General features: G+C 50.2%; 62 protein-coding genes and 1 tRNA gene (1 of these 63 cut by a window edge). 38 read left to right on the top strand and 25 right to left on the bottom strand.

The features are described from left to right. Both folK and folB read right to left on the bottom strand, forming a co-directional pair. A protein-coding gene (gene folK / locus EHW58_RS13200; protein ID WP_172970056.1) for a 2-amino-4-hydroxy-6-hydroxymethyldihydropteridine diphosphokinase crosses the window boundary here: on the bottom strand, positions 1-371 show its 5' portion. The gene continues 127 nt to the left of window position 1, outside the view; the window shows 371 of its 498 coding nt (coding positions 1-371); the start codon lies at positions 369-371; its stop codon lies beyond the left edge, outside the window. Beyond that, the gene (folB, locus tag EHW58_RS13195) at positions 368-721 is read right to left on the bottom strand and encodes a dihydroneopterin aldolase (RefSeq protein ID WP_152796942.1); all 354 of its coding nucleotides are present in this window, start codon (positions 719-721) and stop codon (positions 368-370) included. The genes folK and folB overlap by 4 nt, the downstream gene beginning before the upstream one ends. A gap of 170 nt (positions 722-891) precedes the next feature. Here folB and plsY point away from each other — a divergent pair, with 170 nt between their 5' ends. Beyond that, on the top strand, positions 892-1,491 hold the full coding sequence (gene plsY, locus EHW58_RS13190; protein WP_046073899.1) for a glycerol-3-phosphate 1-O-acyltransferase PlsY: 600 nt from the start codon (positions 892-894) through the stop codon (positions 1,489-1,491). An 88-nt stretch (positions 1,492-1,579) separates the two neighbouring features. On the opposite strand, the gene tsaD is transcribed toward plsY, so the two are convergent. Continuing rightward, positions 1,580-2,605 carry a tRNA (adenosine(37)-N6)-threonylcarbamoyltransferase complex transferase subunit TsaD gene (gene tsaD / locus EHW58_RS13185; RefSeq protein WP_152796977.1) on the bottom strand — a complete coding sequence of 342 codons (1,026 nt, stop codon included), beginning with the start codon at positions 2,603-2,605 and terminating at the stop codon, positions 1,580-1,582. Between the two features lie 253 nt (positions 2,606-2,858). On the opposite strand from tsaD, the gene rpsU reads away from it, so the two are divergent. The 4 genes from rpsU to rpoD all read left to right on the top strand — a co-directional run bounded on the left by rpsU (position 2,859) and on the right by rpoD (position 7,317). Beyond that, the gene (gene rpsU / locus EHW58_RS13180) at positions 2,859-3,074 is read left to right on the top strand and encodes a 30S ribosomal protein S21 (protein ID WP_046073901.1); all 216 of its coding nucleotides are present in this window, start codon (positions 2,859-2,861) and stop codon (positions 3,072-3,074) included. 24 nt (positions 3,075-3,098) lie between these two features. Further along, entirely contained in the window at positions 3,099-3,542 is a 444-nt protein-coding gene (locus EHW58_RS13175) for a GatB/YqeY domain-containing protein (RefSeq protein ID WP_152796939.1), read from the top strand. Positions 3,543-3,624: 82 nt separating this feature from the next. After that, positions 3,625-5,376 (top strand): DNA primase, encoded by a 1,752-nt coding sequence (gene dnaG, locus EHW58_RS13170; RefSeq protein ID WP_152796937.1) that lies wholly within the window; start codon positions 3,625-3,627, stop codon positions 5,374-5,376. A gap of 93 nt (positions 5,377-5,469) precedes the next feature. Next, a complete protein-coding gene (gene rpoD / locus EHW58_RS13165; RefSeq protein ID WP_046073904.1) occupies positions 5,470-7,317 on the top strand; it encodes an RNA polymerase sigma factor RpoD in 1,848 nt (615 codons plus the stop codon). Positions 7,318-7,414: 97 nt separating this feature from the next. On the opposite strand, the gene mgtE is transcribed toward rpoD, so the two are convergent. From mgtE to EHW58_RS13105, 12 genes are all read right to left on the bottom strand, one after another. After that, positions 7,415-8,782: a magnesium transporter gene (gene mgtE, locus EHW58_RS13160; RefSeq protein ID WP_152796935.1), complete on the bottom strand. Its 1,368-nt coding sequence runs from the start codon at positions 8,780-8,782 to the stop codon at positions 7,415-7,417. 134 nt (positions 8,783-8,916) lie between these two features. After that, complete coding sequence (locus tag EHW58_RS15875; protein WP_046073906.1) at positions 8,917-9,192, bottom strand: HPr family phosphocarrier protein; 276 nt, start codon at positions 9,190-9,192, stop codon at positions 8,917-8,919. Then, a complete protein-coding gene (rapZ, locus tag EHW58_RS13150) occupies positions 9,189-10,040 on the bottom strand; it encodes an RNase adapter RapZ (RefSeq protein ID WP_152796931.1) in 852 nt (283 codons plus the stop codon). Before rapZ ends, EHW58_RS15875 begins: the two co-directional genes overlap by 4 nt. 25 nt (positions 10,041-10,065) lie before the next feature. Continuing rightward, positions 10,066-10,509, bottom strand: a complete 444-nt coding sequence (ptsN, locus tag EHW58_RS13145; RefSeq protein WP_046073908.1) for a PTS IIA-like nitrogen regulatory protein PtsN — start codon at positions 10,507-10,509, stop codon at positions 10,066-10,068. Positions 10,510-10,512: 3 nt separating this feature from the next. After that, positions 10,513-10,800, bottom strand: a complete 288-nt coding sequence (gene hpf, locus EHW58_RS13140) for a ribosome hibernation promoting factor (RefSeq protein WP_046073909.1) — start codon at positions 10,798-10,800, stop codon at positions 10,513-10,515. Between the two features lie 25 nt (positions 10,801-10,825). Then, positions 10,826-12,301 (bottom strand): RNA polymerase factor sigma-54, encoded by a 1,476-nt coding sequence (locus EHW58_RS13135; RefSeq protein ID WP_046073910.1) that lies wholly within the window; start codon positions 12,299-12,301, stop codon positions 10,826-10,828. A gap of 172 nt (positions 12,302-12,473) precedes the next feature. Continuing rightward, positions 12,474-13,199 carry an LPS export ABC transporter ATP-binding protein gene (gene lptB, locus EHW58_RS13130; RefSeq protein WP_046073911.1) on the bottom strand — a complete coding sequence of 242 codons (726 nt, stop codon included), beginning with the start codon at positions 13,197-13,199 and terminating at the stop codon, positions 12,474-12,476. An 8-nt stretch (positions 13,200-13,207) separates the two neighbouring features. Continuing rightward, on the bottom strand, positions 13,208-13,741 hold the full coding sequence (gene lptA, locus EHW58_RS13125; protein ID WP_046074202.1) for a lipopolysaccharide transport periplasmic protein LptA: 534 nt from the start codon (positions 13,739-13,741) through the stop codon (positions 13,208-13,210). Beyond that, positions 13,722-14,285, bottom strand: coding sequence for an LPS export ABC transporter periplasmic protein LptC (gene lptC, locus EHW58_RS13120; RefSeq protein ID WP_046073912.1), 564 nt, complete (start codon positions 14,283-14,285; stop codon positions 13,722-13,724). The genes lptA and lptC overlap by 20 nt, the downstream gene beginning before the upstream one ends. Beyond that, positions 14,282-14,842, bottom strand: coding sequence for a 3-deoxy-manno-octulosonate-8-phosphatase KdsC (gene kdsC / locus EHW58_RS13115; protein ID WP_077606040.1), 561 nt, complete (start codon positions 14,840-14,842; stop codon positions 14,282-14,284). The genes lptC and kdsC overlap by 4 nt, the downstream gene beginning before the upstream one ends. Continuing rightward, on the bottom strand, positions 14,842-15,816 hold the full coding sequence (locus tag EHW58_RS13110; RefSeq protein WP_046073914.1) for a KpsF/GutQ family sugar-phosphate isomerase: 975 nt from the start codon (positions 15,814-15,816) through the stop codon (positions 14,842-14,844). The genes kdsC and EHW58_RS13110 overlap by 1 nt, the downstream gene beginning before the upstream one ends. A gap of 12 nt (positions 15,817-15,828) precedes the next feature. After that, a complete protein-coding gene (locus EHW58_RS13105) occupies positions 15,829-16,791 on the bottom strand; it encodes a calcium/sodium antiporter (RefSeq protein ID WP_046073915.1) in 963 nt (320 codons plus the stop codon). Positions 16,792-17,190: 399 nt separating this feature from the next. Between EHW58_RS13105 and mlaF the strand changes: the two genes are divergently transcribed. From mlaF to murA, 7 genes are read left to right on the top strand one after another with little or no spacing between them, the layout of a single operon-like run. After that, complete coding sequence (gene mlaF, locus EHW58_RS13100; protein WP_046073916.1) at positions 17,191-17,988, top strand: phospholipid ABC transporter ATP-binding protein MlaF; 798 nt, start codon at positions 17,191-17,193, stop codon at positions 17,986-17,988. Then, complete coding sequence (gene mlaE / locus EHW58_RS13095; protein ID WP_369795692.1) at positions 17,988-18,767, top strand: lipid asymmetry maintenance ABC transporter permease subunit MlaE; 780 nt, start codon at positions 17,988-17,990, stop codon at positions 18,765-18,767. Before mlaF ends, mlaE begins: the two co-directional genes overlap by 1 nt. 2 nt (positions 18,768-18,769) lie before the next feature. Beyond that, positions 18,770-19,249 (top strand): outer membrane lipid asymmetry maintenance protein MlaD, encoded by a 480-nt coding sequence (gene mlaD / locus EHW58_RS13090; protein ID WP_046073918.1) that lies wholly within the window; start codon positions 18,770-18,772, stop codon positions 19,247-19,249. A gap of 5 nt (positions 19,250-19,254) precedes the next feature. Then, positions 19,255-19,929 (top strand): phospholipid-binding protein MlaC, encoded by a 675-nt coding sequence (gene mlaC, locus EHW58_RS13085; protein ID WP_046073919.1) that lies wholly within the window; start codon positions 19,255-19,257, stop codon positions 19,927-19,929. After that, positions 19,926-20,240 (top strand): lipid asymmetry maintenance protein MlaB, encoded by a 315-nt coding sequence (locus EHW58_RS13080; protein WP_046073920.1) that lies wholly within the window; start codon positions 19,926-19,928, stop codon positions 20,238-20,240. The genes mlaC and EHW58_RS13080 overlap by 4 nt, the downstream gene beginning before the upstream one ends. A gap of 2 nt (positions 20,241-20,242) precedes the next feature. Then, complete coding sequence (gene ibaG / locus EHW58_RS13075; protein WP_077606044.1) at positions 20,243-20,497, top strand: BolA family iron metabolism protein IbaG; 255 nt, start codon at positions 20,243-20,245, stop codon at positions 20,495-20,497. A 9-nt stretch (positions 20,498-20,506) separates the two neighbouring features. Then, complete coding sequence (gene murA, locus EHW58_RS13070) at positions 20,507-21,766, top strand: UDP-N-acetylglucosamine 1-carboxyvinyltransferase (RefSeq protein ID WP_152796929.1); 1,260 nt, start codon at positions 20,507-20,509, stop codon at positions 21,764-21,766. An 84-nt stretch (positions 21,767-21,850) separates the two neighbouring features. Here murA and degS read toward each other — a convergent pair whose 3' ends face one another. The 3 genes from degS to zapG form a co-directional block, all read right to left on the bottom strand. Next, a complete protein-coding gene (gene degS, locus EHW58_RS13065) occupies positions 21,851-22,921 on the bottom strand; it encodes an outer membrane-stress sensor serine endopeptidase DegS (RefSeq protein WP_152796971.1) in 1,071 nt (356 codons plus the stop codon). A gap of 149 nt (positions 22,922-23,070) precedes the next feature. Next, the gene (locus tag EHW58_RS13060) at positions 23,071-24,435 is read right to left on the bottom strand and encodes a Do family serine endopeptidase (RefSeq protein ID WP_152796969.1); all 1,365 of its coding nucleotides are present in this window, start codon (positions 24,433-24,435) and stop codon (positions 23,071-23,073) included. Positions 24,436-24,506: 71 nt separating this feature from the next. Further along, the gene (gene zapG / locus EHW58_RS13055; protein ID WP_152796927.1) at positions 24,507-24,914 is read right to left on the bottom strand and encodes a Z-ring associated protein ZapG; all 408 of its coding nucleotides are present in this window, start codon (positions 24,912-24,914) and stop codon (positions 24,507-24,509) included. 267 nt (positions 24,915-25,181) lie between these two features. On the opposite strand from zapG, the gene zapE reads away from it, so the two are divergent. The 8 genes from zapE (at position 25,182) to sspB (ending at position 31,619) form a co-directional block, all read left to right on the top strand. Next, complete coding sequence (gene zapE / locus EHW58_RS13050) at positions 25,182-26,288, top strand: cell division protein ZapE (protein ID WP_152796926.1); 1,107 nt, start codon at positions 25,182-25,184, stop codon at positions 26,286-26,288. A 278-nt stretch (positions 26,289-26,566) separates the two neighbouring features. Then, positions 26,567-26,995 carry a 50S ribosomal protein L13 gene (rplM, locus tag EHW58_RS13045; RefSeq protein WP_046073927.1) on the top strand — a complete coding sequence of 143 codons (429 nt, stop codon included), beginning with the start codon at positions 26,567-26,569 and terminating at the stop codon, positions 26,993-26,995. A gap of 13 nt (positions 26,996-27,008) precedes the next feature. Then, positions 27,009-27,398 carry a 30S ribosomal protein S9 gene (gene rpsI, locus EHW58_RS13040; protein ID WP_046073928.1) on the top strand — a complete coding sequence of 130 codons (390 nt, stop codon included), beginning with the start codon at positions 27,009-27,011 and terminating at the stop codon, positions 27,396-27,398. Between the two features lie 378 nt (positions 27,399-27,776). Continuing rightward, positions 27,777-28,367: a ubiquinol-cytochrome c reductase iron-sulfur subunit gene (petA, locus tag EHW58_RS13035; protein ID WP_046073929.1), complete on the top strand. Its 591-nt coding sequence runs from the start codon at positions 27,777-27,779 to the stop codon at positions 28,365-28,367. Beyond that, complete coding sequence (locus EHW58_RS13030) at positions 28,367-29,635, top strand: cytochrome bc complex cytochrome b subunit (RefSeq protein WP_046073930.1); 1,269 nt, start codon at positions 28,367-28,369, stop codon at positions 29,633-29,635. Before petA ends, EHW58_RS13030 begins: the two co-directional genes overlap by 1 nt. Beyond that, a complete protein-coding gene (locus EHW58_RS13025; protein WP_046073931.1) occupies positions 29,632-30,369 on the top strand; it encodes a cytochrome c1 in 738 nt (245 codons plus the stop codon). Before EHW58_RS13030 ends, EHW58_RS13025 begins: the two co-directional genes overlap by 4 nt. An 87-nt stretch (positions 30,370-30,456) precedes the next feature. Next, on the top strand, positions 30,457-31,095 hold the full coding sequence (gene sspA, locus EHW58_RS13020; protein ID WP_046073932.1) for a stringent starvation protein SspA: 639 nt from the start codon (positions 30,457-30,459) through the stop codon (positions 31,093-31,095). Further along, positions 31,095-31,619, top strand: a complete 525-nt coding sequence (sspB, locus tag EHW58_RS13015; RefSeq protein WP_152796924.1) for a ClpXP protease specificity-enhancing factor — start codon at positions 31,095-31,097, stop codon at positions 31,617-31,619. Before sspA ends, sspB begins: the two co-directional genes overlap by 1 nt. Before the next feature lie 128 nt (positions 31,620-31,747). On the opposite strand, the gene pyrI is transcribed toward sspB, so the two are convergent. The 3 genes from pyrI to argF form a co-directional block, all read right to left on the bottom strand. Next, on the bottom strand, positions 31,748-32,215 hold the full coding sequence (gene pyrI / locus EHW58_RS13010) for an aspartate carbamoyltransferase regulatory subunit (protein ID WP_077606047.1): 468 nt from the start codon (positions 32,213-32,215) through the stop codon (positions 31,748-31,750). Then, the gene (pyrB, locus tag EHW58_RS13005; RefSeq protein WP_152796922.1) at positions 32,212-33,156 is read right to left on the bottom strand and encodes an aspartate carbamoyltransferase; all 945 of its coding nucleotides are present in this window, start codon (positions 33,154-33,156) and stop codon (positions 32,212-32,214) included. The genes pyrI and pyrB overlap by 4 nt, the downstream gene beginning before the upstream one ends. 214 nt (positions 33,157-33,370) lie before the next feature. Further along, positions 33,371-34,378, bottom strand: coding sequence for an ornithine carbamoyltransferase (argF, locus tag EHW58_RS13000; protein ID WP_152796920.1), 1,008 nt, complete (start codon positions 34,376-34,378; stop codon positions 33,371-33,373). A 319-nt stretch (positions 34,379-34,697) separates the two neighbouring features. Here argF and EHW58_RS12995 point away from each other — a divergent pair, with 319 nt between their 5' ends. The 13 genes from EHW58_RS12995 (at position 34,698) to EHW58_RS12940 (ending at position 48,434) form a co-directional block, all read left to right on the top strand. Continuing rightward, positions 34,698-34,916, top strand: coding sequence for a hypothetical protein (locus tag EHW58_RS12995; RefSeq protein WP_152796918.1), 219 nt, complete (start codon positions 34,698-34,700; stop codon positions 34,914-34,916). Positions 34,917-35,069: 153 nt separating this feature from the next. Continuing rightward, a tRNA-Ile gene (locus EHW58_RS12990) sits at positions 35,070-35,145 on the top strand. Positions 35,146-35,843: 698 nt separating this feature from the next. Next, a complete protein-coding gene (locus EHW58_RS12985) occupies positions 35,844-36,479 on the top strand; it encodes a hypothetical protein (RefSeq protein WP_152796916.1) in 636 nt (211 codons plus the stop codon). Positions 36,480-36,565: 86 nt separating this feature from the next. Next, the gene (locus EHW58_RS15715; protein ID WP_194163229.1) at positions 36,566-37,360 is read left to right on the top strand and encodes a hypothetical protein; all 795 of its coding nucleotides are present in this window, start codon (positions 36,566-36,568) and stop codon (positions 37,358-37,360) included. Positions 37,361-37,508: 148 nt separating this feature from the next. After that, entirely contained in the window at positions 37,509-38,003 is a 495-nt protein-coding gene (locus tag EHW58_RS12980) for a hypothetical protein (RefSeq protein ID WP_194163228.1), read from the top strand. Between the two features lie 129 nt (positions 38,004-38,132). Next, positions 38,133-38,492, top strand: coding sequence for a hypothetical protein (locus tag EHW58_RS12975; protein ID WP_152796912.1), 360 nt, complete (start codon positions 38,133-38,135; stop codon positions 38,490-38,492). A gap of 158 nt (positions 38,493-38,650) precedes the next feature. After that, positions 38,651-38,983 (top strand): hypothetical protein, encoded by a 333-nt coding sequence (locus tag EHW58_RS12970; protein ID WP_152796910.1) that lies wholly within the window; start codon positions 38,651-38,653, stop codon positions 38,981-38,983. Positions 38,984-39,104: 121 nt separating this feature from the next. Next, positions 39,105-39,638 carry a hypothetical protein gene (locus EHW58_RS12965; protein ID WP_152796908.1) on the top strand — a complete coding sequence of 178 codons (534 nt, stop codon included), beginning with the start codon at positions 39,105-39,107 and terminating at the stop codon, positions 39,636-39,638. A gap of 290 nt (positions 39,639-39,928) precedes the next feature. Then, positions 39,929-41,911 (top strand): N-6 DNA methylase, encoded by a 1,983-nt coding sequence (locus tag EHW58_RS12960; protein ID WP_370517863.1) that lies wholly within the window; start codon positions 39,929-39,931, stop codon positions 41,909-41,911. A gap of 72 nt (positions 41,912-41,983) precedes the next feature. Continuing rightward, positions 41,984-42,937 carry an Abi family protein gene (locus tag EHW58_RS12955; protein ID WP_227986321.1) on the top strand — a complete coding sequence of 318 codons (954 nt, stop codon included), beginning with the start codon at positions 41,984-41,986 and terminating at the stop codon, positions 42,935-42,937. Then, complete coding sequence (locus EHW58_RS12950; RefSeq protein ID WP_152796904.1) at positions 42,934-43,845, top strand: restriction endonuclease; 912 nt, start codon at positions 42,934-42,936, stop codon at positions 43,843-43,845. The genes EHW58_RS12955 and EHW58_RS12950 overlap by 4 nt, the downstream gene beginning before the upstream one ends. Before the next feature lie 13 nt (positions 43,846-43,858). After that, the gene (locus tag EHW58_RS12945; protein WP_152796902.1) at positions 43,859-45,277 is read left to right on the top strand and encodes a restriction endonuclease subunit S; all 1,419 of its coding nucleotides are present in this window, start codon (positions 43,859-43,861) and stop codon (positions 45,275-45,277) included. Further along, positions 45,270-48,434 (top strand): type I restriction endonuclease subunit R, encoded by a 3,165-nt coding sequence (locus tag EHW58_RS12940; protein ID WP_152796901.1) that lies wholly within the window; start codon positions 45,270-45,272, stop codon positions 48,432-48,434. The genes EHW58_RS12945 and EHW58_RS12940 overlap by 8 nt, the downstream gene beginning before the upstream one ends. Positions 48,435-48,661: 227 nt before the next feature. On the opposite strand, the gene EHW58_RS12935 is transcribed toward EHW58_RS12940, so the two are convergent. The 4 genes from EHW58_RS12935 to EHW58_RS12920 all read right to left on the bottom strand — a co-directional run bounded on the left by EHW58_RS12935 (position 48,662) and on the right by EHW58_RS12920 (position 52,101). After that, a complete protein-coding gene (locus EHW58_RS12935) occupies positions 48,662-49,312 on the bottom strand; it encodes an inovirus-type Gp2 protein (protein WP_152796899.1) in 651 nt (216 codons plus the stop codon). A gap of 617 nt (positions 49,313-49,929) precedes the next feature. After that, positions 49,930-50,355, bottom strand: coding sequence for a hypothetical protein (locus EHW58_RS12930; RefSeq protein WP_152796897.1), 426 nt, complete (start codon positions 50,353-50,355; stop codon positions 49,930-49,932). Further along, positions 50,352-50,537 (bottom strand): AlpA family transcriptional regulator, encoded by a 186-nt coding sequence (locus EHW58_RS12925; protein ID WP_152796895.1) that lies wholly within the window; start codon positions 50,535-50,537, stop codon positions 50,352-50,354. Before EHW58_RS12925 ends, EHW58_RS12930 begins: the two co-directional genes overlap by 4 nt. A gap of 259 nt (positions 50,538-50,796) precedes the next feature. Then, positions 50,797-52,101 carry a site-specific integrase gene (locus tag EHW58_RS12920; protein WP_152796892.1) on the bottom strand — a complete coding sequence of 435 codons (1,305 nt, stop codon included), beginning with the start codon at positions 52,099-52,101 and terminating at the stop codon, positions 50,797-50,799. A gap of 938 nt (positions 52,102-53,039) precedes the next feature. On the opposite strand from EHW58_RS12920, the gene EHW58_RS12915 reads away from it, so the two are divergent. From EHW58_RS12915 to EHW58_RS16045, 5 genes are all read left to right on the top strand, one after another. After that, entirely contained in the window at positions 53,040-54,167 is a 1,128-nt protein-coding gene (locus tag EHW58_RS12915; protein ID WP_152796890.1) for an ISAs1 family transposase, read from the top strand. Positions 54,168-54,342: 175 nt separating this feature from the next. Further along, positions 54,343-55,065 carry a hypothetical protein gene (locus EHW58_RS12910; protein WP_152796888.1) on the top strand — a complete coding sequence of 241 codons (723 nt, stop codon included), beginning with the start codon at positions 54,343-54,345 and terminating at the stop codon, positions 55,063-55,065. A 29-nt stretch (positions 55,066-55,094) separates the two neighbouring features. Beyond that, a complete protein-coding gene (locus tag EHW58_RS12905) occupies positions 55,095-55,481 on the top strand; it encodes a hypothetical protein (protein WP_152796886.1) in 387 nt (128 codons plus the stop codon). A 203-nt stretch (positions 55,482-55,684) separates the two neighbouring features. Beyond that, positions 55,685-55,888 (top strand): hypothetical protein, encoded by a 204-nt coding sequence (locus tag EHW58_RS12900; protein WP_227486574.1) that lies wholly within the window; start codon positions 55,685-55,687, stop codon positions 55,886-55,888. Next, complete coding sequence (locus EHW58_RS16045; protein ID WP_152796884.1) at positions 55,840-56,355, top strand: IS3 family transposase; 516 nt, start codon at positions 55,840-55,842, stop codon at positions 56,353-56,355. Before EHW58_RS12900 ends, EHW58_RS16045 begins: the two co-directional genes overlap by 49 nt. Positions 56,356-56,455: the final 100 nt, after the last annotated feature.

The following is a 56,455-nucleotide window of genomic DNA, read 5'->3' as shown; positions in this document are numbered from 1 at the left end:
AGCGGGCGGAGCGTGAAGGCAAATTTATAGATATCGTCTCGAGGCAGCATGGGCCCTTTTGCCTGGCAATGTTCGCCAAACGTGAGTAAGTCGATGTCTATGGTGCGATCGCGGCATTTAAGATCGTTGCGCTCGCGGCCTTGTTGCGATTCAACGTCACGAACGGCTTGCCAAAAGTCGTGCAACGGAAGCGAGGTGTGAAGCTCGGCAATCAGGTTGTAAAAATGAGGGCCTTCAAACCCGACTGGTTCGGCTTCAAAAATGCGGGAAAAGCGGCAGTGTGGGTCAAGCTGGCGCAAGGCTTTAACGGCCTGTTCGATGTGATGATCGCGCTCAATGTTAGAGCCAATACTAAGTAATGCTTGTGTCACCGTGTGCCTCGCTCTATGACTACACCCACGTTACGAGCCTGCGCGACTGCGCCTGGCTTGGCTACCCGCACTTTAATCCAGCGGACGCCAAACTGGGTTTGGATTAAGTGAGCGACCTCTTCCGCGACACGTTCGATCAACGCACAGCGGCTGACTTGTACATGGGCGATGACCGCCTCACTGATACTGGCATAATCAAGCGCCAGTGCCACGTCATCCTGTTGGGCGGCGGGTTGATTATCGTGCGCCATTTCAATATCCAACACCAACTTTTGCTGGATGGTTTGTTCCCAATCGTAGACACCGATAGTGGTGTACACGTCGAGTTGCTCTATGAATACGGAATCCATGTTTTTTCACACTCCGTGACAGGTCGGATACCACTGTGGTAAGAAAGTTCGTATTATTGGATGTGTTCATTGACAGATGGATACGCAATGCGTTCCGATCCATGATAGGTTTATCGATGAACGTCGGCGCACTATAGCAACGAATGCGGCACAAACTCTAGGGATTTCACATGACTGCATTGGCCATTGCCATCATCATCGCTGCCTACTTACTTGGCTCTGTGTCCAGTGCCGTGTTGGTCTGTCGAGCGTTTGGCCTGCCAGACCCAAGAGATCAAGGGTCGAAAAACCCAGGTGCGACTAACGTTTATCGCCTTGGTGGGCGCTTTGCCGCGGCATGGGTGCTGCTGTGTGACATGCTAAAAGGGATGATCCCCGTTTGGCTAAGCTACCTGATTGGCATTAACCCATTCCTGCTGGGCCTGATTGCGATTGCTGCCTGTCTTGGACATATTTATCCGGTCTTTTTCCATTTCCGTGGCGGCAAAGGGGTGGCGACCGCACTGGGCGCGATGGCGCCGATTGGTTTGAGTCTAACCGGCTTGCTGGTGGCGACCTGGGGGCTGGTGCTTGTGTTGACGGGCTACTCCTCACTGAGTGCGATTGTAACAGCGATCGTCGCCCCCCTATTTACCTGGTGGATTAAGCCGCAATTTACCATGCCCGTCGCCATGCTTTCGTGTTTGATTTTGTTTCGTCACTACGACAATATCCGGCGCTTGTTGGATGGTGACGAAAAACCCGTGCTTCTTGGTTGGTGGCGACGTTAGCGACAGGTAAGAGGCAGGTTATACGCTGGTGCGTTAGTAGCAAAAAGGCAGCGTAAGGCTGCCTTTTGTCTATCTGGTTTGACCAATGTTAGGCGTCGGTGTCGACCGCGGCAAGCGTGTCGAGTGGCCAACGTGGCTGCGCTTTCACACCCAGCCCCATATGCTCGCCGTTTTTAAGCCGCTGCATGCCCGCATAGGCGATCATCGCGCCATTATCGGTACAAAACTCAGGGCGAGGATAGAACACGTCGCCACCCCGTTTTTGCGTCAGCGCTTCGAGCTTTTCCCGCAAATGACGGTTGGCACTCACGCCGCCCGCGACCACTAAGCGATTTAGTCCGCACTGGTCTAGCGCACGCTTACACTTGATAGCCAGGGTATCGACCACGGCATCCTGAAACGCATAGGCAATATCAGCACGGGTTTGCGCATCCGTCTCATTGGCGGCAATGGTATTGGCGGCAAAGGTTTTTAACCCTGAGAAGCTAAAGTCTAAACCGGGACGGTCGGTCATCGGGCGTGGAAAGGTAAAACGGCCGTGGGTGCCGTTTTCTGCCAGTTTCGACAGCAAGGGCCCTCCTGGATAGTCAAGGCCCATCAGCTTGGCGGTTTTGTCAAACGCCTCACCGGCGGCGTCGTCAATTGACTCACCAAGAATGCGATACTGACCAATCCCTTTCACTTCGACCAATTGTGTGTGTCCGCCAGAGACCAACAAGGCGATAAACGGAAACGGCGGCGGGTTGTCTTCTAGCATCGGGGCGAGAAGGTGACCTTCCATATGGTGAACGCCTACCGCGGGGACTTGCCAGGCATAGGCGAGGCTTCGGCCAATGGTGGAGCCAACCAGTAAGGCACCGACCAATCCTGGACCGGCGGTATAGGCAATACCGTCAATCTGGGCGGGGGTGAGGTTGGCTTCTGCCATGGCCGCTTTAATCAGTGGCAAGGTTTTTTTAACATGATCGCGCGAGGCCAGCTCGGGTACCACGCCGCCATAATCGGCATGCAGTTTTACCTGACTGTAAAGTTGGTGTGACAAGAGACCTGCGTGATCGTCGTAGATCGCAATGCCGGTTTCGTCACAAGATGTCTCTATGCCTAAAATGCGCATCATAACCTCAGGTTAACAGCCGATAGATTGTGTATTTAAGATCAATGCCCACATGATATAATGTGACAATCGAAGTGGAGAAGAGAGGGTCAGAACAGACTGACCGTGCGCGCAATCTTACATGGCTTAGAAGTAATTCGCCAGATGTGCTTTACATTCACCCCCTCTTCGGATTAGAATTTCGCACCATTTTTAATCAAGGCTGGCCAATTGTTCGCCAGCAGTAACTGACAACCCCCGAGGTGAAAGGCACATGCCAGTAGTTAAAGTACGTGAAAACGAACCATTTGACGTAGCACTGCGTCGCTTTAAGCGCTCTTGTGAAAAAGCCGGTATTCTTTCTGAAGTTCGCCGTCGTGAGAACTATGAAAAGCCAACTACCGTTCGCAAACGCGCTAAAGCTGCCGCTCAGAAGCGTCACCTGAAGAAGTTGGCACGCGAAAACCAACGCCGCGTACGTCTGTACTAATAAAGACAGATTCAGGAAGGTGCTATGGAATTGCTTGAACGTCTAAAAGACGCCCAGAAAACGGCGATGAAACAAAAAGACAAGGCACGTCTAGGGACGCTTCGCCTTGTTATGGCAGCCATTAAGCAGCAAGAGGTGGATACCCGTCAGTCGCTGAGCGACGACGAGATCCAGGCTGTGCTGACCAAAAATGTTAAGCAGCGCCGTGATTCCGTAGCCCAGTACCAAGCAGCCGGTCGTGATGATCTTGCCGAGACAGAACTCGCTGAGATTGCGGTGATAGAAGAATTTCTACCCCATCCTCTAAGCGATGACGAGGTCGATGCATTGGTGAAAGCAGCGGTTGAACAATCCGGTGCATCGTCAATGCAAGACATGGGCAAAGTGATGGGGGTATTAAAACCCCAAGTTCAAGGCCGTGCTGATATGGGAAAAGTAAGCCAGCGTGTTAAAGCACACCTAGGCTAGCCTTTTCCCACTCTATAACAAGCCGTGCTTTCCTATTTGGACGGCGCGGCTTGTTTGCTTCTCTCCCTATAAATTTCAGGTTATGGCAGGCAGAATCCCGCGCGCATTCATTGATGACTTGCTTTCACGTCTCGACATCGTTGAGATCATTGATGCACGGGTCAAGCTCAAGAAAAAAGGCAAAAACTACAGTGCCTGTTGCCCTTTCCATAACGAAAAGACGCCTTCATTCAGTGTAAGCCAAGATAAGCAGTTTTATCACTGCTTCGGATGTGGTGTGCACGGCAATGCCATCGACTTTGTGATGGAGTTTGAACGACTGGAGTTTCCTGATGCCATCGAAGAGCTTGCCAGCACGTTAGGCTTAGAGGTACCTCGTGAGCAAACAGGAGGCGGTAACACGCGTCCGAGTATGCCCAGTGATGACAAGCGTCAGATCTACGAGATGATGGAAGCCATTGCCCGAACCTACAGTGGGGAATTACGCACTGATGCAGGGCAAGTGGCCATTGATTACCTCAAACAGCGTGGTCTATCCGGCGAAGTGGTTAAACAGTTTGGTATCGGTTTTGTCCCTGATAAATGGGACACCATTAAGCGCCGCTTTGGTCGCAATCAAGCCGATATTCGCCAGTTGCTTACCGCAGGTATGTTGATTGAGAACGATAACGGCCATAGCTACGACAGATTCCGTGGCCGCGTGATGTTCCCGATCCGTGACCGCCGCGGGCGAGTGATCGGTTTTGGTGGGCGTGTATTAGGCGATGGCACCCCTAAATACCTCAACTCGCCAGAAACGCCGATTTTCCATAAAGGCCGTGAGCTATATGGCTTGTATGAGGTGATGCAACGCTATCGCCATCCAGAGCGTATACTCGTGGTAGAAGGGTACATGGACGTGGTCGCATTGGCGCAATTTGGCGTGGATTATGCGGTCGCCTCCTTGGGCACCTCGACCACGGGAGAACATATTCAAACCCTTTTCCGGCAAACCGGTACTATACTGTGTTGCTACGACGGCGATAGAGCCGGGCGCGATGCCGCTTGGCGGGCGATGGAGCAAGCGTTGCCGTATATTCATGATGGTCGCCAATTAAAATTTATGTTTTTGCCGGATGGTGACGACCCTGACTCCATGATCCGCCAAGAAGGCAAAGAGGGGTTTGAGCAACGTTTAGGTGAGGCACAAAGCCTATCGACCTTTATGTTTAATACGTTGCTCAAGCAGGTGGACACCAGTAGCCAAGAGGGCAAAGCCAAGCTGGCGAATTTGGCGGTGCCGCTGATTGAAAAGGTGCCGGGTGATACCTTACGTCTTTACTTGCGAAATACCCTAGGACAGAAACTGGGTATCATGGATGACCATCAGCTCGATACCCTGATTCGTCGTCAGGGCCAGCCGGCAAAAGTCCATGGTCAGCAGGATATTAAACGCACGCCGATGCGTGAGGTGATTGCGCTATTAGTGCAGTACCCTAAACTCGGCCAAGAGGTGCCGCCGTTACCATCGGCCGACACCATTGATTTACCTGGGTTAGCGTTGTTAAACCCCATCCTTGAGATTTGTCGACAGCGCCCCCATATCACTACCGGTCAGTTGCTTGAGCGCTGGCGGGGAACCAAACAAGAGCCCTTGCTAGCCCGCTTGGCTGGCTGGGATCTACATGTTGACGATGAAAATGCGTCAGAACTTTTTTGCGATTCACTGGATAAAATACTCGCCCAGTGTGTCGAACAACAAATAGCCAAGTTGCAAGCGAAGTCAAATACCGTCGGCTTATCAGTCGAAGAGAAGCGGGAACTGATGCTACTGATACAGAGCCAGTCCGTTTAGAAAGTAGCCAGCAAAGGTGACATTTGTTAAAATTGGCGGTTTGCGTTTCCGCATACTAAATTCTTCACTCAGACCCGAAGTTGGATATCGTCTATGGATCAAAATCCGCAGTCACAGCTAAAGTTGCTTGTCGCAAAAGGCAAGGAGCAAGGCTATCTGACCTATGCCGAAGTTAATGACCACCTCCCGGAAGACATTGTCGATTCCGACCAAATAGAAGACATCATTCAGATGATTAACGACATGGGCATTCAAGTGGTGGAAGCCGCTCCTGATGCCGATGAGCTAATGATGTCAGAAACCGTGGCCGACGAAGACGCAGCCGAAGCAGCGGCGGCAGCACTTTCTAGCGTGGAGAGTGAAATCGGTCGCACCACGGATCCTGTTCGCATGTATATGCGAGAAATGGGCACGGTTGAGCTGTTGACCCGTGAGGGTGAGATCGATATCGCCAAGCGTATCGAAGACGGCATCAACCAGGTGCAGTGTTCGGTGGCAGAATATCCGGCCTCGATTGCCTCACTGCTCGATCAGTTCGATAAAGTGGAAGCAGAAGAGCTTCGCTTAACCGACATTATTTCTGGTTTTATCGATCCAGACCAGGATGACGTCGCACCTACGGCGACCCATATCGGCTCCGAGCTCAGCGAAAAAGAGCTTGATGACGAAGATGATGAAGACGAAGACAAAGACGATACCGACGAAGACGATGAGAGTGATGAAGATGTTGGTATCGATCCTGAACTGGCGCGTGAGAAGTTCAGCGAGCTTCGTCGCACCTATGCGGCGATGGAAACGGCGATCCAACAGTACGGCCGTTATGATGAGCGTACGAAAGAATCGATCGATGCGCTGTCTGAAACGTTTAAGCAGTTCCGTCTGATCCCCAAACAGTTTGATCGTCTGGTTAATGACATGCGTCAAACCATGGACAAGGTGCGCACCCAAGAGCGTTTGGTGATGCGTCTTTGTGTCGATCAGGCCAAAATGCCGAAGAAAACCTTCGTTCAATTGTTTGCGGGCAATGAGTCATCGGATGCATGGATTGACGAAGCACTGAACTCTGGCAAGCCTTACGCAGAGCGTGTGGCGCGTTACGAAGAAGATCTTCGCCGCTGTGTGCAGAAGCTGAAGATCATCGAGGAAGAGACGGGCTTGTCGGTCGAGCGGATCAAAGACATCAGCCGTCGTATGTCTATCGGTGAAGCGAAAGCACGCCGTGCGAAAAAAGAAATGGTTGAGGCCAACCTACGTCTGGTTATTTCGATTGCTAAGAAATATACCAACCGTGGCCTGCAGTTCTTGGACCTTATCCAGGAAGGTAACATTGGCTTGATGAAAGCGGTCGATAAGTTTGAATATCGCCGTGGCTATAAGTTCTCAACTTATGCGACCTGGTGGATCCGTCAGGCAATCACGCGTTCGATTGCGGACCAAGCGCGAACCATCCGTATTCCGGTACACATGATTGAGACTATCAACAAGCTCAACCGTATTTCGCGTCAGATGCTTCAGGAAATGGGGCGTGAGCCGCTGCCTGAAGAGCTGGCTGAGCGGATGTTGATGCCGGAAGATAAAATTCGCAAGGTACTGAAGATCGCCAAAGAACCGATCTCGATGGAAACCCCAATTGGTGATGATGAAGATTCACACCTGGGTGACTTTATCGAGGACACGACGTTGGAGCTACCGATGGATTCGGCAACGTCGAACAACCTCAAAATGGCAACCAATGACGTGCTAGCTGGCCTGACACCGCGTGAAGCGAAAGTACTGCGTATGCGCTTTGGTATTGAAATGAATACCGACCATACGCTGGAAGAAGTGGGTAAGCAGTTTGATGTGACCCGTGAACGTATTCGCCAGATTGAGGCGAAAGCGCTGCGTAAGTTACGTCATCCAAGCCGCTCTGAGACATTGCGTAGCTTCTTGGACGAGTAATGACGCGGTTTCAAGCGACCTGACAAGAAAGGCGAGCCAGATGGCTCGCCTTTTTTTATCCTACCGAGCCTAGTTAATAGAGGCTAGGTAATAGAGGCTAAGTAATAAATAAGGTAGCCAGCCCCAAAAAGGCGAGCAGACCGACCACATCGGTGACCGTGGTCAGGGCCATCCCACCGGCCAATGCCGGATCAATATTGTACTTTTTCAGCAACGTGGGGATCGCTACCCCAGCAATACCTGCGACAAACAGGTTAACCATCATCGCGCCTGAGATGATCAAGCCCAGCTCAATATTGCCTTTCCATAACACCACCACACCGCCAATGATCATCGACCACACTAGGCCGTTAATCATGCCGACAGTGGCTTCTTTGGCCAGCAGCCAGCGGGTATTGGAGTCGCCAATATGGCCAACGGCCAGGCCGCGAATCACCAAGGCGACGGTCTGGTTACCGGCCACACCGCCCATGGAGGGGACAATGGTCATCAACACCGCGATGGCCGCCATTTTATCCAGGGTCCCTTCAAACATGTTGGACACCGAGGCCGCGGTTAAGGCCGCCAATACATTGATCCCCAGCCAGATGCTACGACGACGCGCACTTTTAAACGCGGGGGCAAAGGTGTCTTCTTCGTCATCAAGGCCTGCCATGCTCATCATCGAGTGCTCAGCGTCTTCACGAATAATGTCCACCACATCATCAATGGTGATTCGACCGACCAAGTGGTTGTGCTCATCCACCACGGGGGCTGAGACCCAATTACGGCGTTCAAACAGGCTGGCGACATCACCGTCGTCCATGGTGACACTGATCGCCTCATCCGGTGCATCCATGATGTCAGCGATATCGGTATCCGGTTGGTTAACCAACAGGGCGCTGATCGGCAAATTACCAATTAATCGGCCGTTTGGGTCGATCACATACAGGGTATCTGTGGTGTCGGGTAACTCACCGCGCATCCGCAAATAGCGTAATACCACATCCACGGTCACATCATCACGAATGGTGATGACGTCAGTGTTCATGATCCCGCCCGCGGACTCCTCGGGGTAGGAGAGGGCTTGCTGTACGCGCGTCCGGTCTTGGGCATCCATTTCCGCCAGCACGTCTTGGGAAACGTCTTGCGGTAGGCTACGGAGCAAGTAAGCGACATCATCGGTTTCCATCCCTTCCGTCGCTGCCGCGAGCTGATCAGGGGCCATGCGAACCATGATGCCGTCTTTCACATCTTCTGAGAGCTCATCAAGGATCTCACCTTGATCTTCCGGGTCGGTGAGCTGCCAAAGTACCAGACGTCCTTTCGGCGGAGAGGCCTCTAAAAGGTGAGCTGTGTCTTCTGGCTCCATGTCCTCAAGCATACGGCGTACGCGCACAAACATGCCTTGCTCAAGCAATTGAGTAACTTCTTGGAGCCGTTGGTGGGTTAGGTTACTTTGTTCTTGTTCTAATGTGTCTGCCATCGGCCACTCCCCCAAATGCAATGACTAAAATTCTAACCTAATCAGGGGAGTCTGTCGCATGACAAATCGGTGATAGAGGGGATTTAGCGCCATTCACCGCGCTGGTCAGCGCAGTGGTTGAGGAGGCGAGACCGTTAGCTGTCTTCGTCGAAGCCCGCCTCAAATAATGCTTTCACCGCATCAAGCGCTGTTGTTGCCTGCGGGCCGCTGGCCGATACCGTAATGGTTTCGCCTTGCGCTGATTCCAGCATCAGCATGGCCATTACACTGTCAGCAGTGGCGGATTTATCTGTGCTTTGCAGCACCACATCGGCATCATACTCTTGCACCAGTTCAACCAGCTTGATGGCGGCGCGTGCATGCAAGCCTAAACGGTTACGAATACACACTTGAGTCGATACCGAGGTCACTGTTTTTGCTCCAAGGTACGGTGACGCGTTTGCACTTGCTCGCCCAGCTCCTGAAAATAATCCGACAAGTATTGCGCGACATACACCGAGCGGTGTTTGCCCCCGGTACAGCCAATCGCCACGGTCACATAGCTACGGTTATTATTTTTAAGTGCAGGTAGCCACGACTCGAGGAAACCTTTAATTTGCGCCACTAACATGGCCACGTCAGGTTGGGCGGCGAGAAACATACGCACAGGCTTCTCGAGCCCAGTATGAGGGCGAAGCGCGGGCTCCCAGTGTGGATTGGGGAGAAAGCGGACATCAAAGACATAATCGGCATCGGCGGGCAAACCATGCTTAAAGCCAAAGGATTCAAACACCATCACCAAATCGCTGCTGGTGCGACCAAGTACTAGTGAACGTACGGACTCACTCAAGTCGTGAATCGACAAGCCCGTGGTGTTAATTACCCGATCCGCGTGCTCTTTAATTGGCGCCATTTGCTGCTTTTCAGCTTGGATGGCCTGCTCTAATGAGAGGTTGTGTCGAGAAAGGGGATGCAGACGACGGGTTTCACTGAAGCGTTTAATCAGATCTTTATCGTCGGCGTCTAAATAGTACACAGTGACATCGCAGATTTCGCGCAGTGCAGCCAAGGTATCGGCAACTGGCTCTTTAGCGTTAGGGAAATTGCGAATATCGAGACTGACGGCAATTTTTGCGTCCGCATCGTCTTGCGAGACAACAAAGTCACGCAGTAAGTTGACGGGCAGGTTATCCACGCAGTAATAACCAAGATCCTCCAGTACCCGCAATGCCACTGACTTTCCTGAGCCGGAACGGCCACTGACAATTTTTAGCATCATAGTTCGCTCCCGTCAGCGTTGCTCATTATTGGGTAATGATATTGTACAGCTCTTGGTCTGAATTGGCATTGCGCAGCTGACGACACAGCTTTTTGTCATTCAACTTCTCGGCAATCGCAGACAGGGTTTGCAGGTGTACCTTGCACTGTTCGTCAGGCACTAGCAGCGCAAACAGCAGATCGACAGGCCGTTTGTCCACCGCATCAAACTCGATGGGCTCGGCGCATTGTAGCAGCACGCCCACGGCATGTTGGCTGTCGAGCGTGCGGCCATGGGGAATGGCAATGCCCGCCCCAATGCCGGTCGTCCCCAGCTTTTCGCGGCTTAGCATGCATTCAAACAAGGTTTGTGCGTTGGTGCCCAGCTTGTCCGCAGCAACCTGGCTGATGATTTCCAGGGCGCGTTTCTTGCTAGAGCAGTGGACGGCACTGCGGGTGCAGTCCACTGACAGTACTTCTTTCAGTTCCATAGCTTAGTGCTGTTTGAGCTTTTCTTTGTGTTTACTCAGTTGCTTGACCAGCTTATCGGTCAGCCCATCGATGGCCGCATACATATCATGCGATTGTGCTTTTGCATGGATCTCCCCGTTGTTCACGTGGAGCGTTGCTTCTGCAATCTGGTCGAGCTTTTGGACATTCAGTACAACATGGACATTATTAATGTGCTCGAAAAAGCGCTCGAGTTTAGCAAACTTGGTCTCCACATACTCGCGTAGTGGTGGCGTGACGTCGACAGACTGTCCGGTCAGATTGATTTGCATACACACTTTCCTTCTGTTGAGGCGCCTATAGCAGACGCTTACGCTGGTTTGACGGCGCAATACCCAGTGACTCTCGGTACTTAGCAATGGTCCGTCGTGCAACTTTAATGCCTTGCTCGGCCAGCAATGTGGCAATCTTACTGTCGCTAAGCGGCTTATTAGCCGGCTCGTCAGCGACCAATTTTTTGATCAGTGCGCGAATTGCTGTGGATGAGCACTCGCCGCCATTGTCGGTACTGACGTGACTAGAGAAAAAGTACTTCAGCTCGAAAATACCGCGCGGCGTATGCATGAACTTTTGTGTCGTGACACGGGAAATGGTTGACTCATGCATATCGACATCCAAGGCGATGTCGTTAAGCACCATCGGCTTCATGGCCTCTTCCCCGTACTCAAAGAAGTCGTGTTGATGTTCGACAATACAGCGTGCCACCTTCAGCAAGGTGTCATTACGGCTTTCCAGGCTTTTGATCAGCCACTTGGCTTCTTGTAGGTGTGAGCGAATAAACTGGCTATCAGAGGGGCTACAACCATTACGACCATAGGCAGCGTATTGCTCGTTCACTTTCAGTTTGGGCACGCTATCTGGGTTGATTTGGACCACCCACTGCCCTTGATGCTTAAACACGGAGACATCAGGCACCACATATTCGGCCTCGTTGGTCACAATCAAGTTACCTGGGCGCGGCTCGAGGCTATGAATCAATTGCATCACTGACTTAAGCTCAGGCTCTTTTAGCCGGGTTTCACGCATCAACTGGCGATAATCACGGTTGGCGAGTAAGTCCATGTGTTCAGTGAGCACTTTACGAGCCTCGTTGAGCCAAGGGGTATCGGCGTCGTAGGTTGCCAGTTGCAGCATCAAACACTCTTGCAGTGAGCGAGACGCCACACCCAGCGGATCAAAATGTTGCACGCGTTTGAGCACCGCTTCGACTTCGTCAAGCTCAATCTCTTCGCTTCCTAAGCTGTCGAGGATCTCTTCGGTGCTAACCGACAAGTAACCTTGATCGTCCACCGCATCAATGATCGCCATGGCGATCACCTGATCGTTTTCCGAAAAGGGCGTCAGCTCGAGCTGCCATTTTAAATAGTCGTAGAGCGTTTGGGTGGTTTCCCCTTGGTAAACGGGTTGGTCGTCGTATCCGCTGGCCCCTGCGCCTGTGTTGCCGGTACCGGCAGAGTAGAGATGATCCCAGGTCGTATCGACCGGGAGATCGTCCGGCATTTCGTTCTTTTCAAACGCGTCCGAGGTTTCCATGGTGTCCGCGCTGGCGGTTGCTGTTTCTTGCTCAGCAGTATCTTGATCATGGGATTGCTCGTGCTGACTGGCCTCCTGCTCTTGGCCTTCGTCATGTTCCAACAGCGGGTTGGTTTCCAACGCTTCTTGGATCTCCTGTTGCAAGTCCAGCGTCGACAATTGCAGCAGACGGATAGCCTGCTGCAATTGCGGTGTCATTGCGAGCTGTTGTCCAAGCTTAAGCTGAAGCGTGGGTTTCATAGAGGCGGTACACCTTTCCTTATTTCAACGACCGAAGAGGTTAAAAACGCTTGCTCTGGCTAACAGGGCAAGCGCTCTTTATTAACTATAGCCTTGATTGGCAGTTTGTAGCGTGAGCCAGTCCACTATATTTTATCCGAACACGCTCACCGAGTTGGCGTAATCAGGTGCATTAGAGTTTGAACTGATCACCCAAATAGACCCGTTTGACATGCTCATCATTAAGCACTTCATCAGGGGTACCGTGTGCAATCAAGTGTCCTTGGCTGACAATGTAAGCATGTTCACAGACACTGAGCGTTTCGCGCACATTGTGGTCGGTAATCAGCACGCCTAAGCCACGATCACGTAAGTGCTCGATGATTTTCTTAATATCGATCACCGATATCGGGTCGACCCCTGCAAACGGCTCATCCAGCAAAATAAATTTGGGGTTGGCGGCCAATGCACGCGCGATCTCTACCCGACGGCGCTCACCACCGGATAAGGCCATCCCCAGGCTGTCACGGATATGCTGAATATTAAACTCATCCAACAGATCTTCTGCCTTGTCTTGGCGCTCTTCTTTGCTTAACGACTTACGGGTTTGTAGCACCGCCATTAGGTTATCGTAGACGCTCAGCTTGCGAAATATCGAGGCCTCTTGTGGTAAGTAGCCAATCCCCAGGCGTGAGCGGTTATGCATCGGCTGAATGCTAATGTCTTTGTCATCGATATAGATGGCCCCTTCGTCACGAGCGACCAAGCCGACAATCATGTAAAAAGACGTGGTTTTACCTGCACCGTTAGGGCCTAAAAGACCAACAATTTCACCGGATTTCACTTCCAAGCTGACATCGGCGACCACCTTTCGCCCTTTATAACTTTTGGCCAAATTGGCTGCTGTGAGTGTTGCCATGTCGCCTCTTATTGCTCGTCTGACGTGGATGCATCCTGAGAGGATGACGATTTGGTGCTCGGCTGCAAAATCGTGGTGACGCGTTTGGTACTATCACTTTCTGCTACAAGTTGTTGCTTGTCGATTTCATAGGTGATCACGTTGCCTTCCACCTGATTGCCACTTTGCTCAAGCATCGCATTGGTCGACATTTTAAGAAATTCATTGCCCACTTCGTAGCGCAGTTTGTTGGCTTCGCCATGAATCTCTTTGCCATCGTCCATGGTTTGCTCAAACGTCGCCGGCTTGCCATACGCCTCGATGGTTTCATCACCTTCTTGGCCTTCTGGGCGAATCACGATCAGTTTATCGGCCAAGATTTTAATGCTGCCTTGGGTCAGGACCACGTTTTGGGTAAAGGTTACCGTGTTGGTCGCCATATCTAGGTGCTGGCTTTCTGACTCTATATAAATAGGTTGCTCAGTATCACTGCTCAGAGCCAGTGAGTAATGCGACAGCAGCAACATGGCACCTGCCAGCGCTTTAACGAGGGGTCGTTTCATATCGGCCTCTAACATCGTCTAACAATTCCATCTGGTGGTTACCGAAATTTCCTTTCACCCGTTTACCTTTGGTTTGAAAACGGGTGCCGGTGATCGTCGTCGGACTCTCTGACCAAAAATCTCGTGTGGTGAGATTCAGGGTCACCGAATCAGTGGCTACCGAATCAATTTGCGCATTCGGTAGTAGGTTAAAAATGCGCACGTTGCCCGTCATGGTCAACAGGTGGTCATCGGACAATATCGCGTAGTCTGCACTCACGCGCCATTCTTCCTCTTTGCCTGCTTTGTACGTCCACAGAACGGGCTCGTTAAAGTGGGTTTCATCAATCTTGGCATAATGCTCAAGATGTTTGGCGTGCACCGTGTAGCTGCGCACGCCGTCCGCATCATATTGCACGGTTTGAATCGCTTCGCCAGTAAACAGCGGTTTTTCGGCATCAGGCGTGACCTGCTGTACCCGCTGCCAGCCATGCTGAACCAATAAATAGTAACCGGTTACCGCACAAAGCACGACCAATAGAAGCAGGCCAAGCCGCCGGATCATAAACTCAAGCCCTTGTGTTGGTCGAGTTCGCCACGCGCCTCTAACATCAGATCGCACACTTCACGCACGGCACCAAAGCCACCGCCTGTTTGCGTGACAAAGTGCGCTCGACGCTTAAGGAGTGGGTGACCATCGGCCACACAGCAGGCAAGCCCGACTTTCTCCATCACCGGCCAATCAATTAAGTCATCGCCAATGTAGGCCGTGTGTGCGGGTAAAACATCAACATGGCGGCACAAGTCTTGATATGCGGTGAGTTTGTCACTTTGTCCTTGATAAACATGTTGGACACCGAGGGCGTGCATTCGGTTCGCGACAATCTGCGATTGGCGGCCTGTGATCACTGCGACCTCGATGCCGGCATTCATGATCGACTTGATGCCATACCCATCACGGGTATGAAATGCTTTGAGCTCTTCACCCTGATTGCCCATGTATACGCGGCCATCGGAGAAGACGCCGTCAATATCGCAAATCAGCAGTTTTATCGCCGCCGCACGTTGAAAAACGTCGGCAGCCACAGGGCCATAGAGGGTGTCAATCACAGTGGAGGCCATTAGATAACTCCGGCTTTTAAAAGGTCATGCATGTTAAGGGCGCCGAGCAGCTGGCCGTTTTTAGCAACCAGCAGTCCGTTAATTTTACGCTCTTCCATGAGTTTGAGTCCTTCTGCCGCGAGCAGTTCCGGTTCAATGGTCACCGGGTTTGTCGACATCACTGAGCCAATGGTGGTGGTATGCAGGTCAATGCGCATATCCAGCAAGCGGCGCAAATCGCCATCGGTAAACACGCCCGTCAGTTGCCCGTGACTATCGACAATCGCTGTCATGCCCAGGCCTTTTTCTGACACCTCTAAAAGCGCATCACGGACGGTGGCGGAGTCCTCAACCACGGGTAAGCGCTCGTCTTGGTGCATTAAATCACTGATACGTAATAATAGCTTACGCCCCAGTGCGCCGCCGGGGTGGGAGAGGGCAAAGTCGTTCGCGGTAAAGCCTCTGGCTTGCATCAACGCCATCGCGAGGGCATCGCCCATCACTAAGGTGGCGGTGGTGCTGGAGGTGGGGGCCAAGGCCAATGGGCAGGCTTCTTGCGGGACATGAATATTAAGATTCACTTTCGCGAGCTGACCCATGCTGGAATTAGGGTTGCCGGTCATACAGACCAAGGGGATCCCGAGGCGTTTAATCACGGGTAGCAAGGTTAAGATTTCACCGGCTTCCCCCGAGTTGGAAATGGCCAGTACCACATCACCTTGGTTTATCATTCCCAGATCGCCGTGGCTGGCTTCCCCTGGATGGACAAAAAACGCGGGCGTCCCCGTGCTGGCCAATGTCGCGGCGATTTTTTTACCAATATGGCCGGATTTACCCATGCCCATCACCACCACTTTCCCCGTGGCATGTAAGATGAGTTGGCAAGCGGCCGCGAAGTGGTCATCGATCGCCGTTTTTAGCTGCGCAATCGCGTCTTGCTCAATGTTGAGCACATCAAGCCCTGCGCGGCGAAAATCAAAACTGTAATCACTCATACTTGTGTCCGTTTAGGCTGCTGCGTTAACAAACAGGTAGCCTTGATAGCCGATATAACAAAGGAGAAAAACAGCGCCTTCAATGCGGTTGATGCTACGTGATTTACCGAGCGCAAAAATCAGTAACATGATGGAAAGCACCAACATAATATAATAATCGCGGCTCATGGCATACTCACTGATCGCTGAGGGGTTGAGTAACCCTGGGATCCCCATCACCGCGAGAATATTGAACACGTTTGAGCCGATAATATTGCCGACGGCCAAATCATCTTCCCCTTTCATTACCCCTGCTATCGACGCGGCGAGCTCAGGCAAGCTGGTGCCAATGGCGATGATGGTCAAGCCGATCACCAAATCGCTCATGCCAAAGTACTGCGCGATGGTCACCGCCGAGTCAACCACTTGATCGGAAGAGACCAGCAGCAATGGCAAACCAATGATGATCCACAGCACCGCTTTCAGGTTACTGACATCATTAGGAATATCCGATTGTTGGTCGGCCAGTATTGGATCGGTGCCACCCGAGTCTTTGCCGATTTTTAGCATCATTAGGATGAAAATCACAAACAGGGTGAACAGCCCCACGCCTTCAAAAAAGCCTAGGTGGTTGTTCCAAAGCAGCACCCCAGCCAATACGGTGACCCCTAGCATCAGAGGCAGCTCGCGACGAATAATAGTCGAGCCAATAGAAAGGGGCTTGATCAGTGCGGTGAAACCGAGGATCAGCGCAATATTAGCGATGTTGGAGCCCAACACATTACCCACGGCGGTGTCGGTTTTATCCGCTAAGGCGGCGTTGGCCGAGACCATCATCTCTGGGGCAGAGGAGCCCATGGCCAAAATAGTCATCCCGATCACCAGCGGAGAGACCCCGTAGTTTTTCGCGATTGCTGCCGCGCCGAACACTAATCGGTCGGCACTCCACACTAGCACGATGAGTCCAACAATGAGTATGGCAACCGCTATGACCATGACACCTATCCTTTGCGTTTTTTGATTGGGTACAAATGAGGTGCAATTCTGACGGCTAACGGGGTAAATGTGAAGCGAAAAGCCCGTGCTTTAGCGATGAAATCGGTGATTTCATTCATCAACATGAGAGTTGTCGCCATGAAATGGTCGCCGTGAAACGGTCGCCATGAAACGGTCGCCATGAAACGGTCATCGTGAAACAGTCGCTATGAATGGCAGCGTTACATTAGTCGGACGTAAGCTGACCTATGTCTGACAAGAAAAGCGAAGATAAGCTGCTATTATCAGGGATAAGTCACGTCCTGTGGGCGCTGAGGTGCGGCGTGGCTTGTGTTAGGGTGGGTGACGCCTTATTATCAGCCACTTAATTTTGTTCCTTTCTAACCATGAGATGCGGCCATGGCAGCACAGAGCCTGATAGATATCAGTGGGATGACCTTCTCACGGGGCAATCGATGCATTTTTGACAATATTGATTTGCAAGTGCCACGTGGCCAAGTAACCGCGATCATGGGGCCATCAGGGATAGGCAAAACCACCTTGCTGCGTTTGATTGCCGGTCAGCTTAAACCCGATGCGGGCGAGATTGTGTTTGATGGCCACGCTATTCCTTCCCTAGGACGACGCAAGTTGTTTGAAGTCCGTCAGCGTATGAGCATGCTGTTCCAATCAGGGGCGTTATTCACCGATATGTCGGTGTTTGATAATGTCGCTTTCCCGCTGCGCGAACATACCGACTTGGACGAGTCGCTTATTCACACCATCGTGATGCTCAAGCTAGAAGCGGTGGGCTTACGTGGCGCGCAAGGATTAATGCCCAGTGATTTATCGGGCGGGATGGCACGTCGTGCGGCTCTCGCACGCTCGATTGCGCTTGACCCTGAATTGATTTTGTTTGATGAGCCCTTTGTCGGCCAAGATCCGATCACCATGGGGGTGCTGGTGACCTTGATTCGTCAGCTTAACCAAGCACTGGGATTGACATGTGTGGTGGTTTCGCACGATGTGCCAGAGGTCATGAGTATTGCCGATCAGGTATATTTGCTCGCCGATAGCCGCATTATTGCCAGTGGTTCGCCCCAATCGCTGCGTGACAATCCTGACCCGTGGGTAAAACAGTTTTTAGAAGGGCATGCTGATGGGCCGGTACCTTTTCGCTATCCCGCTGGCGAGTTAACCCAGGAGATTTTCCGGTGATCAGAACACACATAGAAGACGTGGGCCGCCGGGCCATGCGCGTGGCCGAATCCATGGGCCGCGCAACCTTTGTGATGACAGGCGCACTGATTGGCCGTCCGCAACCGAGCAAAACCTTCCCGCTATTGGTCAAGCAGCTCTATTCGGTAGGCGTTCGCTCACTGGCGATCATCATGGTCTCTGGCCTGTTTATTGGTATGGTGCTGAGCTTGCAAGGGTATCTGGTGTTGTCAGACTTTGGCGCGGAAACCAGCCTTGGACAAATGGTGGCCTTGTCGCTGCTACGTGAGCTTGGCCCTGTGGTGACTGCCTTGCTATTTGCTGGCCGAGCTGGGTCAGCACTGACCGCAGAAATTGGCTTAATGAAAGCCACCGAGCAGTTATCAAGCCTAGAGATGATGGCGGTTGACCCGCTACGCCGAGTGATAGCACCGCGCTTTTGGGCGGGTGTGATTGCCATGCCACTGCTGGCAGTGATTTTTATGCTGGTGGGCATTTGGGGCGGCGAGCTGGTCGGCGTCGACTGGAAAGGCATTGACCACGGCAGTTTCTGGTCGGTGATGCAAGCGTCGGTCGATCTGGGCTATGACGTGGGCAACGCACTGATAAAAAGTGTGGTGTTTGCGGTGGCTGTGACCTGGATTGCGCTTTTTAACGGCTATGATGCCACGCCGACATCGGAAGGGATCAGCCGCGCCACCACGCGTACTGTGGTACATTCATCGTTGGCCGTGCTCGGCCTAGACTTTGTCCTTACTGCACTCATGTTTGGGAATTAATCATGCAACAGAGTCGTAAAACAGAATTTTGGGTAGGTTGTTTTGTCATTGCTGGCATTGCAGCGTTATTGGTCTTGGCGTTTCAAGTGGCCGATGTCCAGCGTTGGGGACGGGCGGATACTTACACGCTAACCGCTGAGTTCGACAATATTGGTGGCTTAAAAGTGCGCTCACCGGTCAAAGTGGGTGGCGTGACCGTTGGCCAAGTGACCGACATTGCGTTGGACGCCGAGACTTATGTCCCCCAAGTCACCCTGCAAATCAATGCTGACGCCGGACGTTTTCCGGAATCAAGCTCGGCATCGATTTATACCGCAGGTTTATTGGGTGAACAGTACATTGGTATCACCCCAGGCTTCGTGGATGAAGCGCTGGGTATTGGCTATTTAGACGCCGGCGACAAGATTCAGGACACCAAATCGGCACTGGTACTCGAAGATTTGATTGGTCAGTTCCTCTATAGCGTTGGTGACAAGGAGTAAACAGCATGAAAAAGACATGGATCGCACTGAGCAGCGCCGTTTGCCTGCTGGTTTCAAGCCTTGGCACTGTGGCCCAGGCGAGCGAGCCGGTTGATCAATCCAACCCTTATCAGCTCATCGAGCAAGTGGCGGACAACACCTTTACCCGCCTGCGTAAAGACCGCACCTTATTCCGCGCTGATCCTGACTTGCTGCGTGATGTGGTCAAAGATGAGTTACTGCCTTATATTCATACTCGGTATGCCGCATCACTGGTGTTGGGCGCGCAGTACTATCGCAAAGCCACGCCCGCGCAGCGTGACGCCTTTACCGAGGCATTCACTGAATACATGATTGCCTCTTACGCGCAGATCTTGCTTGAATACGATGACCAAGATGTCGAGGTACAAAAAGATCAGCCGATTGCCCCTGACGATAAGATTGTCAAAGTGCGGGTCGATATTACCGATCCGTCACGGCCACCGATTCGCCTCGACTTTAGCTTACGTAAAAATACTCGGACAGGAAATTGGCAAGCCTATGACGTCACCGCCGAGGGCGTGAGTATGATCCAGTCTAAGCAGTCGGAATGGAAAGCACCGCTACGTCGCGATGGTATTGATTCGGTCATCGAGCAATTAAAAACCTTGGCTGAACGTCCCATCCGTCGCGAAGACAAACAAAAGCAGGACGCCTCATGAGCGTGAGCTTCACCGCCGGCGACGGGCAACAGTATCACTTGTCAGGGCGGCTAGATCGTGACACAGTGCCTGACTTTTGGCGCCAGCGTGACCAGTGGCTCCCCACTGACACTGCCTTGAGCCTGGATTTAAGCGCGCTATCACGTGTAGATTCCGCCGGCATGGCGATGTTGCTACACCTGGATAAGCAACTGCGTGAAAAAGGGCAACAGGTGCGTTATCAAGGGGTGCCAGAGCAACTTAAGTTGCTCTTATCGCTGAGCAATGTAGAGACATTTTTGGACGATGCTGAGCATCAAAAAGGGGTTTAAACGTGGAAGCAAGCGAAGTTAAAGCCATTTTAGAGGCAGCTTTGTCAGTGGACGAGCTGCACGTGAAAGGCGATGGCAGCCACTTTGAAGTGATTGCCGTGGCAGAGATGTTTGACGGGATGTCACGTGTGAAAAAGCAACAAACGATTTATGCACCGCTGATGGCGCATATTGCACGCAATGATATCCATGCCGTCAGTATTAAAGCGATGACCCCAACTGAATGGGCGCGCGATAAAAAGCTGATGCAGTTGTAAGAGGGTCTGATGCAAAAGTTTCGAGTGACGGGCAATGGCCCGCTAAAAGGTGATGTGGCCATTTCCGGCGCGAAAAATGCCGCCCTCCCGATTTTATTTGCTTCACTACTGGCCGAAGAGCCGGTCGAAGTGGCGAATGTCCCTAAGCTGCGTGACATTGATACCACTATGGCACTGTTATCTCGCTTAGGTGCCAAGGTTAATCGCAACGGCTCTGTGCATGTCGATGCCAGTGACATTACTGAGCTGTGTGCCCCTTATGATTTGGTCAAAACCATGCGCGCGTCTATTTGGGCGTTAGGGCCCTTAGTGGCGCGTTTTGGTAAAGGCGAAGTGTCATTGCCTGGTGGCTGTGCCATCGGTGCCCGCCCGGTCGACTTGCACATCAATGGTCTAGAGCAACTCGGTGCCACCATCACCTTGGATGAGGGCTATGTGCGCGCGACCGTGGATGGCCGCTTGCAAGGGGCGCATATTGTGATGGACAAAGTCAGCGTTGGCGCGACGGTCACCATCATGAGCGCAGCCACCTTGGCTGACGGTACCACAGTGATCGAAAATGCCGCCCGTGAGCCAGAGATTGTTGATACCGCGAAGTTCCTCAATATGCTGGGCGCGAAGGTGTCAGGTGCAGGCACTGACCGGATTGAAATTGAAGGGGTGGAGCGCCTCGGCGGCGGCAAGCACTCAGTCGTGGCCGATCGGATTGAAACCGGCACCTTCTTGGTCGCCGCGGCCGTGTCTGGCGGGCATATTACTTGTCGCCATACTTCGCCGGAGTTGCTCGAAGCGGTATTGCACAAGCTCGAAGAGGCGGGGGCTAAAGTGGTGACCGGTGATGACTTCATTGAGCTCGACATGACCGATCGCGAGCTAAAAGCGGTCAATGTGCGCACGGCGCCACATCCGGGCTTTCCGACCGATATGCAAGCCCAATTTAGCTTGCTCAACTTGGTGGCAAAAGGCACGGGTATTATCACCGAAACCATCTTTGAAAATCGCTTTATGCACGTGCCTGAACTGCAGCGCATGGGCGCACATGCAGAAATTGAGGGCAACACAGTGATCTGTGGTGATACCGACAGCTTAAGCGGGGCACAGGTGATGGCCACCGACTTACGCGCCTCAGCAAGCCTCGTGATTGCTGGCTGCATTGCCAAAGGTGAGACCATTGTTGATCGGATTTATCATATCGATAGAGGCTATGAGCGTATCGAGGATAAACTCCAAGCCTTGGGAGCCAAAATAGAGCGGATTGATTCGGAGTAACCTGCCTCTCACTCGACACAAAAACGCCAGCATCTTGCTGGCGTTTTTTATAGCGTGACGCGATAAGCGTCGAGAGCGATTGTATTAGCGGCGCTGCCTTTCATCGCCCACTTTGACCGGCAGTGTCAGGGTCTCACCATCACGAATAAGGGTCACATCTAGCGTTGAGCCTGGGCGAGTATCGGTGACCATATCCATGGCACTGCGTGCCCCGCGTACGGACTGACCATCAATCTTAATGATTAAATCTTGCGGTTGGATCCCCGCTTTATCCGCCGGTCCCCCTTGGTCAACATCAGACACCATGACGCCTCGTTGCTGCTCGGCATCCAGCAATCGCGCCATCACTGGGTTGACATCGCGTCCATCAATCCCGATATAGCCTCGGATCACTCGGCCATCGGCAATCAGTTTATTCATGATCTTCTCGGTCAAGCCGTAGGGGATAGCAAAGGAGATGCCGTAGGTTTCCAAATCGGTGGCTTGCTGGAACGAGGCGGTATTAATCCCCACTAACTCGCCGCGACTGTTGACCAAGGCGCCGCCGGAGTTGCCCCGGTTAATTGCGGCATCGGTTTGTAAAAAGTCTTGGCGGCCATAAAAGCTCATCCCGGTACGCCCAGTCGCGGAAATAATGCCATAAGTGGTGGTTTGGCCGAGGTTATAGGGGTTGCCAATCGCGAGCACCGTATCGCCCACCGCAGGCTGATAACGCTCGTTGACCGGGATCACGGGTAAGTTATCGGCTTGTACCTTGATCACCGCTAAGTCGGTGCGTTGATCTTTGCCCACCATTTGGGCGGTAAAAATACGGCCATCTTGCAAAGCCACAATCACCTGGTCGGCTTCGGCGACCACGTGATAGTTAGTGACAATATAGCCCTTAGCGCTCATGATCACCCCAGAGCCTAACCCCTGAGTGTTGAGGGCTAATCGTTCGTTACCGGTGTAGTTGCGGGTGTAAATATTGACCACTGCCGGCGACGCGCGCTTAACCGCGTAATTGAACGACACCAGCTCCACAGGGTCGTCCTCGATGCTGTCTGCCATTGAAAAGCCGGATAGCAGACCCGAGCGTAAGTCTGGCACCGCTACCAACAATAAAGCAGCCGTCACCAAGCCAATAATCACAGAGCGAATCAATAACGCCAGCATAAATAATGCCATCCTCAAGCAACTTAACGCGGAGCTAGAGAATAGCATTGTCAGCGAGGGTTGGGGAAATCATCACCGCGCTCTGGGCAAAAAAATGCCTGCCGAGAAGGCAGGCATCAATCGGTGTGCGCCAGGCGCGCGTGCGCGGACTAGCGGATCACCAGGTACAAGGAGCTGTTGTCGCGGACGATATTGAGCGCCAGCACACTGGGTTTGTCTTCCAGCAGTTTGCGCAGATCGCCTAAGTTCTCAACCTTGTGACGATTAAGACCGACAATCACATCCCCTTCACGCAGCCCATAGCGCGCGGCGAGTGACCCTTCTTCAATCGCCGTCACTTCTACCCCAGCGGGCTCGGTGTCGTGATTTTTCAGCTCAGCACCGGTGAGGGCTTTGTGTAAGTTGTCGGCCTTGGTTTGCGTTTGGCTCGCCTCTTTAAGGGTGGTGTCCATTTCTAGGTTTTCACCGTCGCGGATAACCCCCAAGGTCACTGGCTTACCCGCGCCCAAGGTGGCAATTTTAGCGCGTAGCTCGCCAAAGCTGCGGATGCTCTTGCCATTAACCGAGACGATGATGTCCCCGGCTTCCAAGCCTGCCTCTTCTGCTGCAGATTCAGGCATGACTTGGCTCACAAAGGCACCGTGTTTTGTGGCAAGGCCAAAGGCATCGGCCAGCTCCGATGTTAGCTCGCGACCGGTTACCCCCAGCATACCGCGGCGCACTGAGCCGTATTCGATAATTTGGTCGACCAGGCTTTTCGCCATATTCACCGGAATCGCAAAGCCAATCCCGACGTTCCCGCCATTGGGGCCTAAAATGGCGGTGTTGATCCCCATCAACTCGCCATTAAGGTTCACCAGGGCGCCCCCCGAGTTACCACTGTTGATCGCCGCATCGGTTTGAATAAAGTTCTCAAAGTTTTCCAAATTCAAACCACTGCGTCCCAGTGCTGAGATGATCCCTGATGTAACGGTTTGTCCCAGTCCAAACGGGTTACCAATCGCCACCGCAAAATCGCCCACGCGGAGCTCGTCAGAGTTGGCCAGTGGGATCTGTGTGAGGTTATTGGCATCTTCATCCAACTGGAGGAGGGCAATGTCAGACATTTCGTCACTGCCAATCAAGGTGGCGTCGTACTCGCGACCATCTTTTAGTTGTACTCGGATTTGGTCTGCATCATCAATCACATGGTGGTTGGTGACTATATAGCCTTTATCCGCATCAATGATCACTCCCGAGCCTAATCCGCGAAATGGGCGCTCTTGGGCTTGCTCGGGCGGTAGGTTGGGGCCAAAGAAAAAACGAAAGGCTTCTGGAATACGCTGCTTCGCGACTTTATTGCCTTCAACGGCAATACTGACGACGGCCGGAGAGACCTTCTCCAACATGGGTGCCAAGCTCGGCATGGCTTCGCCGTTTACGGTTTGCGGTAGGGCAGCGTGGCTTGGGAGAGGGGAAAAGGCCGCGCCAAGAGTCAGCGCGGCGATACTCATCGCTAGTAAAGACTTCTTCATCATAGACTCACACTCCGATTGTCGAGGTATGAAGTGAGAGTGGGGGCAATCTGAAAAAGTTCAATCCTCCATCAATTCGTCGCGCGCGAACCTTCACCGCTTTTGAGCAGTCCTGAGGCACTGCCTGAGTAGTCTCTGGGCGGCTCACTGGCTGTTTCGGCCTTCACTTCGGTGATTTTACCCAGCCTTTTAGCAAATGGGTTGTCCTGATCGGGCAAATTCGGCATCAAATCGGTCGAGGTCTTTGCCATATGCTGATAGAGCTTGTTGTAATCTTTGGATAGTGTATCGAGCAGCTCTGCGCTTTGGGCAAAATGATCCACCAACTCTTGGCGATATTGCTCCAGCTCGTAACGTGACTTTTCTAGCTCCCTTTTCATGTTTTTTTGTTGTTTCAGATCGCGCGTCGTCATGCGGGCAATAAAGAAGCCTACCGCGATACCGATGACGAGAAAGATCAGGCTATTAATCCAGGCCATAACTGCTCCTTGTAGTCACAAGTTGACTGTCCACAGATACCACTGACGGGTCAGTCAAGACAAGTAAAATCACTTGCCTACCTAATAATATCGTACATTCCCCAATGACTCAGCAAGGGAAGATTTAGCTCACTATACACGTCGCTTTCCGCTTGGGATACTGTCTTACGTGTTTGGTCTGTTGTGCGCGGTGACGCCCGACGTGTGACGTTTTCACGGGGCGTGTTACTATGCGTGCGAGGCGATAACCAATGAGGCTTTCACGGAATGACGCCACTCGAGCATTATAATAACGATCTGACCCACAACGATTTTATTGAAGACCCGGCGCAGCGTTTGGCAGTGGAGAAACTCGATGATCTCTACCATCGCTTGGTCGCCAATCCCATTGTCCCCACCATGTCCGAAAAGCGCAGCTGGCTGCCTTGGCGTAAGCGCGAACCCGCGCCAGTGACCCCAGTAAAAGGCTTATATTTCTGGGGTGGGGTGGGGCGCGGCAAAACCTACCTAATGGATACGTTTTTCCACGCTTTGCCGTTTGAAAACAAGATGCGGATGCACTTTCACCGCTTTATGCATCGCGTTCACCAAGAGCTCAAAACCTTGGATGGCGAGGTTGACCCTCTGCCACAAATCGCCGATAAGTTTGCTCAAGAAACCCGAGTATTGTGCTTTGATGAGTTCTTTGTCTCTGACATCACCGATGCGATGATTTTGGGCACCTTAATGGAAGCCCTATTTGCGCGTGGTATTACCCTGGTGGCCACCTCCAACATCGTGCCCGATGAGCTTTATTGGAATGGATTGCAACGTGCGCGTTTTTTACCTGCGATCGCCTTGATTAATCAGCATTGTGAGGTGGTCAATGTCGACTCAGGGGTAGATTACCGCTTACGCACGCTAGAGCAAGCGGAGATCTTTCATCATCCTTTAGATGACGCCGCCACCGCGCAAATGCATGCCTACTTTAAAAAGCTCAATGGCGAGGGCGGGGTGAAACAGGATGTGATTGAAGTGAATCATCGGCCGCTGCAAACCCTCGAAAATGGCGACGGCGTGGTGCACTTTAGTTTTGCTGAGCTTTGCCAATCGGCACGTAGTCAAACCGACTACATGGAGCTGGCACGCCTTTACCATACGGTGCTGCTGGCTGATATGCCTCAGCTAACCGGGGCGCAAGACGACGCCGCACGGCGCTTTATTGCCTTGGTGGATGAGTTTTACGAGCGTAGCGTGAAATTGATCATTTCGGCGGCGGAGCCTATGGATAGCCTCTATCAAGGCGAACGGCTGGCGTTTGAATTTAGGCGCTGCCAATCACGCCTCATTGAGATGCAAAGCCATGACTATCTTGCGTTGCCGCATTTGCCCTAAATCGGATAGAACGCGGGGCGCAAGCTCGCTAACGGCGCGCGTCCCGCAACACAATGGTGTGCAGTAGCCAAACAACCACCAACTGAAAAAAATCCACCGAATTTTTTTGCCAAAAGGAGGTGATTTTTTCTCCACTCTTCCCTATAATCTCGCGACCCACCGTTACTGTTGAAAGGCTTAGGCCGAGTGTACCACCACTCGAAGGGGTGATGTATGGGCGCTTAACAGTGGGAGCTTAGGCTCCTGAAGTGAAACTTATTAATCGGGTAATCATTAGCATGAAAACTTTCGTTGCTAAACCAGAAACTGTAAAACGCGACTGGTTCGTTGTAGACGCTGAAGGCAAAACGCTGGGCCGTCTGGCCACTGAAATTGCAACGCGTCTGCGTGGCAAGCACAAGCCAGAATACACTCCTCACGTTGACACCGGTGACTACATCGTTGTTATCAACGCTGAGAAAGTGGCTGTTACTGGCCGCAAAAAGTCTGACAAGATGTACTACAGCCACACTGGCTACATTGGTGGCATCAAGTCAATCAGCTTTGAAAAACTGATCGCGGAAAAACCTGAACTGGTTATTGAAAAAGCCGTTAAAGGTATGTTGCCACGCGGTCCTCTAGGTCGTGCTATGTACCGTAAACTGAAAGTTTACGCAGGTTCTGAGCACAAGCACGCGGCACAACAACCGCAAGTACTAGACATCTAAGAGGAATAAAGCAATGGCAGAACAATACTACGGCACCGGCCGTCGCAAAAGCTCCGCAGCGCGTGTCTTCATCAAGCCGGGCAGCGGTAACATCGAGATCAACAAGCGTTCTCTCGAGACTTATTTCGGTCGCGAAACCGCTCGCATGGTCGTTCGTCAGCCGCTTGAGCTGGTAGAAATGACCGAGAAGCTAGACCTGTACATCACCGTTTCTGGTGGTGGTATCTCTGGTCAAGCTGGCGCAATCCGTCACGGCATCACTCGTGCCCTGATGGAGTATGACGAGTCACTACGTCCTGCGCTACGTGCAGCTGGCTTTGTTACGCGTGACGCTCGTCGCGTTGAGCGTAAAAAAGTGGGTCTACGCAAAGCACGTCGCAGCCCGCAGTTCTCGAAGCGTTAATCGACGTTCCAGTCAGATTTGCTGCAAAAGCCTGGTGGCAACGCCAGGCTTTTTTTATCCATCAATTTATCCGTCATTCTTGGGTGCAATACTCATTTATTTCCTTTCAAAACAGTGTATAAGCACTCACTTTCCAACATTTTTATTACCCTTTCCTCAATTCTGTGCACACCGCTCACATTTGTTACAAAAAGGTAGCTTTATCTTGTCAAAAAGTAGGGTTTTCTCTATCATCTAGCCGACGTAATAGCAGCTAAGATTTAATCGAACTGATCCCAGTCAGCCGTTATTACATATTCGTTTTTAAGTAAGCCGTACGCTCCATGGACGCAAAGGACACAATAAAAATCCAAGCGGGAGCACATGGGAGAATGTTGGATGAGCAATGCGCCAGTGAATACCGGCCGACGCCGTTTCCTGACTGCGACGACGTCAGTTGTTGGCGGTTTAGGGGCCGTAGCAGTTGCCGTACCTTTTATTAAGTCTTGGAACCCAAGCGCGAAAGCCAAAGCGGCGGGCGCGCCTGTCGAAGTCGATATCAGTAAGCTACAAGACGGACAAATGATCCGTGTTGAGTGGCGAGGAAAACCTGTATGGATCGTGCGTCGTAGTGACGCGGTCGTCGAAGAGCTGTCTAGCTTCGAGGACCAGCTTCGTGATCCCGGTTCGGCACAGCCGCAACAGCCAGAATACGCAGCCAACCAGACCCGCTCTATTAAACCTGAAATTTTCGTCGCGGTTGGTATCTGTACCCATCTAGGTTGTTCGCCAACCTACCTGCCTGACAGTTTCAGTGAGCAAGTGAGTGGGGTGAAAGCCGGGTTCTTCTGTCCGTGTCATGGTTCCAAATTTGACATGGCAGGACGCGTATTCCAAGGCGTACCTGCACCACTAAACCTGGTCGTTCCACCTTACATGTACTTGGACGACAAACGGGTACTCGTGGGACAAGATGAGGGGACTGCGTAATGGAAAACTTGCTGAACTGGGTTGAGAAACGCATTCCAGCGATGAATGCGTATCGCAAACACATGACTGAGTACCCCATGCCGAAGAACTTCAACTTCTGGTATATGTTTGGGGTGCTCGCAATGCTGGTTCTGGTTAACCAAATTCTTACTGGGATTTGGCTAACCATGAACTACGTACCTTCAGCGGAAGGCGCATTTGCGTCTGTTGAATACATCATGCGTGATGTGGAGTACGGCTGGCTCTTGAGGTATATGCACTCCACCGGGGCCTCGGCCTTCTTTGTGGTGGTCTACCTGCATATGTTCCGTGGCCTGATCTACGGCTCCTACCAAAAGCCACGTGAGCTGTTATGGCTATTTGGTATGCTGATCTTCCTGGTGCTGATGGCTGAGGCCTTTATGGGCTATCTGCTGCCATGGGGACAAATGTCGTACTGGGGCGCACAGGTTATCATCTCCTTGTTCGGAGCCATCCCAGTGATTGGTGATGACCTAACACTGTGGATTCGTGGTGACTACGTTGTCTCTGGCGCGACCTTGAACCGTTTCTTTGCCCTCCACGTGATTGCACTGCCGATTGTGCTCTTGCTGTTGGTGGCATTGCACGTGCTTGCACTGCACGAAGTGGGCTCAAACAACCCAGATGGTATCGACACTAAATTACCGAAAGGTGAGGCAGATGACGATGGCCAGCAGTCACAGTTCAAGTTCCACCCGGATTACACCAAGAAATATAAGATCATTGATTCGATTCCTTTCCACCCTTACGGGACAGTGAAAGACTTGATTGGTGTGGGTGTGTTCGGCATCTTGTTCGCCTACGTGATTTTCTTTAATCCCGAAATGGGCGGTTATTTCCTTGAGCCACCCAACTTTGAAGCGGCTAACCCGCTGAAGACCCCTGAGCACATTGCCCCTGTTTGGTACTTCACGCCGTTCTACGCGATTTTGCGTGCGATCCCAGACAAGCTAATTGGTGTTATTGCCATGGGCGCGTCGATTGTGATGCTGTTCATCCTACCGTGGCTTGACCGCTGCCGTGTGCGCTCATACCGCTACCGCAGCAAGCTGCACTTGGCGAACATCGTCCAATTTGTGATTGCCTTTATTGCTCTGGGTATTCTGGGCGCGTTGCCAGCAACCCCAACGTACACCTTGCTGGCGCAGATCTTCAGCTTCTGTTACTTCATGTTCTTCGTGCTGTTGTTCTTCTACAGCAAAAATGAGGCAACAAAACCGCTACCAGAGAGGGTGACATTCAAATGAGAAAATGGATTGTAATCTTGTGCGCGCTGTTGCCCTCTTTGGCGATGGCCGCCGGTGGCAATGTCCACTTGGACGAAGCCAACAATGATTTGACGGACAAAGCCTCATTGCAACGTGGCGCCAAACTGTTCATGAACTACTGTTTTGGTTGCCATGCTACGCAGTATCAGCGCTATCAGCGTGTGGCCGAAGATCTCAATATTCCTAAAGACTTGATGGAAGACAACCTGATTGTCGATAAGAATGCTGATTACGGCGAGTTGATGAAAAACGCCATGACGCAAGAGGCGGGCGCGCAGTACTTCGGTGCACCCGCTCCCGATCTCACCTTGGTGGCACGTGTGCGTGGCGTGGATTGGCTATATACCTATTTACGTTCGTTCTACGTTGACCCATCTCGCCCATTTGGCGTGAACAACACCGTGTTCCCGAACGTGGGTATGCCACACGTGCTTGAAGAGCTGCAAGGGACACCCCGTAAAGTATACGAAACACGTATGGTGGACGGTGAGCCGGTGGAAGAGTTTGTGGGTCTCAAGTCTGATGGCAACGGCGAACTCAGTGCCAGCGAGTACGATAATGCGGTGCGCGATCTGGTTAACTTCCTTGAATATTCAGGGGAACCTGTGAAGCTAGAGCGCCAGCAACTGGGCTGGTGGGTGATTGGTTTCTTCGTGGTATTCTTGATTTTGGCGTACTTCCTCAAGAAAGAATATTGGCGCGATGTGCACTGATCGGTTAATCTAGTGTGTTGCTAATCCGCAATGGGGACTTTAGGTCCCCATTGCTTTCTATTGTTATTGAACATCCTGGAGGGGTTGATGGCTGTTGCTGCCAATAAACGCTCGGTGATGACGTTATTCTCTGACGCATCTGATCTCTATAGTCATCAGGTACGCATCGTCCTCGCAGAGAAAGGTGTCAGTGTAGAAATCGAGCTGGTGGATCCGAATAATCTGCCAGAAGATCTGGTTGACTTAAATCCTTATAACTCTGTTCCAACCTTGGTAGACCGTGAGTTAGCGTTGTACAACGCGGATATCATCATGGAATACTTGGATGAGCGTTTCCCTCACCCGCCATTGATGCCGGTATACCCTGTTGCCCGTGCACAAAGCCGTTTGATGATGTATCGCATCAAGCGCAACTGGTATACCTTGGTTGACCAAATTATGGAAGGCAGTGCTGACGACGCCGACAAAGCGCGTAAGCAGCTGCGTGAAGAGCTTCTGGCGCTGGCACCGGTATTTGCCGAAGATCCCTACTTCCTAAGCGAAGAGTTTAGCTTGGTGGATTGCTACTTAGCCCCGCTGCTGTGGCGTTTGCCGGCACTGGGTATTGAGCTAACTGGCCCAGGCGCGAAGCAAGTAAAAGACTACATGACGCGTCTGTTTGAGCGTGATTCGTTTCTCGCCTCACTGACAGAAGCTGAACGTGAAATGCGACTAACAGGTCAATAATGTCTACATCAGAATTTGCGATGACACCACGCCGCCCCTATTTGGTTCGCGCGTTCTATGATTGGTTACTGGATAACGATCTCACCCCACACATGGTGGTGGACGCGACGTTACCTGGGGTACAAGTCCCGTTTGACTACGTCAAAGACGGACAAATTGTTCTCAACATTGCCCCGCGTGCGGTGGGAAACTTAGAGCTTAGCAACGACCATGTGTGCTTTAATGCCCGCTTTGGTGGCAAGCCTCAACAAGTCTTCGTGCCTATGGCCGCAGTGCTCGCCATCTATGCGCGTGAAAATGGTGCCGGCACCATGTTTGATATGGAGCCCGCCTACGCGCAGGCCGATGAGGAGGAAATGTTTGAACAATCTCCCTCATCCAGCGAGGTAGAAGACGACGAGCCGCCTTTGGTGTCGGTTGACAGCGTTGACGACCCAGACGCCTTGCCGCAAGCCGATGACGAAGACGACACGCCGGCTACGCCAAGCAAAAAAGGCAAGCCGACGCTAACCGTGGTGAAATAACCGCGTCGCAAGTTCTACCGAAGGTAAGACACAAAAAACCAGCACCCAAGTGCTGGTTTTTTTATGCGCAGGGGCCTGCCGCACAGAAAAGGCGCCCGACTCGACGCCCTCAATGTACGGCGTCTGAATCAATGACGCTCGGTCATGATCTCGCGCGAGAACACCTTCTCACAGTATTTGCAGCGCAGCTTCACATCGTCTGCTTCACTCAGCACGCGGAATGAGCTATCGACCGCCGGCTCACCGTGAGTAATACAGTTAGAATTTGGGCAGCGGAACACGCCTTGAATCACCTCAGGCAAGGTCAGCGGCAACTTGGCGACCACTTGGTAATCTTCAATTTGATTCACGGTTGCCTGTGGGGCGTACAATGCGAGTTGGCTGGCCTGATCTTCGCTGATCACCACGTTCTCGATTTTGATCAGATCTTTGCAGCCTAACGCCGACGATGGCAAGTTAAGGCCAATGGTGATCCGCTGATCGCTGCCGTGCATTTGAAACAGGTTTAAGATCTTAAAGCCAATGTGCGCGGGAATATGATCGATCACCGTGCCGTGACAGATGGCTTCAACTTGTAGTTTGTTATCCGTGCTCATTTTGCAACTCCTTCAACCTGTTCGTTTAATACCAGTGCCAGCAGGGCTTCTCGGGCATAGACGCCGTTCTCAGCTTGCTCAAAGTAATAGGCGTGCGGGGTTTTATCGACATCCACAGTAATCTCATCCACACGGGGCAGGGGGTGCATCACCTTCATGTTGGGTTTGGCATCACGCAGCATCCCCGCATTTAAAATGAACGCCGCTTTAATGTGCGCATACTCTGATTCATCAAAGCGCTCTTTTTGTACCCGCGTCATATACAATACATCCAGCTCAGGCACCACATCGGTGATGCTACTGTGCAGGCTATACGGGTGGCCCGCGGCAGTCAGCTCATCTAACAAATACTCAGGCATCGCCAGGGCATCCGGGGCAATATAGAAAAAGCGGTTACCCTCGAATTTTGACAAGGCTTGCGTCAGTGAATGCACGGTTCGGCCATATTTCAGATCGCCCACCATGGCAATGTTGAGGTTATCGAGCCGGCCTTGGGTTTCGTAAATCGAGAACAGGTCGAGCAGGGTTTGGGTTGGATGCTGGTTAGCGCCATCACCACCGTTCACTACTGGCACACCGTCAGAGAACTCCGAGGCCAACCGCGCTGCGCCTTCTTTGGGATGGCGCATCACAAAGCCATCGACATACGAAGAAATCACCCGTACTGAGTCGGCCAAGGTTTCGCCTTTTTTGCCTGACGAGGTATTGCCACCGTCGGGGAAGCCGATCACCGAGCCGCCAAGGCGCTGAATCGCGGTTTCAAACGACAAACGTGTGCGCGTCGACGCCTCAAAAAAGCAGCTGGCAATCACTTTATTCTTCAACAGCGTCGGGTTAGGGCGCGCTTTTAGCTCGCCCGCCGTGGCGACGATTAACTCCAGCTCGTCGCGGCTGAGCTCGGGAATGGAAATAATATGTTTGTTATAAAGCGTATTGGCCATAACGCGAGTCCCTTTCTTTGCAGTGTGCTACAGGCAAAAAAAAACCTCCTAAACGGAGGTTTTTACGATCACGACCAATGCGGATACCGTCCCGTAATGGGGCGGATAAATCGCTGTTTGTGGGTGGAATAACCAACATAACTTCTGGCCGTGTAGTGAAATCTGGCCGAATTATACGCCCCTATTTATGTCGTGCAAGCAAAAGTGCAATCGTTTACGTGCTTGCGTTGACGAGTGTGGCAACCATCACAGCCTTGATGGTATGCATACGGTTCTCTGCTTGGTCAAAGACGATCGACTGCTCAGATTCGAACACCTCGTCGGTCACCTCCAAGCCATTAAGCCCGTATTGATCGGCGATTTGTTTACCCACACCAGTCTCATCGTTATGAAAGGCAGGCAAACAGTGCATAAACTTAGCGTGTGGATTCGCGGTGGCGGCCATCAAACCGGGGTTAACCTGATAAGGGGTGAGATCGGCCACGCGCTGCGCCCAGACCGATTCGGGCTCACCCATCGACACCCAGATATCGGTATACACAAAATCACAGCCGTTCACCGCTGCGGTGTCTTCGGTTAAGGTGATCGTCGCGCCAGTATTGGCGGCGATATCTTGGCAGGCGGCAATCAAATCAGCCTCAGGCCAATAGGCTTTGGGGCCAATCAGGCGCAGATCCATGCCCATTTTCGCCGCACCGACCAATAGCGAATTACCCATGTTGTTGCGCGCATCTCCCACATACGCAAACGCGATTTGATCAAGCGGTTTGTCACTGTGCTCTTGCAAGGTGAGCAGATCGGCCAACACCTGGGTAGGGTGAAAATCATCGGTTAAGCCATTCCACACCGGCACCCCGGCATGCGCGGCGAGCGTCTCGACCACTTCTTGGCCAAAGCCACGGTATTGAATGCCATCGTACATTCTCCCTAATACCCGCGCGGTATCCTTCATGGTTTCTTTATGGCCAATTTGGGTGCCGCTAGGGCCGAGGTAACTGACTTGCGCGCCTTGATCAAACGCCGCCACCTCAAAGGCACAGCGCGTACGGGTCGAGGTTTTCTCAAAAATCAGCGCAATATTTTTGCCTGTTAGTTGCGGCGTTTCCTCACCGCGAGCTTTGGCCGCTTTAAGTGCGGCGGCATCATCAATCAGATCGTGGATTTGCTGAGGTGACAAGTCGAGTAAGGTGAGCAGTGATTGCTGGTAGAGGTCGCTTTTCATATCTATCCCTAAATAACGCGCCAAAATGAATATTAAATCGATATTTATGTTTAATTATTCTTTGATGGTAAAGCGCGTGCTAGCAAGATGCAAGCGACAAATCCGAGCGTAAAGGCCATAAATTGACCAATAACACACCGTTTTGATGGTTTTCTGACCGCGGGAGGGGGATTTAATCAAGCACTGACAATGCTGATAAATTGGCGACAAACTAGACAATCCTTTTACTGCCTTATAGCGGGGGAATGACAGGGCCGCGCGATGAGTGAGAGATAGTGTTTATGTCCTCAAGGGCAACGACAATACTAGGAAGGAGAACATGATGAAAACACAAAACAAAGCACTGACTCTTAGCGCACTCATGATGATGATTGGTCTCGCCGGCCCCGCGATGGCCAACGAAGCCAGCCAACCACAAGGCGACCAACCCGTGGTAACCTGCCCAGACGGCGGCACGGATTGCGACACGCAACCAATGCCAGAAGACGACAACAGCACCTGGCCGGCTGAAGACAGCCAAGACCCCGCCATGCAATAAGGCGGCAGCCTCCTAAGCAAGCAAAGCGTGAGTGCCGCCACATTGGCGGCGCTTGTTTATCCGCAACACGCTAAGTGCTCAAAAAGCATACTGAATTCGCCCCCCTTACAGCTAGACACCCTGTGAGCCTTCCCCTATAATCCCATTCCATTCGGCCCCTTAGCTCAGTGGTTAGAGCAGTCGACTCATAATCGATTGGTCCCCAGTTCAAGTCTGGGAGGGGCCACCAGTCATAGCAAGGCGTAGCAGGTTAGTACCTACTACGCCTTTTTTGTGCCTGCTGATTTTTAGTCAAACACTTAGTCAAACAAGGAACGGGTACAACTCCCGTTTTCGCATTAGAAAAAATCAGCGGGGTGACACTGAGAGGTGTACAACACTCCGAACCTGCTAGCAGTCATCTTTCCCCTGCCTGATCCAAACGTCCACTAAAACGATTCATCCGTTTTGCCCTAGGTAACTTCTTGAACCCATCTCACAAAATATGGCTTATCTAACACTTTGGACAATAGCGCACGAAAACCAAAACAGCCCTTGATACACTAATGGCAAATTTGCCAACTCAATGGCGTGTTAGGTGCCGACAACTGATCGGCGGTAGCATGGCTAAACACTGGATGCTTAACCAGCTTATCGGGCAGAGATACTCAATAGTGTGCGCGTTTATCCGTGACCAATTCACACTATCCCAGAATGGATGATAAAAAGAGTCGATAAGTCATGCGTTTACAGATTCACGCTTGGGGATAGTGTGAATACCTGAGTAGAGATAGGCGGCATGCACACTTTCGCGGAAGAGCAATATCCGTTAGAGGTGAGAAATTCTATTGGTAACAGCCAGTTAGGTAGAAGAGAATGCGGATAACGGTTTTGGGAAATCGCGCGTGCGCACTAATACAATGTTATGTTTCATAGAGGACACAGTTTGTGCTGGAAATAATCCAACAAAATCCTGTTATTAGTTTTTTTGCAGGGTTGATCCCTTTGGTCGCAGGTATATGGAAGGTCATGGATGTGCTTTTCGTTAAGCCGCGGGATTTTCGGATATCGGTTCTTGAAAACAACGTGGAGGAGATTCGAAAGCAACTACAGAAAAATGAACCGGAAAGAGTTCCTGCCAACCCGTCACCTTCGGTTTCGGCTCCTTCTCAGGATCGGACAATTTCTGCGGAAGTTTTAGAGGATAAAGCCGATAAATTTGAGAAGATCGTCGAGTCAACTTCTCTACTGAATGATATGGATCTTTTTTATGAGTCATGGAAAGACAAGGAACTAACGGAGCTACAACGGGACCAGTTCGAGAAGAATTATGTTGGGCAGAAGGTGGTTTGGACAGCTACATTTTCCTCTGTGAGCGAGGAGCGAGACGGATACTTGTGGGTGAGCTTAACGTCTAAAAATAAGGAAAATTTTGGAATCCACGTCATTGCAGTGTTCGAGGAAAATCATAAAGAAGCGTTGCTCACAATTAATAAAGGCGAGCTTGTTCAGGTTTCCGGGGTGATTGATTCTTTCTCTCTTTCCCCATTAATTAGAAAGTGCAGTATTTCGAGGAAAACATAACCAACGGCTGCACAGCGACCGGTTTTCCGCCGCTTCGCGGCTCCAAACCGGCGCGTGAGCCGGGCGTTAAGTTCCAAGAGGTAATAATGACTACAGTTTGTAAGCTTTGTTTGAAACCAAAGCCTTTAAGAGAATCGCATATTATCCCGCGAGCTATATATCGTCGAAGAAAGCGTTCTGGAAAATCACAGCTAGTCGCTGTGACTATCGATGAATCGACAGCTCCTGATTTGAGCAACTGTGATCCCAAAGAACCTCTATTCTGTAGCTCTTGCGAAAACGAGTTATTAAATGATAGGTATGAAAGGTATTCGGATAGTTTTTTAACGGGGAAGTTTCCAGTGAAGAAAACTTCCCAAGCAGTCATATTGGATAACTTTAAATACGATAGGTTTTACCTTTATGTAATCAGTATTCTTTGGCGTGCTTCTATTAGTTCGCTTGATCAATTTCAAGGCATAGATCTAGGCGATGACTTCAACGAAAAGTTAAGACAATGCATATACAGTGGCAGCATTAAGCTGGGAGTTTCTTTGAAATTAGATCATTTCGTAAGAGTCTCGATGTATAGGATCACAGACGAACAGAGCATATTTGATACTAAATCAATTAAAAGCTTAATCCTCAACCTCAATGTCTATCGTGGAGAGACTGAAGCTGACGGTATGTACTATTACTTCATGATCGAAGGCTTTTTTATAGTCATTCGCTTTAGTGCTGAAAATGGCTTGCATGCGGTACGTACTCATAGAGAACCAGCACAAATTACGGGTGTGTTTAACTCGTTGTCTGTACCATTCTGTGATTTTCGAGAAATTCCTGTATTAGAACACTCGCTGAGTAGTTTGGTATGGAAAGCCCAAAATCACGGGAAATTGTAACTTAACAAAGCGTTTAAGACGGATTCACAACGCTTGGCATTTTCGGTTTGCTTTGAATTAAGTGTTTACGGCACAAAGGTTTAGGTAGGGTGGTTGGCGTTGTTCTCCACTTAACGCGGCGTTAGCGAAAATTGGAGATACATTTGAAATGAATATGGAACTGAGTGATTTCGGCTCCATAGCGTCAGTTATTGCGCTAATGGCCATGGCAATCGGTGGAGGTAGACGGCTATTTCGCAAGTACCGTGCTTATCGTTCAGAACGCGATGAAAGAGCTGATAGATTCCGTGATTTTCTCGTTAAGGTTGTCGATGAATCAACTACAGCGAATGAAAGATCTGATGCATCTTCGTTAATTCAGCACACGCTCTCAATTTATCGCCATAAAATCATCCAGCAGTATTGTGTGCTCTTAACTTCAATCGCTATTGGAGGGTTTGGGTTCCTAATATTTTCAAGTATCGATTTTAACCCTATCGCTTGGTCGTTCTTGTTCCTCGGTATAACACTCAGCGCTGCTGACCTTTGGTTTATCTCAACGATGAGAAAAGATGTTGAGCATTCGGAGTGGAAAATAGGTGAGGCTTGGGCTGGTCATCTCGATAAGGCGCGTTCCCGCAAGAAGTCCCGAAGCCATAGCTAACAATCACAGTCACAGCGACGGATACTGCATTGCGGCTCCGCCTCCATTCCGTAACCGCGCGTGCTGTAAGCGTTATGCACCAAACATGGATATTCATTGCAGCAGAAAACTAGAACAGAGGACGACGCTATGAAGAACCAAGGAACCAGGCACAGTTACCGCCTAGCAATATTCGTTGCTGCGGTCCTCCTTTCCACGCCAAGTATATCTTTAGCACAAGGAGGATTTTACGGGGACGGCGGCAACAATAATGACGGCTGGGCAGATTCCATCGACAACGATCGTGACAACGATGGTTGGGCAGATTCCATCGACAATGACGCAGACAACGACGGTTGGGCCGATTCAATTGACAATGACGCAGACAATGACGGTTGGGCGGATTCAATTGATAACGACGGCGATAACGATGGCTGGTCAAACTCGATCGACAATGATCGAGATAATGACGGATGGAACGATTCTATCGACAATGATGACGGGTGGTAGACATTGGCCTGTGAAACGTGGGCTCTGACGCTCGGCATTCTTGTGCATAACAAGGCGCTTAACGGTGAGGCTGTAAGCGGCGCACGTTAGCTCTGCGTCATATTTTTAGCATTAGCAAGTATATTAATCACAAATATCATTAAACAAAGGAGATGATAATGAAGAAAGTTGTAAAAGCTGTAGTATTGACAGGGCTCTTAACTCTGACAGGCTGTGCTTCGTATAGCCCGTGGGATTCGATGCCTCACCAAGAAGCAAGCGCATGGCAAGGTATTGGAGTACAAGCATATGATGCAAAAGCTCTTCGTAGTAGCGGTTTCACCCCAACTGATGCCAAAGATTGGATTCAAGTAGGTATCAAGTCTCCTAAAAAAATTATTGAATGGAATAAGGCAGGATTTTCTCCGCGAACAGCATCAAAATGGATCGATAAAAACTTCACACTAGAAAAAGCTATCTCATTTAGAAAACAAGGGCTAACCGTTGAGTAATTAAAAATATAAAAATATAATCAAATGGCATATATACAGTTGGCTCGCGCTTCGCGCATGATAGCGAACTGTATATTCCCCTTATTTTTGGCGTTATGTATATTTCTAGCTGGGAGGTCAGATGGAATCGGTTCAGGTAGCATTAAACCCGCTGGATTGGTCTGGTGTTTCAGCAATTACATCAATCCTGATGCTTCTCATCAATTTTTTCTTACTCGTGTCGGTAATTTTTGCTTACCGCACCATCAAAGAAGAAGTAAAAAATAGAGACAGTACCCTTCTACTTTGGGCAATGGATGAAATGTCAAAGATAAAACCAGACCTATTATTGCTTCGTGATGCAGGTGACTATGCGGATGGAGAACTTGGGACTGAAGAGCACGAGGTTGCTTGGTCTAAAGAAACCGTTGATGCAGCGTATCGTGTCAGTATTGTGATGCAACGACTGTCTTATCTGACTATGTCTGGACTTATCAGTCAGGAGCATTTTTCCAAAATGTGGGGGCCTGTTTTTGTAAAAACATGGGATAAGTTAGAGCCGTATATACATCACAAGCGCTTCTTAAATGGTGAGCCTTTGACTCTCGCGGAGGGCGCCTACAGCCGGAATGATTTCGAAAAATATGCCCTGTACTGTAGAAATCTAAACACATAACAAGGCCAGGCACGCGACGCCTACTGCATTGCTGCTTCGCCTCCATTCCGTAGCCGCGCATGCTGGCGTTATAAGCTCTAAGCATGGAGAGTATTTTGAAGTTGAGTAAATTTGATGCCGCTGAGCGTCGCCGCGTTCAATGAGTTGAGACGCAGGCGCACCGTACTCATGGTTATGAACCCAGCCCCCTGACGATCCCCTCAAGATGAACCTGCTCGCCGTGACATGGGATGCATCCGTGGCATAATGACGGCAATTTAAGAATCGCAAAACAATCAATAGGGTATGCTGTGAATACTGAAAACTACTCTCAAACCGCTTCCTTTATCTGGTCGGTGGCCGACCTTTTACGCGGCCATTTCAAACAATCTCAGTATGGGCGGGTGATCCTGCCGTTTACCCTCTTACGTCGCTTAGAGTGCGTATTAGCGCCCAATAAACAAAAGGTGCTAGAAGCGGCGCAGCAACATCAAAACAAACCCGATACCACACGAGAGTTGCTGCTATTAAAGGCGTCAGGTCATCAGTTTTTCAACGCCTCCCCGTTATCGCTCGCGACCTTATCCGATACCCAAACAGCGGAAGATTTAATCTCTTACGTGCAGTCGTTTAGCCAGTCTGCCCGTGAAATCTTCGAGCACTTCAACTTTGAAGAGTTTGTGCTGAAGTTGGCCGAGGCTGACCTTCTGTATCAGGTGACGCAGCAATTTGGCGCTAAAATCGATCTATCGCCCGATAATATCTCCAACTATGGCATGGGGCTCATCTTTGAAGAGCTGATCCGTAAGTTTGCTGAAAGCTCCAACGAAACCGCCGGTGAGCACTTTACCCCGCGTGACTGTGTGCATGCGGCCACCTCATTGTTAATGACCGGCCAGGAAGAGGTCCTTTCACCCAACAGCATTATCACCATCTATGACCCAACGGCAGGCACGGGTGGGTTCTTATCTGAAGCAGAAGAGTACGTGCAGTCAATCAGTGAGCAAGTGACGGTGAGGTTGTTTGGCCAAGAGCTCAACCCAGAGTCTTACGCGATTTGCATGGCGGATATGATGATCAAAGGCCAACAGGTTGAGAACATCAAGCTCGGCAACACCTTGTCGAGTGATCAGCTGGGGCATGAAAGGTTCAAGTACATGCTAGCCAACCCACCGTTTGGGGTGGACTGGAAAGGCTCGCAGCGTGTGGTGAATGACGAGCATAACAATAAAGGCTTTGATGGGCGCTTTGGCCCCGGTTTACCGCGTGTCTCTGATGGCTCACTACTGTTTTTGTTGCACCTGGTCAGTAAAATGCGCGATCCGCGTGAAGGTGGCTCCCGCATTGGGATTGTCTTAAACGGCAGCCCCTTATTTACCGGCTCGGCAGGCAGTGGTGAATCTGAAATTCGTCGCTACTTGCTGCAAAACGATTTGGTCGAAGCGATTGTCGCGTTGCCGACAGACATGTTTTTTAATACTGGCATCAGTACCTATATTTGGATCTTGTCCAACGACAAAAAGCCTGAGCGTAAAGGCAAGCTGCAACTCATTGACGGCAGTGAAGCCTTTGCCAAAATGCGCAAATCACTTGGTAGCAAGCGTAAATATCTGACCGAAGAGAACATCAACGATTTGGTGCGTTTATACGGCGCGATGGAAGAAACCCAAAACAGCAAAGTGTTCCCTAACGAGGCATTCGGCTATCGTCGCATCACCATCGAGCGTCCATTACGGCTTAACTTCCAGGCCAGTGAAGCACGTATCGCCCGGTTAGATGAGGAAAAAACGCTACAAAAGCTTAATACTGAAGTGTTTGACCAACTCAAGCTGGCGATTCAGCACATTGACGCCGACACCCTGTTTACCAACCGTGATGACTTCACAAAAGCGTTGAACGCCCAGCTTAAAGCCAGTGGCATCAAGCTCACCGCCGCACAACTCAAAGCCGTACTGAATGCGTTAAGCGAACGCGACAGTGATGCGGATATCTGTACCGATAAAAAAGGCAACGCAGAGGCAGACACCAGCTTACGTGACTACGAAAACGTGCCCCTGACAGAAAACATCGACGACTACTTTACGCGTGAAGTGAAACCGCATGTGCCCGACGCTTGGATAGATGAGAGCAAGCGCGACGAGCAAGACGGCGAAGTGGGTCTCGTGGGCTTTGAAATTCCATTCAACCGCCACTTTTACGTCTTCGAGCCGCCTCGTCCGCTCGAGGAGATTGACGCAGACCTCAAGCTATGCACGGATAAGATCAAACAGATGATTGAGGAGCTGTCGGCGTGATGGCGACTTTTTCAGCATTGAAAAACCGTTTCAGTAACACTATACTCGGCATTAACAAAACCCACCAAGGCTATGCGCTTCGGCGTACCCTCAAACGGGTGGGTTACTTTTTTCTGCGGGGCGGCTATGCAGTTTAATAAACCGCCACTGTCCTACCAAGAGCAAATTAGCCAGCTTAAAGCTCGAGGGCTAGTCATTGATGATGAGCAACAAGCTGAGCATTACCTTAAACACTTAAACTATTATCGTCTCAGCGGCTACTGGCTGCCTTTTGAGCAAGACCATGCCTCGCATCGTTTTAAACCTGACGCGCGCTTTGAAGACGTGCTTAATCTTTATGTGTTTGACCGCGAACTTAGGTTGTTGCTGCTCGATGCCATTGAACGTATTGAGATCTCGGTACGTGCTACATGGGCTTATGTTCTGGCCAGCAAATACGGCGCACATTCTTATTTAGACTCCGGCCATTGTCATCGCACCGACTGGCACCAGTCCAATCTAAGTAAACTAGCCCGTGAAATTGAGCGCTCCGATGAGCTTTTTATTACCCATTACAAGGCCAAATACACTGAGCCACAAATGCCGCCTATTTGGAGCGTGGTGGAGGTTATGTCCCTGGGCATGTTGTCACGCTGGATCACCAACCTAAAACCCAGTGACCGGGCCGATGTAGCCTTAAACTACCAACTGAATGAACAGGTATTAAAAAGCTTTATTCGCCACCTGGCCTATGTCAGAAATCTGTGCGCCCATCACAGCCGCGTCTGGAACCGCAAATTAACGGTGACCACAAAGCCGCCGAAAAAACCTCAGAGACTTAAAGCCAGTTGCAACCTGGAGCAGCCTAGGCGCATTTACAATACTCTGGTGATTTGCCACCACTTTATGGGCCAGATAAGCCCCGGTTCTACCTGGACCCAACGCTTGTTGAAACTGGTAGAGCAGCACAATATCGATCCGAAGGCGATGGGCTTTCCGGCCAATTGGCAAAGTCTCGAACTATGGAAAGAGGCTAACGCACAATGACCATCCCCGACTACCAAAGCCTTTTACTACCATTGCTTAAAGCCGTCGCTGACCAGCAGATCTACACGCTGCGCGTTCTCTACGAGCGCCTGAGTGATGAATTTGGCTTAAGCCATGACGAGCGGGCCGAGCTGCTGCCCAGTGGCAATCAGCCCGTCATCGAAAACCGTATAGGTTGGGCGAAGACCTACCTTAAGAAGGCTGGTTTGCTTGAATATCCCAAACGCGGTCATGTTCGCATCACCGAACGGGGCCTGAGCGTATTACAGCAAGACTATCGGCAACTAAAGGCCAGTGACTTAAAGCAGTTTGAGGAATTTCAGAGCTTCACCAGCCAAAGCAACAAAGCGGGAGATGAGGCGGAAGTGCTTGAGGCCATCACCAGCGAACAGGCCACGCCCACTGAGGCCATCGAAGCGGCCTATCAGCGCCTGCGCACTGAGCTGGCCACCGAAATCATGGCCCAGATAAAAGACCTTTCACCCTTCTTCTTCGAGCGGCTGGTGGTCGATTTAATGATAAAAATGGGCTACGGCGGCTCCCGCAAAGAAGCGGGCGAAGCCACCAAAGCCAGTGCCGATGGCGGCATTGATGGCATTATTCGTGAAGACCGCCTGGGGCTCGACACTATCTACCTGCAAGCCAAGCGTTGGGATAATGTGGTTGGCCGACCGGAAATACAAAAATTCGCCGGGGCCCTGCAAGGCGAGCGCGCCAAAAAAGGCGTTTTTATCACCACCTCCTCCTTTAGCCGCGAGGCCAGAGACTATGTGAATAACGTGGATAATAAGATTGTACTTATCGACGGCGAGCGCTTAACCGATTTAATGATCGACTTTGGCGTGGGCGTCTCCACCGGACAGGTTTTTGAAGTCAAGCAGTTAGACTCTGATTATTTTTCCGAGTAAAAAGATTATCGCGATGAAAATTAAACACTACAAAAGAGTGATCAACTCAGGAATCCGTTGGTTATCTGACGTTCCCGTACACTGGCAACTCGGTAAAGTCAAAAACATGGCTTCCTTGACCCCAAGAAAGCCTCGCCTTTCGACCCTAGGTGACAAGAAATGCTCCTTTCTCCCCATGGAAAAACTGAAGCTAGGTGTTATAAAGCTTGATGAGGAGCGACCTATATCCGAGGTATATGACGGGTACACTTATTTTACAACCGGCGATGTACTTATCGCTAAAGTAACGCCGTGTTTTGAGAACAAGAATATGGCTCTTGCTCAGGGTCTGACTAATGGTATCGGATTTGGGTCGAGTGAGATCTATGTTTTGAGGCCGAAAAGTTCATCTACTGCCCGATACCTATTGTATCGCCTTCAAGAAGATGAGTTTATGAGAATCGCTACGTCAGAAATGACCGGCGCTGGAGGTCTAAAGAGAGTTCCTTCCGACTTTCTCTTGAACTTTAAAGTCGCTATACCCCCAACCCAAGAACAACAAAAAATCGCCCAGTTCCTCGACTATGAAACCGCCAAAATCGATGCGTTGATTGACGAGCAAAAGCGGTTGATTGAGTTGCTAAAAGAAAAGCGCCAGGCGGTGATCAGCCATGCGGTGACCAAAGGGCTTAACCCAAACGCACCGATGAAAGACTCAGGTGTTGAATGGCTTGGGGACGTGCCGGAGCATTGGGAAGTAGTAAAGCTAAAGCATGTAAAATCAATTTCTAAAAACGCATTTGTAGATGGCCCATTCGGTTCTAACTTAAAGAGTAGTCATTTTATAGACGATGGCTATGCATTCGTGATTGAGAGTAACTTTGCTACAACGGGCCACTTAGATACTAGCTCTTTAAAGCAGATTAGTGAAAGTCATTTCAAGACCATAGAACGAAGCTCCTGTTCCGAGGGTGACATAATCATTGCTAAAATCGGAGCACGCTATGGAATGAGTTCTGTTTTGCCAGCAATCAGTAAGCCATCTGTGGTTTCAGGAAACTCGCTGAAATTAACGATAGATCAAAGATTTTGCTCCATAGAATTCGCTAACTATGTGTTGACTCACTTGCGTGAGCGAGGAGCGATTGAAGACATCGTTAATATGACAGCACAACCTGCGCTGTCACTAACAGAAATGAATAATTTACCATTCCCTCTTCCGCGCAAAGAAGAGCAAGAAAGAATAGTTAAATCTTTGAGCGAAGTGCTGCAGGGCTTAGAACAACTCGCTAGCACATCGCAAAAATTGACTGCTCTTTTCAAAGAACGCCGTTCCGCCTTAATCTCAGCCGCTGTGACCGGTAAAATTGATGTCCGTGACTGGCAACCGCCTGAAGATGCTGATTTAATCGATTCAAATGCGGCAGTGCAAATGGAGAGGCAGGATGGCTGATACCAAAGAGCGTCAGTTTCAGACGGACATATTGAACAGCCTGGGAAAAGACGGCTGGTTAATTGGCACTGCGGCTAATTATGATAAAGCCAACGCGGTGTATACCGAAGACTTAATTAGCTTTGTGAAAGACGCTTACCCTGACCGTTGGGCGCGCTTTTGCAAATCTAACCCTGGTGACCCGGAAAAACTCTTGGTCCACGCGGCGGTAAAAGGCATAACCCGTAACGGCGCGCTGCATGTGTTGCGCCACGGCTTTAAAGCGATTGGCGGCACCATTAAAGTCTGCGCCTTTCGCCCTGACCATGGCATGAATCCGGATACCGAGCGCCGTTATCAAGCCAATCGTTTGAGGGTGGTTGAGGAGGTATCCTACTCACCTCATTCCCGCGAAGGCGACTATAACCCACGCATCGACCTGGTGTTTTTTGTCAACGGCATTCCAACCGCCACCATGGAGCTTAAAAGTGAGTTTAAGCAGACCGTGGAGCATGCCAAACGCCAGTATAAAAACGATCGCCCTGTGAAAGATCCGCTTACCCGCAAGCCAGAGCCATTATTAACCTTTAAACGCGGTGCCTTGGTGCACTTTGCGGTGAGCCAAGACCAAGTGGCGATGACCACCAAGTTAGCCGGGAAAGAGACCTTCTTCCTGCCGTTTAACCTAGGTACCGAAGACGGCGGAGCCGGTAACCCGAAACCGGCGTCGGAAAACAGCTACGCCACCAGCTATCTGTGGGAGCGGTTATTTAACAAAGACGCCTGGTTAAACGTCATTGGCCGCTTTATGCACCTGGAAGTGGAAGAAAAAGAAAACTTCGACGGACGCATCGACAAAAAAGAAACCCTGATATTCCCCCGCTATCATCAGTGGGATGTTGTCAATCAGCTGATCGAGACCACACGCGGGGAAGGCCCGGGCAGTAAATATCTGATTCAACACAGTGCTGGCTCAGGCAAATCGAACTCGATTGCCTGGACCGCACATCAGCTCTCGTCACTGTACGCGGCCGATGGCACTAAGCTGTTTAACTCCATTGTGGTAGTGACCGACCGCACTGTGCTCGATGCTCAGTTGCAAAACACTATCCGTCAGTTTGAACATGCCGATGGGGTAGTGCGTGCCATCACCCGTGATGTGGGTAATAAAAGCAAATCGGAGCAACTGGCCGAGGCGCTGCAAGAGCAAGTACGGATTATAGTGGTGACCATCCAGACCTTCCCTGCCTTGTACGATGCCATTGATAAACACCCGGCGTTGAAAGCAGGCAATTACGCGATTATTGCCGACGAAGCGCACTCGTCACAAACCGGCTCATCAGCCAGTAAGCTCAAAGCCCTCCTAGGCTCGGAGCGCCCCGAAGGCGATGAGGTGAGCGCTGAAGAGCTGTTAGACGCCGCCGTTCAAGCACGGATGCCAAACGAGCGCATCAGTTACTATGCGTTTACGGCGACTCCAAAAGGCAAAACGCTGGAGCTATTCGGTCGCCCCGATGATCCGCATGCGCCCATTAGCGATGACAACAAGCCCAAGCCGTTTCATGTGTACTCCATGCGCCAAGCGATTGAAGAAGGCTTCATCCTTGATGTGCTGAAGAACTACACCACCTACGCCACCGCCTGGAAAATTGCACATCCCGAAGGAGAAGATAAAGAAGTCGATAGTAAAAAGGCGCGGATTAAGCTGGCGAAGTGGGTACGGCTGCATCCGTATAACATCAATCAGCGGGTGGAAATTATCGTGGAGCATTTTCGCGAGAACGTCCGCCATTTACTCAACGGCCAAGCGAAAGCCATGGTTGTTACTGCCAGCCGTCAAGAAGCGGTGCGCTATCAACTGGCCATGACCCAGTACATTACCGATAAAGGCTATCAGGATGTGCATGCACTGGTGGCGTTTTCTGGCGAGGTGCCAGCGGATGATTACATTCCCGATAACGTGACCGAATACGACAGTCAATTAAACCCGGGTTTGGATAGCCGCAAGCACGATACAGCGCTCGATTCCGACGATTTTAACGTGATGATTGTCGCTAACAAATACCAGACCGGTTTTGACCAGCCGAAGCTGTGTGCCATGTACGTCGATAAAAAATTACAAAGTGTGGAGTGTGTGCAAACGCTGTCGCGCTTAAATCGCACCTTCCCAGGCAAAGACCAAACCTTCGTGCTCGACTTTTTCAACAGTGAAGAAGACATACTGGAATCGTTCAAGCCCTATTACACCACCGCAGAGCTGGATGGCGTGACGGATCCGCATATCTTGTTCGACATTATGAGCAAACTGGATGACGAGCAGATCTACGAATGGTTAGAAGTTGAGAAGTTTGCCGAGGCTTTTTATGACCCTAAAGCGCCGGCGAGTAAATTAAGCTATTACACTGCACCGGCAAAAGAGCGTTTTGCGGCGCGTTACCGCCACGCTCGCGACACGCTAAAGCAAGCCAAGGATATGCTGACCCAGGCCCGAGCGTCAGAGGATAAGTTCAGCATCAATAAAGCGGACGATTCAGTAAAAGCCGCCGGTGAAATGATCGACCAGCTCGATCTATTCAAAAAGAACCTTAACAGCTACGTGCGGATGTATGAGTTTCTATCCCAAATTACACCTTACAACGACCACGAGCTTGAATCCCTGTGTGTGTATGCCAAGAGCTTACTCCCACTCTTAAGTATCGAGCGTTTAGATGATGAAGATGATGTTGATATATCCGGCATGACACTGACGCATTACCGCACCACCAAAAAAGCGGAAAAAGCGTTGCAGCTGGGTGAAGAAGATGGCGGCTACCTCAGTTCAGTGAAAGCGGTTGGGAGTGCTAAGCCTCATGATCCGGAAAAGAAAAAACTGCAGGAAATCATCGATGCCTTAAACGACTTATTTGGCGCAGAGGTAGGGGACGAGCACAAACTCCGCTACGCCGAGGGGATCGCCGGACGCTTGCGCGAAGACGCCGACGTCATGGCCCAGGTGAACAAGCATTCCGAAAAAGAAGTGATGCACGGCCTACTACCACAAAGGCTGCTCGATCGCGTGGTGGATTCGATGGAAGACCACGAAAAGCTCTCAATGGAAGTGCTCGAGAACCCTGCTGTCAAAGATGGGTTCGCTAGGCTGATATTGAAAATGCTGGTGGAAAACCGCGACGCGTTATAACGGTTTGAGGTGAGAGGCGAGGCCGCCTCTCACCGAGAACGTGGTAGAAGTACATGTCGTGGGGCGGGAGGCACCGGTAGGGGTTATTGCTTGGTTCAAGTGCCTATTTGGAACTGCAGCGCAGCGAGACAACAGAGGTTTTCTTGTCTGCAACTGCGCACTTTCTCCCTTCAAAACTGTGCAGTGTTTTGCGCACTTTTTGACTCAAGACCCGCGTCCCACAAAGGCTAGCGGCGCAAAGATGTCATCGGTGTGCGGTTTTTCTTTTTGTCTACCAGTGCGCAATTTTTCGCTTTTATTTTAACCCTACTGACACCGTAGCGTTTAGTCTGGTTGGGCCTATAGTGTTTTCCTTTTCCATTGGTTTTGCCACGCACTTTGGCGAGATACGACAGCCAGTAAATGATCTCAGCTTTGGCGTGTGAGTCCCCTCTGGGTAGTACTTTAAAACCGCACCCTTGGACATGACCGCCTTCAAAAGCTGCCCAGTAGTCGTCAATGGTGGTTTGAATGGTATGGAAGTGATTCACCTTTGAGCCATCCAAAAACAGCACGCAATGATAATGCTGTTGTTTGGCCCTTTCATGCTCTCTCACCCATAGATAGCCAATGTTAGGCGTGTTGTAGTACCGCTTTAGGGCTTGTACCACTAGAGAGAGTAAGCGGCTCACTGTCGCATTGTTGTCGGTGTATTCCGTTAGGTGCAAATCAAAACGAAAGCAGAACACCCGCGCATAGTGAGACTCCATCGCCTCCAACTGGTTTATCAAACCCCGAAGAATGTCGGTGTAGAGCGGCGATAAGTTTGGCCCAGTATTGACCCCCCAGCAGCGACCGTCTTTGGTTTTGAAAAATCCCGTATTAGTGGAGTAAGCCAATTCTTGACCCCCTTTTCATTGCTTAACCTGCTCGCTTTTCATCACCGTCCGCGGCTTTAAAGTCGCTTCGCACGCCTCGGAAGTCGGCGAACCAAAGTGTGCTGCCCTTACTTCTCTTATCAGTGATGTGGATATTGGGTAGAAGATATTAATAAAACCCGACATGCTTCCTTGACTTTGGTAAGTGGCCACTATCAACTTGGCTTGCGGCCTGCCTGGTCATTCTCAGTAACCAAGCGCTTCGAATTAAGTGGAAATTTGCTTAAAAAACCTGAAAAACATATCTCACCTCGTCTCAACCCCGTAAAATCAGGTGCTTAACTGGTGGCAGTGACTTGCTTTTGTCATTGCCAATAAAAATGGCTGCCAACACTGACAGCCACTGGTTTGAATGATTTTCTGCTATCGGCGGCGCAGAGGTATATCGTCTCTACTAGCCTGTAAGTGACGCTTAGCCGTTGTCGCGAGCTCCTGAAGTGCCCATACCACTCCCTTGCAATGCTGGTTATCAACCTCCTCAAAATGAGCAGTACTAAGTACGACAGTTAGGCTCTCTAGCTGACACAAGGCTTTATCCGCCAGCTCAGCGTGATCGACAGGATGCTTGGTTAAACTCGTCATAATATTCCCCCTCCGAATATTGTTGCTCTCGACTGAAAGGCGGCTAGCAGGGGATTGCGACTACACTTTGATGGTGGCCTGACTCCCCATTTGGCTCGCCAGCTATTAAGCACACTAACCGCGCTTTGTGCCGCATCGAGTTCAGCCAGCCAGTAGCGTTTAAATATGGCCTTGCAACCGCGCACACTGGTAAACGGCGTGGATTGACTGACGATTCGAATACCATGACGTATACAAAAGATGTTCATATCCGTAGGGAATGCGGTATTCCCAAATTTACCGGCCCCATCCAAAAAGCTGGCATGGGTAAGAGCTCGGATATTTACGTCTATCGGAGATAGGCCAGCTTTGCCACGGCGTAAAAGCTCTAATAGGCACAGTTCCGCCAGCTTGGCCTTGCTTAGCGCAGAAAACTTGCTCATTTTTGCCACTCCCCATTAAGCCATGCCTCATAGTCGGCTTCGTTCCAGCCAATGGTGCGCCCGTTGTTTTGGTGAGGGGGAGGGAACGACTGCTCTTTGCTCCACCAGCGCCAAATGGTTTTAGGGGAGCGCCCGACAAGGGCTGACATTTCTTTAAGAGATATAATGCGTGGTGTTGCCATGCTCTATCCTTCTATCGGTCAACTTGAGAACATGGCTAGTTAATATAAGCACAGATTTTCAGGTAGGAAGGGACTCACATTGTTTTTTTGGAAGGTAAGTGCTGGAGACGATACAAGTTTATACCCACTGGCTAGTATCGTCCTCCTAAAGATAACAGACATTCGCTATTTTAAGCTTCATCAACTGCCAAATAATCTATGGCGTAAAACTCCGGTAGCATGACTGAAAATATCGAAATTTTCGGCTTTAGTTGCGATGCTAACCGTCCATTTTTCCAACCAGTGGTACTACATTAGAAGCATTGATGTTTTCGTTTAATCTTTGTTCCCATGATTCCAAAGCCCTGCGTTTCTCGGGCAGGTATTCATAGCGGTCATAGTGTTTGCTGGATACGTCATTTAGCGAATGGTTCTGAATACGGTCCCGCAGTGATTTAGAAATGCCAATCTCGCCCATCAGGGTTTTACAGGTGCGGCGAATGTCGCGGGGAGTGAATGATGAAATAAAGGGTGTTGCCTCACGGTATCGGGTAACGGCCTGAGAAAGCGAATCCATTCGGATATGCTCATTGCGGTTTAAGCGGTGCGGAAAAATGAAGTCAGAGTCATCGTTTACCTCGCGCAGTTGGTGAAGAACCGCCAGCGCGGATTCAGTCAGGGGAATGATGTGATCTCGCTTATTTTTAGACAGATCACGACTTACCAATAGCGACTTTTGTTGCCAATCTACCGCCTCCCACTTCGAAGCCGCCAGCTCATAAGGTCGCTGGCCCCCGGTATAGAGGCAAAGCAAAATGAGGCACCGGATAGTATCGCCCATTCTAAACCGCTCATATTCCCCGTTCAGATCGGCGATTAGCTGGATCACTTCACCTATTTTCAGGTAGTGGTTACCTACGCGTTCTGCATCTTTCTGTTTGGGGATAGCCGTCATTGGGTTAAACACCAAGCCAAACTTGGCCTCATCAATGAAATTAGCAGGGTCGTTATCGTGCCTTAGCCCGTAGTTAAACGCGGCCATCAGATAGCTGCGTACACGGTTTGACTGAGTTTTCGCGCCACGTCTTATCATTTCCGCCAACACCAGTTTTAACTCGTGCGTGGTGACATTCTTGGCCTTCGTTTCAGGAGGTATAACTGGATACACTTCCTTCTCAAGAGACGCGAGAACCGCTTTGTGGGTACGCTTACCGTCTCGCACCATTTGTGCGACATAGGCTTCAAACAATTGCTGTATTGAGCCCTTCCTTGCTTCTTCACGCTTTGCGCTCTCCTGCTCACGCTTTTGCGTTTCGATTTGCTCTTTCGGGTCAACCCCTTGTAAAAGCAACTCCCCCAGCTCTTTCTGTTTTGCCCTTGCCTCAGTAAGCGACAGCGCAGGAAACTGGCCTAACGGAATGAACTTCGCTTTGCGGTCCATAAAGTAACGAAACACAAAACGCTTGCCGCCCTTTGGCGTGACTTGCACTGCCAGCTTGCCCGTTCCGCGTTCACTATTACTGTCCCACTCATAGTAGGGTTTGGCTTTGGGTTTTAGTCCCCGAATACCGCTTACCGTTAACATGGCGTATACCCTCACTCAAAGATCCCCTTGTTTGACTACGGCGATTTTTAGTCAAACAATTAGTCAAACAAGAGCGTACCTGAATGAGACTAGGTGAGAAAAGATAAACCAAAGGAATGTTTTTAACTAGTTGAATTTAGTCACAAATAAACTAATTTGAGATGACGTGAGATTTTATGGAAAACAGCCATATCACGACTCATAATCGATTGGTCCCCAGTTCAAGTCTGGGAGGGGCCACCAGTCATAGAAAGGCCTGAGAGGTTAGTAACCACTCAGGCCTTTTGCTTTTTATTTTGCTGTGTAGCATATATGTAGCAAATTAATCGCTCTTAAACGTCTTGTTGATCCGCTCTCCCCACCTACCATACCCATCTCAGGTTCGATATTAGTGATAGCTGGCTTGAGCGCAGCTTTCGAACAGACCGCCTTTTGTACCCATATCACAAAACATGTGCCATCTAACATTTTGGATAACAGCGCACGAAAACCCACACACGGCTTGATACATTCATCTATAAATTTGCCAATACGATGGCGTGTTAGGTGCCGACAACTGATCGGCGGTAGCATGGCTAAACACTGGATGCTTAACCAGCTTATCGGCAATATACGCCCAGTAGCGTGCGCGTTTATCCGCGACCGATTCACACTATCCCAGAACGGATGATAAAAAGATCTTATTAATTATGCGTTTACAGACTCACGCTTGGGGATAGTGTGAATACCAGAATAGAGATAGGCGGCATGCACACAGGGAAAACGCATGAAGATCCTCGCCATGCCTGGGCTAGCGATTTAATGACTTAGTTGTCAATTAAGGCTGAAAACCGTGCGTTGCACCATGTTTATTCATAAAAATGAGTGAAAATAAAGGATCAATTTGTTGATCATTTTCAGTGCGATTTAATGGTCTCCTAATGTTTAGGAGATTAAAAATGACAGAAGAAAAAAGCCCATTTATGCATTTCGTTTCCATCAAAGATATTCGCCAAGAAGGAAAGGTTGAACATACGTTATCAGATATTATTTTGATAACGATCTGTGCGGTTCTTTCTGGCCATGATACCTGGAAAGGCATTAGTGATTATGGCCGTAAGCAGCGCGATTTCTTATTACGTTTTGGCTTTTCAGGTAAAACGTCACCGTCGGCAGATACGATCGCAAGAGTGATGGGAGCCATCAGTCCAAAGGCATTACAAAAAGCCTTTATAGAATGGATGAAATCGTGTCATGAATTAACGGATGGCGAAGTGGTTTCCATTGATGGAAAAACACTAAGGGGCTCATATAATCGAGCAACAGACCAAGCTGCGATTCATATGGTTAATGCGTTCGCAACCGCAAATGGAGTGTGTCTCGGACAGTCGAAAGTAGACAGTAAAACCAATGAGATTACTGCCATTCCTAAGTTGCTGGAATTGCTCGATATTTCAGGTTGTTTGATTACCATAGATGCTATGGGTTGTCAGCACAAAATCGCACAGAAAATCATTGATAAAAATGCCGATTATTTGCTTGCCGTCAAAGCGAATCAAGGTAAATTAGATGAAGCGTTTGATAATTATTACCGGCCTTCAATGCTTCAAAACTTTGACGGTGACAGCTACTCATCACAAGAGAAATCGCATGGACGTTTAGAAACACGATGTGCACTCATCAATACCGATTTAAGTGTATTAGGTGATTTAGCTTATGATTGGCCTGAATTAAAAACGATGGGCATCATGGTGAGCGTTCGACAAGAAGGCAAACACGCCGACGAATCCGATATTTCTGTGCGCTATTATATAAGCTCAAAAGCACTGACAGCGAAAGAACTTCATGATGCCACTCGCTCGCACTGGTTAATTGAATCGATGCACTGGCAACTTGATGTTGGATTAAAAGAAGATGCTTGCCGAATAAGAGTCGATGATCGAGCGGAAGTGTTTGCACGAATAAGGCAAATGGTTTTGAATTTATTAAAGCAAGAGAAGAGTTTCAAAGCCGGCATTCAACGCAAGCGAATGATGTGCGCGATGGACCAAGAGTACCTCGCGACCGTGCTGGGAAGCCTTTCATGACGGGGATGTTCATGCGTTTTCCGTGGGCATGCACACTTTTGCGAAAGGCAGTATCCATTAGAGGTGAGAAATTCTATTGGTAACAGCCAGTTAGGTAGAAGAGAGTGCGGATAACGGTTTTGGGAAATCGTGCGTGCGCACTAAGACAATGTTAGCTGTAAAAGGAGTATCGTACTTGAATAAAGTCTTTTGGTTCGGCATAGTTGTTATTGTTGGCGTTTCTTTAGGGTTTACATTTGTCGCCCCAATAAATGATGTGTACAAAGGTATTGCTTCATTACCTGGTGTTTCCGGATTAGCCGCTGCCCTTTTTCAGTTGGTTCGAGATCACGCTGCACATCAAAGAAATCTTGAAATTCAGCAAGAGCAGCAACTATTTAATCTTGGTGCAACTTCGCACATGGCCAATTCGGTATTTGATAAGCACGTAGAGTTTTGCGAAAAATATTTGGCAGAGGTTCATCAAACTGTTGTAACTCTGACCAGAGAAGGTCCAACAAAGGAAGCATTAGATCACGCTGGAAAACTTTATACCTTAAGAATTGAGTACACCGCTTGGATTACGCCAGAAATAGACGAAAAACTTATGCCCTTTGAGAAGGCTGTTCGAAGAATTGGTGCAAAGTCAGGTCTCGTTGATGCACTTTCAGGTGCAGAAGGTAGAGACGAGACAAGAACCAAGGCTCTAGAAGAAATGTATGATGTATTCACCCATCTAATGGGGATTGGTGAGGTAAAAGTAAAAGATGAAGATGCCACCGTAGTTGAAGTTAAAAATAGAGTCAGAGAAATACTTCAGGTGAATGAGCTGGTATTGATTAGAGAATATTTAACCAAAAGAGCGTCAACAGCTACAGCTAACAAGGCAATGCAGCGGATTGCTGCGCAGCCGCGCTGATTGCAGCGTTATATGCAGGAGGAGGAAACATGGAAATAGAAGATTTAGAGATCATCAACAAAGTAGCTTTGACTTGGTTTAATTTGTTGTTTAATAGAAAAGAAATTTACGAACAAAAAAAGAACTTGGCAATTAAGTCTTTAATGGAGTCATTGTCTTTGACCGCACAGTATATGCAATCTTTACTTGATGATCCTGATTCGCAAAGCCGTGATACAGAGCGAGATCTATCCCAAAAATGGAGCGATACATCTATATTAGTGAAGCCATATGACGCAGACCTAGCTGAAAGGTGCTTTTTCAAAGGTGTGTATTGGTCTAATCGTAACCGTTTCACCGAAGCTGAAATAATCGAAAAGCGGATGAAACTACATCACGTAGAAAGCGATGTCTCTAAGGCATTGAAAAGCATATAACAAGCAATTTGAGAGGGATTCTGGACTTGATCCGTTTTACTGGACACGCATCGACGACCTGAGGAGGTCAGTATGCCAGCCTATAAAACGGGTAAAAAGACAGCGCAATATTCACTAGACTTTAAACTGAAAGCGGTGAATGGAGCTATGAAACGCATCGAACAGTGAAGTCGGTTGCAGAGGCGCTTGATATCCATCCATTCATGCTATCGAAATGGCGTAAAGCGTATCTAGATGGAGAGTTTGGTATGGTCAAGTCCCAAAAAAATAAAGTGAAGCCAGACAAGGCGAAGGATGAGCTATCGGCACTCAAGCGACGGATCACAGAGCTTGAAGAGGAGAACGATATCTTAAAAAAGTGGCAACGCTTTCAAGCAGAACAAAGGCGCAAGCCTACCGATTCGTAAAGCAATATAGTGATGTTTACTCAGTAAAGAAGCTGTGTAGGCATCTTTCTGTGTCTCGTAGTGGCTATTATGATTGGCTAAGCCGCGGACAGTCAGGACATGCGCGCGCAGATAGTGAGCTAGGCGCAGAGATAGCGTTCATCTACCGTAAAAGCGAAGGCAGACATGGGAGTCCTAAAATCCATGCGGCGTTGAAGGCAAAAGGTCTCGCAGTGAGTCGTAAGCGTGTGGCCCGCTTGATGCGAGAAGCCGGTTTAAAGGCGAGAGTGGACCGTGTTTACCGTCGCCAGAAAAAGAGTCGGACGTTCTTTAAAGGACTCGTCAATCGACGCTTTGGACTTGATCCGTTTTACTGGACACGCATCGACGATCTGAGGATGTTAGTGTATCAGCCTCATCTTGTTGCACAAAGTCCTGAATGGTGCGTATCAACTAAATCGCAGGGCGAGATCGCGAACGTTTTTTGACCAAAAAAGGATCGGTTTGACGATCACCTCTGGCTGTGATCATATAGGCCGATTCTAAAATAGTTCGGGATAGATACCGTGGATATCGATACATTTAAAG

Source organism: Salinivibrio sp. VYel1, assembly GCF_009377945.1.
In the GTDB taxonomy this organism is placed as follows: Bacteria; Pseudomonadota; Gammaproteobacteria; order Enterobacterales; family Vibrionaceae; genus Salinivibrio; species Salinivibrio siamensis.
Note: the sequence above shows the minus strand (reverse complement) of the source record. Positions and strands in the feature narration are given on the sequence as shown.

Bases quoted from the DNA above. Each gene is read 5' to 3' on its own strand.
- pyrI (WP_077606047.1), bottom strand. From the start codon at position 32,215: ATGAGCACGGATAACAAACTACAAGTTGAAGCCATCTGTCACGGCACG.
- EHW58_RS15715 (WP_194163229.1), top strand. From the start codon at position 36,566: ATGACTACAGTTTGTAAGCTTTGTTTGAAACCAAAGCCTTTAAGAGAA.
- rpsI (WP_046073928.1), top strand. From the start codon at position 27,009: ATGGCAGAACAATACTACGGCACCGGCCGTCGCAAAAGCTCCGCAGCG.
- petA (WP_046073929.1), top strand. From the start codon at position 27,777: ATGAGCAATGCGCCAGTGAATACCGGCCGACGCCGTTTCCTGACTGCG.
- EHW58_RS12975 (WP_152796912.1), top strand. From the start codon at position 38,133: ATGAAGAACCAAGGAACCAGGCACAGTTACCGCCTAGCAATATTCGTT.
- rapZ (WP_152796931.1), bottom strand. From the start codon at position 10,040: ATGATGCTAAAAATTGTCAGTGGCCGTTCCGGCTCAGGAAAGTCAGTG.
- mlaD (WP_046073918.1), top strand. From the start codon at position 18,770: ATGCAACAGAGTCGTAAAACAGAATTTTGGGTAGGTTGTTTTGTCATT.
- zapE (WP_152796926.1), top strand. From the start codon at position 25,182: ATGACGCCACTCGAGCATTATAATAACGATCTGACCCACAACGATTTT.
- rplM (WP_046073927.1), top strand. From the start codon at position 26,567: ATGAAAACTTTCGTTGCTAAACCAGAAACTGTAAAACGCGACTGGTTC.
- folB (WP_152796942.1), bottom strand. From the start codon at position 721: ATGGATTCCGTATTCATAGAGCAACTCGACGTGTACACCACTATCGGT.
- EHW58_RS13060 (WP_152796969.1), bottom strand. From the start codon at position 24,435: ATGAAGAAGTCTTTACTAGCGATGAGTATCGCCGCGCTGACTCTTGGC.
- EHW58_RS12905 (WP_152796886.1), top strand. From the start codon at position 55,095: ATGGAAATAGAAGATTTAGAGATCATCAACAAAGTAGCTTTGACTTGG.
- lptC (WP_046073912.1), bottom strand. From the start codon at position 14,285: ATGATCCGGCGGCTTGGCCTGCTTCTATTGGTCGTGCTTTGTGCGGTA.
- kdsC (WP_077606040.1), bottom strand. From the start codon at position 14,842: ATGGCCTCCACTGTGATTGACACCCTCTATGGCCCTGTGGCTGCCGAC.
- EHW58_RS13030 (WP_046073930.1), top strand. From the start codon at position 28,367: ATGGAAAACTTGCTGAACTGGGTTGAGAAACGCATTCCAGCGATGAAT.
- EHW58_RS12925 (WP_152796895.1), bottom strand. From the start codon at position 50,537: ATGGCAACACCACGCATTATATCTCTTAAAGAAATGTCAGCCCTTGTC.
- ptsN (WP_046073908.1), bottom strand. From the start codon at position 10,509: ATGGAACTGAAAGAAGTACTGTCAGTGGACTGCACCCGCAGTGCCGTC.
- lptA (WP_046074202.1), bottom strand. From the start codon at position 13,741: ATGAAACGACCCCTCGTTAAAGCGCTGGCAGGTGCCATGTTGCTGCTG.
- dnaG (WP_152796937.1), top strand. From the start codon at position 3,625: ATGGCAGGCAGAATCCCGCGCGCATTCATTGATGACTTGCTTTCACGT.
- EHW58_RS12995 (WP_152796918.1), top strand. From the start codon at position 34,698: ATGATGAAAACACAAAACAAAGCACTGACTCTTAGCGCACTCATGATG.
- EHW58_RS13175 (WP_152796939.1), top strand. From the start codon at position 3,099: ATGGAATTGCTTGAACGTCTAAAAGACGCCCAGAAAACGGCGATGAAA.
- EHW58_RS12920 (WP_152796892.1), bottom strand. From the start codon at position 52,101: ATGTTAACGGTAAGCGGTATTCGGGGACTAAAACCCAAAGCCAAACCC.
- EHW58_RS13105 (WP_046073915.1), bottom strand. From the start codon at position 16,791: ATGGTCATAGCGGTTGCCATACTCATTGTTGGACTCATCGTGCTAGTG.
- pyrB (WP_152796922.1), bottom strand. From the start codon at position 33,156: ATGGCCAATACGCTTTATAACAAACATATTATTTCCATTCCCGAGCTC.
- EHW58_RS12915 (WP_152796890.1), top strand. From the start codon at position 53,040: ATGACAGAAGAAAAAAGCCCATTTATGCATTTCGTTTCCATCAAAGAT.
- EHW58_RS12950 (WP_152796904.1), top strand. From the start codon at position 42,934: ATGACCATCCCCGACTACCAAAGCCTTTTACTACCATTGCTTAAAGCC.
- EHW58_RS13110 (WP_046073914.1), bottom strand. From the start codon at position 15,816: ATGAGTGATTACAGTTTTGATTTTCGCCGCGCAGGGCTTGATGTGCTC.
- degS (WP_152796971.1), bottom strand. From the start codon at position 22,921: ATGCTGGCGTTATTGATTCGCTCTGTGATTATTGGCTTGGTGACGGCT.
- rpoD (WP_046073904.1), top strand. From the start codon at position 5,470: ATGGATCAAAATCCGCAGTCACAGCTAAAGTTGCTTGTCGCAAAAGGC.
- plsY (WP_046073899.1), top strand. From the start codon at position 892: ATGACTGCATTGGCCATTGCCATCATCATCGCTGCCTACTTACTTGGC.
- hpf (WP_046073909.1), bottom strand. From the start codon at position 10,800: ATGCAAATCAATCTGACCGGACAGTCTGTCGACGTCACGCCACCACTA.
- sspB (WP_152796924.1), top strand. From the start codon at position 31,095: ATGTCTACATCAGAATTTGCGATGACACCACGCCGCCCCTATTTGGTT.
- tsaD (WP_152796977.1), bottom strand. From the start codon at position 2,605: ATGCGCATTTTAGGCATAGAGACATCTTGTGACGAAACCGGCATTGCG.
- EHW58_RS12930 (WP_152796897.1), bottom strand. From the start codon at position 50,355: ATGAGCAAGTTTTCTGCGCTAAGCAAGGCCAAGCTGGCGGAACTGTGC.
- EHW58_RS13135 (WP_046073910.1), bottom strand. From the start codon at position 12,301: ATGAAACCCACGCTTCAGCTTAAGCTTGGACAACAGCTCGCAATGACA.
- EHW58_RS12945 (WP_152796902.1), top strand. From the start codon at position 43,859: ATGAAAATTAAACACTACAAAAGAGTGATCAACTCAGGAATCCGTTGG.
- EHW58_RS12970 (WP_152796910.1), top strand. From the start codon at position 38,651: ATGAAGAAAGTTGTAAAAGCTGTAGTATTGACAGGGCTCTTAACTCTG.
- sspA (WP_046073932.1), top strand. From the start codon at position 30,457: ATGGCTGTTGCTGCCAATAAACGCTCGGTGATGACGTTATTCTCTGAC.
- rpsU (WP_046073901.1), top strand. From the start codon at position 2,859: ATGCCAGTAGTTAAAGTACGTGAAAACGAACCATTTGACGTAGCACTG.
- lptB (WP_046073911.1), bottom strand. From the start codon at position 13,199: ATGGCAACACTCACAGCAGCCAATTTGGCCAAAAGTTATAAAGGGCGA.
- EHW58_RS13080 (WP_046073920.1), top strand. From the start codon at position 19,926: ATGAGCGTGAGCTTCACCGCCGGCGACGGGCAACAGTATCACTTGTCA.
- EHW58_RS13025 (WP_046073931.1), top strand. From the start codon at position 29,632: ATGAGAAAATGGATTGTAATCTTGTGCGCGCTGTTGCCCTCTTTGGCG.
- mgtE (WP_152796935.1), bottom strand. From the start codon at position 8,782: ATGGCAGACACATTAGAACAAGAACAAAGTAACCTAACCCACCAACGG.
- zapG (WP_152796927.1), bottom strand. From the start codon at position 24,914: ATGGCCTGGATTAATAGCCTGATCTTTCTCGTCATCGGTATCGCGGTA.
- EHW58_RS12940 (WP_152796901.1), top strand. From the start codon at position 45,270: ATGGCTGATACCAAAGAGCGTCAGTTTCAGACGGACATATTGAACAGC.
- murA (WP_152796929.1), top strand. From the start codon at position 20,507: ATGCAAAAGTTTCGAGTGACGGGCAATGGCCCGCTAAAAGGTGATGTG.
- argF (WP_152796920.1), bottom strand. From the start codon at position 34,378: ATGAAAAGCGACCTCTACCAGCAATCACTGCTCACCTTACTCGACTTG.
- EHW58_RS12900 (WP_227486574.1), top strand. From the start codon at position 55,685: ATGCTATCGAAATGGCGTAAAGCGTATCTAGATGGAGAGTTTGGTATG.
- mlaC (WP_046073919.1), top strand. From the start codon at position 19,255: ATGAAAAAGACATGGATCGCACTGAGCAGCGCCGTTTGCCTGCTGGTT.
- EHW58_RS12955 (WP_227986321.1), top strand. From the start codon at position 41,984: ATGCGCTTCGGCGTACCCTCAAACGGGTGGGTTACTTTTTTCTGCGGG.
- EHW58_RS12980 (WP_194163228.1), top strand. From the start codon at position 37,509: ATGAATATGGAACTGAGTGATTTCGGCTCCATAGCGTCAGTTATTGCG.
- mlaF (WP_046073916.1), top strand. From the start codon at position 17,191: ATGGCAGCACAGAGCCTGATAGATATCAGTGGGATGACCTTCTCACGG.
- EHW58_RS12965 (WP_152796908.1), top strand. From the start codon at position 39,105: ATGGAATCGGTTCAGGTAGCATTAAACCCGCTGGATTGGTCTGGTGTT.